54 protein-coding genes and 1 pseudogene (1 of these 55 running past the window's edge) are annotated in these 53127 nt (G+C 66.2%); 26 read left to right on the forward strand and 29 right to left on the reverse strand.

Going from position 1 to position 53127, the window contains the following annotated elements; all coding sequences use genetic code 11:
* Nucleotides 1–368: the 5' end (the start) of a 23S rRNA pseudouridine(2605) synthase RluB gene (gene rluB, locus C936_RS0112835; protein WP_018138420.1), read on the reverse strand. 589 nt of this gene lie to the left of the window's left edge; 368 of the gene's 957 nt are visible here — the first part of the coding sequence; the start codon lies at nucleotides 366–368; the stop codon falls past the left edge of the window.
* A gap of 98 nt (nucleotides 369–466) precedes the next feature.
* Here rluB and moaB point away from each other — a divergent pair, with 98 nt between their 5' ends.
* Entirely contained in the window at nucleotides 467–1003 is a 537-nt protein-coding gene (gene moaB / locus C936_RS0112840; protein ID WP_018174116.1) for a molybdenum cofactor biosynthesis protein B, read from the forward strand.
* A 4-nt stretch (nucleotides 1004–1007) separates the two neighbouring features.
* On the opposite strand, the gene C936_RS0112845 is transcribed toward moaB, so the two are convergent.
* The 4 genes from C936_RS0112845 to C936_RS0112860 form a co-directional block, all read right to left on the reverse strand.
* On the reverse strand, nucleotides 1008–1433 hold the full coding sequence (locus tag C936_RS0112845) for a DUF488 domain-containing protein (protein ID WP_018649329.1): 426 nt from the start codon (nucleotides 1431–1433) through the stop codon (nucleotides 1008–1010).
* A gap of 7 nt (nucleotides 1434–1440) precedes the next feature.
* Nucleotides 1441–3225: an N-acetylglutaminylglutamine amidotransferase gene (locus tag C936_RS0112850; RefSeq protein ID WP_018649328.1), complete on the reverse strand. Its 1785-nt coding sequence runs from the start codon at nucleotides 3223–3225 to the stop codon at nucleotides 1441–1443.
* Nucleotides 3226–3314: 89 nt separating this feature from the next.
* Nucleotides 3315–4217: a LysR family transcriptional regulator gene (locus tag C936_RS0112855; protein ID WP_255325698.1), complete on the reverse strand. Its 903-nt coding sequence runs from the start codon at nucleotides 4215–4217 to the stop codon at nucleotides 3315–3317.
* A gap of 129 nt (nucleotides 4218–4346) precedes the next feature.
* Nucleotides 4347–4736, reverse strand: coding sequence for a hypothetical protein (locus tag C936_RS0112860; protein WP_017925307.1), 390 nt, complete (start codon nucleotides 4734–4736; stop codon nucleotides 4347–4349).
* Between the two features lie 50 nt (nucleotides 4737–4786).
* On the opposite strand from C936_RS0112860, the gene sohB reads away from it, so the two are divergent.
* The 3 genes from sohB (at nucleotide 4787) to C936_RS0112875 (ending at nucleotide 7882) form a co-directional block, all read left to right on the forward strand.
* A complete protein-coding gene (sohB, locus tag C936_RS0112865) occupies nucleotides 4787–5869 on the forward strand; it encodes a protease SohB (RefSeq protein ID WP_018649326.1) in 1083 nt (360 codons plus the stop codon).
* Nucleotides 5870–5931: 62 nt separating this feature from the next.
* On the forward strand, nucleotides 5932–6432 hold the full coding sequence (locus C936_RS0112870; protein ID WP_018138414.1) for a DsrE family protein: 501 nt from the start codon (nucleotides 5932–5934) through the stop codon (nucleotides 6430–6432).
* Between the two features lie 118 nt (nucleotides 6433–6550).
* Nucleotides 6551–7882: an ethylbenzene dehydrogenase-related protein gene (locus C936_RS0112875; protein WP_018174120.1), complete on the forward strand. Its 1332-nt coding sequence runs from the start codon at nucleotides 6551–6553 to the stop codon at nucleotides 7880–7882.
* Nucleotides 7883–7911: 29 nt separating this feature from the next.
* Here C936_RS0112875 and C936_RS0112880 read toward each other — a convergent pair whose 3' ends face one another.
* On the reverse strand, nucleotides 7912–8886 hold the full coding sequence (locus C936_RS0112880; protein ID WP_018649325.1) for an arsenic resistance protein: 975 nt from the start codon (nucleotides 8884–8886) through the stop codon (nucleotides 7912–7914).
* A gap of 114 nt (nucleotides 8887–9000) precedes the next feature.
* Between C936_RS0112880 and arsS the strand changes: the two genes are divergently transcribed.
* The 5 genes from arsS (at nucleotide 9001) to C936_RS0112905 (ending at nucleotide 13940) form a co-directional block, all read left to right on the forward strand.
* On the forward strand, nucleotides 9001–9960 hold the full coding sequence (gene arsS, locus C936_RS0112885; RefSeq protein WP_018138411.1) for an arsenosugar biosynthesis radical SAM (seleno)protein ArsS: 960 nt from the start codon (nucleotides 9001–9003) through the stop codon (nucleotides 9958–9960).
* A gap of 93 nt (nucleotides 9961–10053) precedes the next feature.
* On the forward strand, nucleotides 10054–10551 hold the full coding sequence (locus C936_RS0112890) for an ATP-dependent zinc protease (RefSeq protein WP_018138410.1): 498 nt from the start codon (nucleotides 10054–10056) through the stop codon (nucleotides 10549–10551).
* Nucleotides 10548–11453, forward strand: coding sequence for a 30S ribosomal protein S6--L-glutamate ligase (gene rimK / locus C936_RS0112895; RefSeq protein ID WP_018138409.1), 906 nt, complete (start codon nucleotides 10548–10550; stop codon nucleotides 11451–11453). Before C936_RS0112890 ends, rimK begins: the two co-directional genes overlap by 4 nt.
* Nucleotides 11453–12523 (forward strand): succinylglutamate desuccinylase/aspartoacylase family protein, encoded by a 1071-nt coding sequence (locus tag C936_RS0112900; protein ID WP_018138408.1) that lies wholly within the window; start codon nucleotides 11453–11455, stop codon nucleotides 12521–12523. Before rimK ends, C936_RS0112900 begins: the two co-directional genes overlap by 1 nt.
* A gap of 76 nt (nucleotides 12524–12599) precedes the next feature.
* Nucleotides 12600–13940: a TlpA disulfide reductase family protein gene (locus C936_RS0112905; RefSeq protein WP_018649324.1), complete on the forward strand. Its 1341-nt coding sequence runs from the start codon at nucleotides 12600–12602 to the stop codon at nucleotides 13938–13940.
* On the opposite strand, the gene C936_RS0112910 is transcribed toward C936_RS0112905, so the two are convergent.
* Both C936_RS0112910 and C936_RS0112915 read right to left on the reverse strand, forming a co-directional pair.
* Nucleotides 13937–15532, reverse strand: a complete 1596-nt coding sequence (locus C936_RS0112910) for a hypothetical protein (protein WP_018649323.1) — start codon at nucleotides 15530–15532, stop codon at nucleotides 13937–13939. The two genes, C936_RS0112905 and C936_RS0112910, sit on opposite strands and share 4 nt — an antisense overlap.
* A 28-nt stretch (nucleotides 15533–15560) precedes the next feature.
* Nucleotides 15561–16154 (reverse strand): cytochrome b, encoded by a 594-nt coding sequence (locus C936_RS0112915; protein WP_018649322.1) that lies wholly within the window; start codon nucleotides 16152–16154, stop codon nucleotides 15561–15563.
* A 113-nt stretch (nucleotides 16155–16267) separates the two neighbouring features.
* Between C936_RS0112915 and C936_RS0112920 the strand changes: the two genes are divergently transcribed.
* Complete coding sequence (locus C936_RS0112920) at nucleotides 16268–16993, forward strand: HAD family hydrolase (protein WP_018649321.1); 726 nt, start codon at nucleotides 16268–16270, stop codon at nucleotides 16991–16993.
* A 341-nt stretch (nucleotides 16994–17334) separates the two neighbouring features.
* Here the strand turns inward: C936_RS0112920 and arfB are convergent, their stop codons facing one another.
* The 15 genes from arfB to apbC form a co-directional block, all read right to left on the reverse strand.
* Nucleotides 17335–17754, reverse strand: coding sequence for an alternative ribosome rescue aminoacyl-tRNA hydrolase ArfB (gene arfB / locus C936_RS0112925; protein WP_018649320.1), 420 nt, complete (start codon nucleotides 17752–17754; stop codon nucleotides 17335–17337).
* 6 nt (nucleotides 17755–17760) lie between these two features.
* Nucleotides 17761–18033 carry a hypothetical protein gene (locus C936_RS0112930; protein WP_018649319.1) on the reverse strand — a complete coding sequence of 91 codons (273 nt, stop codon included), beginning with the start codon at nucleotides 18031–18033 and terminating at the stop codon, nucleotides 17761–17763.
* A gap of 207 nt (nucleotides 18034–18240) precedes the next feature.
* A complete protein-coding gene (locus C936_RS0112935) occupies nucleotides 18241–19833 on the reverse strand; it encodes a peptide chain release factor 3 (RefSeq protein WP_018174127.1) in 1593 nt (530 codons plus the stop codon).
* Nucleotides 19834–19976: 143 nt separating this feature from the next.
* Entirely contained in the window at nucleotides 19977–20780 is an 804-nt protein-coding gene (locus C936_RS0112940; RefSeq protein ID WP_018174128.1) for a tetratricopeptide repeat protein, read from the reverse strand.
* 156 nt (nucleotides 20781–20936) lie between these two features.
* A complete protein-coding gene (rimI, locus tag C936_RS0112945) occupies nucleotides 20937–21416 on the reverse strand; it encodes a ribosomal protein S18-alanine N-acetyltransferase (protein ID WP_026182202.1) in 480 nt (159 codons plus the stop codon).
* A gap of 94 nt (nucleotides 21417–21510) precedes the next feature.
* The gene (locus C936_RS14355) at nucleotides 21511–22314 is read right to left on the reverse strand and encodes a uracil-DNA glycosylase family protein (protein WP_018993147.1); all 804 of its coding nucleotides are present in this window, start codon (nucleotides 22312–22314) and stop codon (nucleotides 21511–21513) included.
* 3 nt (nucleotides 22315–22317) lie between these two features.
* The gene (pssA, locus tag C936_RS0112955; RefSeq protein WP_018138397.1) at nucleotides 22318–23127 is read right to left on the reverse strand and encodes a CDP-diacylglycerol--serine O-phosphatidyltransferase; all 810 of its coding nucleotides are present in this window, start codon (nucleotides 23125–23127) and stop codon (nucleotides 22318–22320) included.
* On the reverse strand, nucleotides 23124–23792 hold the full coding sequence (locus tag C936_RS0112960) for a phosphatidylserine decarboxylase (RefSeq protein ID WP_018138396.1): 669 nt from the start codon (nucleotides 23790–23792) through the stop codon (nucleotides 23124–23126). Before C936_RS0112960 ends, pssA begins: the two co-directional genes overlap by 4 nt.
* Before the next feature lie 63 nt (nucleotides 23793–23855).
* A complete protein-coding gene (gene ilvC / locus C936_RS0112965) occupies nucleotides 23856–24872 on the reverse strand; it encodes a ketol-acid reductoisomerase (protein ID WP_018138395.1) in 1017 nt (338 codons plus the stop codon).
* A gap of 91 nt (nucleotides 24873–24963) precedes the next feature.
* Nucleotides 24964–25458: an acetolactate synthase small subunit gene (ilvN, locus tag C936_RS0112970; protein WP_018138394.1), complete on the reverse strand. Its 495-nt coding sequence runs from the start codon at nucleotides 25456–25458 to the stop codon at nucleotides 24964–24966.
* Nucleotides 25459–25480: 22 nt separating this feature from the next.
* Complete coding sequence (ilvB, locus tag C936_RS0112975) at nucleotides 25481–27199, reverse strand: biosynthetic-type acetolactate synthase large subunit (RefSeq protein WP_018138393.1); 1719 nt, start codon at nucleotides 27197–27199, stop codon at nucleotides 25481–25483.
* A gap of 165 nt (nucleotides 27200–27364) precedes the next feature.
* On the reverse strand, nucleotides 27365–27574 hold the full coding sequence (locus C936_RS0112980; RefSeq protein ID WP_018138392.1) for a fimbrillin family protein: 210 nt from the start codon (nucleotides 27572–27574) through the stop codon (nucleotides 27365–27367).
* Nucleotides 27575–27684: 110 nt separating this feature from the next.
* Nucleotides 27685–28590, reverse strand: coding sequence for a carbamate kinase (locus tag C936_RS0112985; RefSeq protein WP_018174130.1), 906 nt, complete (start codon nucleotides 28588–28590; stop codon nucleotides 27685–27687).
* Nucleotides 28591–28620: 30 nt separating this feature from the next.
* Nucleotides 28621–29187, reverse strand: a complete 567-nt coding sequence (gene dcd, locus C936_RS0112990) for a dCTP deaminase (protein ID WP_018138390.1) — start codon at nucleotides 29185–29187, stop codon at nucleotides 28621–28623.
* A 29-nt stretch (nucleotides 29188–29216) separates the two neighbouring features.
* Complete coding sequence (gene apbC, locus C936_RS0112995; protein WP_018138389.1) at nucleotides 29217–30308, reverse strand: iron-sulfur cluster carrier protein ApbC; 1092 nt, start codon at nucleotides 30306–30308, stop codon at nucleotides 29217–29219.
* 461 nt (nucleotides 30309–30769) lie between these two features.
* Between apbC and metG the strand changes: the two genes are divergently transcribed.
* From metG to C936_RS0113040, 9 genes are all read left to right on the forward strand, one after another.
* The gene (metG, locus tag C936_RS0113000) at nucleotides 30770–32806 is read left to right on the forward strand and encodes a methionine--tRNA ligase (protein WP_018174131.1); all 2037 of its coding nucleotides are present in this window, start codon (nucleotides 30770–30772) and stop codon (nucleotides 32804–32806) included.
* 69 nt (nucleotides 32807–32875) lie between these two features.
* On the forward strand, nucleotides 32876–33496 hold the full coding sequence (gene mtnB / locus C936_RS0113005; protein ID WP_018174132.1) for a methylthioribulose 1-phosphate dehydratase: 621 nt from the start codon (nucleotides 32876–32878) through the stop codon (nucleotides 33494–33496).
* Complete coding sequence (locus C936_RS0113010; protein ID WP_018174133.1) at nucleotides 33493–34188, forward strand: hypothetical protein; 696 nt, start codon at nucleotides 33493–33495, stop codon at nucleotides 34186–34188. Before mtnB ends, C936_RS0113010 begins: the two co-directional genes overlap by 4 nt.
* 171 nt (nucleotides 34189–34359) lie before the next feature.
* Nucleotides 34360–34938 carry an electron transport complex subunit RsxA gene (gene rsxA, locus C936_RS0113015; protein WP_017925285.1) on the forward strand — a complete coding sequence of 193 codons (579 nt, stop codon included), beginning with the start codon at nucleotides 34360–34362 and terminating at the stop codon, nucleotides 34936–34938.
* Entirely contained in the window at nucleotides 34935–35519 is a 585-nt protein-coding gene (rsxB, locus tag C936_RS0113020; RefSeq protein WP_018138385.1) for an electron transport complex subunit RsxB, read from the forward strand. Before rsxA ends, rsxB begins: the two co-directional genes overlap by 4 nt.
* 32 nt (nucleotides 35520–35551) lie before the next feature.
* Nucleotides 35552–37177, forward strand: a complete 1626-nt coding sequence (rsxC, locus tag C936_RS0113025) for an electron transport complex subunit RsxC (protein WP_018174134.1) — start codon at nucleotides 35552–35554, stop codon at nucleotides 37175–37177.
* Nucleotides 37177–38238, forward strand: a complete 1062-nt coding sequence (gene rsxD, locus C936_RS0113030; protein WP_018174135.1) for an electron transport complex subunit RsxD — start codon at nucleotides 37177–37179, stop codon at nucleotides 38236–38238. Before rsxC ends, rsxD begins: the two co-directional genes overlap by 1 nt.
* Nucleotides 38231–38899, forward strand: coding sequence for an electron transport complex subunit RsxG (rsxG, locus tag C936_RS0113035; RefSeq protein ID WP_018174136.1), 669 nt, complete (start codon nucleotides 38231–38233; stop codon nucleotides 38897–38899). The genes rsxD and rsxG overlap by 8 nt, the downstream gene beginning before the upstream one ends.
* A gap of 26 nt (nucleotides 38900–38925) precedes the next feature.
* On the forward strand, nucleotides 38926–39618 hold the full coding sequence (locus C936_RS0113040) for an electron transport complex subunit E (protein WP_018174137.1): 693 nt from the start codon (nucleotides 38926–38928) through the stop codon (nucleotides 39616–39618).
* Between the two features lie 108 nt (nucleotides 39619–39726).
* On the opposite strand, the gene C936_RS0113045 is transcribed toward C936_RS0113040, so the two are convergent.
* Together C936_RS0113045 and C936_RS0113050 are read right to left on the reverse strand one after the other, a co-directional pair.
* The gene (locus C936_RS0113045; RefSeq protein WP_018174138.1) at nucleotides 39727–39939 is read right to left on the reverse strand and encodes a YjfB family protein; all 213 of its coding nucleotides are present in this window, start codon (nucleotides 39937–39939) and stop codon (nucleotides 39727–39729) included.
* Nucleotides 39940–40031: 92 nt separating this feature from the next.
* Entirely contained in the window at nucleotides 40032–40640 is a 609-nt protein-coding gene (locus C936_RS0113050; RefSeq protein WP_018174139.1) for a class I SAM-dependent methyltransferase, read from the reverse strand.
* A gap of 325 nt (nucleotides 40641–40965) precedes the next feature.
* Here C936_RS0113050 and C936_RS0113055 point away from each other — a divergent pair, with 325 nt between their 5' ends.
* Nucleotides 40966–42708 (forward strand): uracil-xanthine permease family protein, encoded by a 1743-nt coding sequence (locus C936_RS0113055; protein WP_018174140.1) that lies wholly within the window; start codon nucleotides 40966–40968, stop codon nucleotides 42706–42708.
* Between the two features lie 45 nt (nucleotides 42709–42753).
* Here the strand turns inward: C936_RS0113055 and folE are convergent, their stop codons facing one another.
* Both folE and C936_RS0113065 read right to left on the reverse strand, forming a co-directional pair.
* Nucleotides 42754–43407: a GTP cyclohydrolase I FolE gene (gene folE, locus C936_RS0113060; RefSeq protein WP_018649318.1), complete on the reverse strand. Its 654-nt coding sequence runs from the start codon at nucleotides 43405–43407 to the stop codon at nucleotides 42754–42756.
* A gap of 30 nt (nucleotides 43408–43437) precedes the next feature.
* The gene (locus C936_RS0113065) at nucleotides 43438–44253 is read right to left on the reverse strand and encodes a DUF3429 domain-containing protein (RefSeq protein ID WP_018174141.1); all 816 of its coding nucleotides are present in this window, start codon (nucleotides 44251–44253) and stop codon (nucleotides 43438–43440) included.
* A gap of 230 nt (nucleotides 44254–44483) precedes the next feature.
* Here C936_RS0113065 and C936_RS0113070 point away from each other — a divergent pair, with 230 nt between their 5' ends.
* The 6 genes from C936_RS0113070 to C936_RS0113095 all read left to right on the forward strand — a co-directional run bounded on the left by C936_RS0113070 (nucleotide 44484) and on the right by C936_RS0113095 (nucleotide 50038).
* Nucleotides 44484–45857 (forward strand): NAD(P)/FAD-dependent oxidoreductase, encoded by a 1374-nt coding sequence (locus C936_RS0113070; protein ID WP_018174142.1) that lies wholly within the window; start codon nucleotides 44484–44486, stop codon nucleotides 45855–45857.
* Between the two features lie 9 nt (nucleotides 45858–45866).
* Entirely contained in the window at nucleotides 45867–46637 is a 771-nt protein-coding gene (locus C936_RS0113075) for a DUF1365 domain-containing protein (RefSeq protein ID WP_018174143.1), read from the forward strand.
* A complete protein-coding gene (locus C936_RS0113080; protein WP_018174144.1) occupies nucleotides 46637–47890 on the forward strand; it encodes a cyclopropane-fatty-acyl-phospholipid synthase family protein in 1254 nt (417 codons plus the stop codon). The genes C936_RS0113075 and C936_RS0113080 overlap by 1 nt, the downstream gene beginning before the upstream one ends.
* Nucleotides 47891–48081: 191 nt before the next feature.
* Nucleotides 48082–48534: a GNAT family N-acetyltransferase gene (locus C936_RS0113085; RefSeq protein WP_018174145.1), complete on the forward strand. Its 453-nt coding sequence runs from the start codon at nucleotides 48082–48084 to the stop codon at nucleotides 48532–48534.
* Between the two features lie 219 nt (nucleotides 48535–48753).
* Nucleotides 48754–49236, forward strand: coding sequence for a hypothetical protein (locus C936_RS0113090; RefSeq protein ID WP_018174146.1), 483 nt, complete (start codon nucleotides 48754–48756; stop codon nucleotides 49234–49236).
* Nucleotides 49202–50038: a secretin N-terminal domain-containing protein gene (locus tag C936_RS0113095; protein ID WP_038038688.1), complete on the forward strand. Its 837-nt coding sequence runs from the start codon at nucleotides 49202–49204 to the stop codon at nucleotides 50036–50038. The genes C936_RS0113090 and C936_RS0113095 overlap by 35 nt, the downstream gene beginning before the upstream one ends.
* Nucleotides 50039–50439: 401 nt before the next feature.
* Here C936_RS0113095 and C936_RS0113100 read toward each other — a convergent pair whose 3' ends face one another.
* Together C936_RS0113100 and C936_RS15215 are read right to left on the reverse strand one after the other, a co-directional pair.
* Nucleotides 50440–51513 carry a porin gene (locus tag C936_RS0113100; RefSeq protein WP_018174148.1) on the reverse strand — a complete coding sequence of 358 codons (1074 nt, stop codon included), beginning with the start codon at nucleotides 51511–51513 and terminating at the stop codon, nucleotides 50440–50442.
* A gap of 526 nt (nucleotides 51514–52039) precedes the next feature.
* A pseudogene (locus C936_RS15215) lies at nucleotides 52040–52862 on the reverse strand (IS110 family transposase).
* Between the last annotated feature and the right edge of the window lie 265 nt (nucleotides 52863–53127).

Here is a 53127-nt window from a genome sequence, read left to right on the forward strand (position 1 = left end):
CGGTTCGCCAGTTCGCCATCGGTGGTGAACAGCAGCAGTCCCGAGGTATTCAGGTCGAGACGCCCGACCGCGACCCAGCGCTGCCCCTTCAGGCGCGGCAGGCTGGCGAACACCGGCTTGCGGCCCTCGGGGTCGCTGCGACTGCAGATCTCGCCGACCGGCTTGTGATACACGAGCCAGCGATGCGCATGCTCCGCCATGTGGATCACGCGGCCGCGCACGCGGATCACGTCATTCGGCCCGACCTGATCGCCCAGCTTCGCCGTGCGCTGGTTGACCTTCACCTCGCCGCGCTCGATCCAGCCCTCGATCTCGCGCCGCGAACCGAGGCCGCGCGCCGCCAGGACCTTTTGTACCCGCTCCGACATTCCTGCTGACTCCAGACGTCTCGATCCGGCCACATTGCCGCGACCGGACCCGCATTCATTATGATGGGCGCTCACGATACACCAACAGGACGTTGCCCATGAGCGCGAAGACCCCGGAAACCACCCCCGTCCAGACCCCGCTGAACATCGCCGTCCTCACGGTATCCGACAGCCGAACCCTGGCCGAGGACCGCTCCGGCGATGCCCTGGTGGAGCGGCTGGAGGGCGCAGGGCACCGGCTGGCCGAGCGCCGCGTGGTCCGGGACGACATCTACGCGATCCGCGCCGAACTCTCGCGCTGGATTGCGGATTCGGAGATCGACGCGGTGCTAACCACCGGCGGCACCGGCATCACGGGCCGCGACGGCACCCCGGAGGCCGCCTCGGTGCTACTGGACAAGACCATCGAGGGCTTCGGCGAGCTGTTCCGCATGCTCTCCTTTGAGGAGATCGGCACCTCCAGCCTGCAATCCCGCGCGCTGTCGGGCGTGGCCAACGGCACCTACGTCTTCGTGCTGCCGGGCTCCACCGGCGCCTGCCGCACCGCCTGGGACCGCATCATCCAGGCCCAGCTGGACGACCGCACCATGCCCTGCAACCTGACCATGCTGATGCCGCGCCTGAAGGAGTCCTGAGCGATTAACCCCCCGTCCCGGGCTCGTCAGGCGCGAAGCACACCGGCGAAGCACGTTCGCCGGTGTGCTCCTCCTCGGCCCTCTCGGCATTGAGGAGATCTCGCAACACCGCCGCGTGGCTGTGCTCCACGTCCCGCGTGGCCGTCAGCAGGGTCAGGCGGCCACGGCCGGCGTACCCCAGTAGCCGGCCCCAGGCCTCGGGGGCCGCCCCCAGTTCCGCTTGGTAACGGCGGCAGAAATCGCGCCAGCGCCCCGGGTCATGACCGAACCAGCGGCGCAGCTCCGGGGACGGCGCGATGGCCTTTTCCCAGGCATCCAGTGCGAGTGTGGATTTCTTTATCCCCCGCGGCCAGAGGCGATCAACCAGCACACGACACCCGTCGTCGGGCCCGACCGGATCGTAGACGCGCCGGATCCGCACCCGTTCCATGCGGCGCTTACCGATCCACGTGGGTCTGCAGCCAGTATTCGAGCAGGGCCGCATGCCACAGCTTGGAACCCTGGATGCGGGTGAAGTACTGATCCGGGGCGTCCAGCAGCTTGTCGATGTAGGCCGGCTGGTACAGCCCGCGCTCGCGCGAGGCGCGCGAGGTCAGGATGTCGCGCATGAACTCGAGGAAGTCGCCGCGCACGTATTTGAGTGCCGGCACCGGGAAGTAGCCCTTGGGCCGGTCCAGCACCGCGTCCGGCAGGCGCCCGCGGGCGATGCGGCGCAACACGTCCTTGCCGCCGTCGCCCAGCTTCAGGTGCGGCGGCATGGCGGCGGCGGTCTCCACCAGCTCGTGATCCAGGAACGGGACCCGCGCCTCCAGGCCGAAGGCCATGGTCATGTTGTCCACGCGCTTGACCGGGTCGTCCACGATCAGCGTGGTTACATCCAGCGCCAGCACCGCGTCGATGAAGGAATCGGCACGGTCGGTCTCGAGTTCGGCGAACTGCTCGCGCAGCCAGTCGCCGGTCACGTCATTCGCCGGCGGGTGGCGCAGCATCTCGGCCATCTCGGGGTGGTCGCGGTCGAAGTAGTGGCGACGGAAACGTTCCACCCAATCACCGTGACGGTCCTCGGCCATCTGCGGGTACCAGAAGTAGCCACCGAAGACCTCGTCCGCGCCCTGCCCGGACTGCACCACCTTCACATGCTGCGAGACCTGCTCGGACAGCAGGTAGAAGGCGACCGCGTCCTGGCCGAACATCGGCTCGGCCATCGCCCCCACCGCCTCCGGCAGGCGCGCCAGCACCTGGTCGTTGGGGATCAGCGTGGCCTGGTGGTCGGTGGCGTAGCGCTCGGCGACCGGATCGGAGTACTCGAACTCCGAGCCCTTCTCCTCCGGCTGGTCCTCGAAACCGACGGTAAAGGTGCGCAGATCCTGGGCCCCCTCCTCCATCGCCAGCGCGACCAGCAGAGAGGAATCCAGTCCTCCGGAGAGCAACACGCCCACCGGCACGTCGGCCACCTCCAGGCGCTTGCGCACGGCGCTGCGCAGACTGTGCTCGATACGCTCCTGCCATTCGGCGTCGGACACGGCCTCGGCCGGGCGGTGGGCATACAGCGTCCAGTAACGTTGCAGTCGCTCCTGCCCACGCGCATCGATACTGAGGTAATGCCCCGGCTCCAGCTTGCGGATACCGCGCAGCACGGTACGCGGCGCGGGCACCACCGCGTGCAGCGAGAACAGCATGTGCAACGCCTCGGCATCCAGCTCGGTGTCCACGTCGCCCGCCGCCAGCAGCGCCTGGGTGTTGGAGGCGAAGCGGATGCCGTCGCCACCGCGCGCCAGATACAGCGGCTTGATGCCCATGCGGTCGCGCGCCAGCAGCAAGCGCTGGGCGTGGCCGTCATACAGCGCAAAGGCAAACATGCCGTGCAGCCGGGCGACGATGCCCTCGCCCCACTCGGCATAGCCGCGCAGGATGACCTCGGTATCGCCGGTGGAGAAGAAGCGATGGCCGCGGCCCTCCAGCTCGCTGCGCAGGGCACGGAAGTTGTAGATCGCGCCGTTGAACACCAGCGCGAGCCCGGTCTCCGGGTCGAACATCGGCTGGTGCGCGCGCTGCGACAGGTCCAGGATCGACAGGCGCCGGTGCCCCAGGGCCACCCGCCCGGAGGCCCACAGCCCGTCGGCATCCGGCCCGCGCCGTTCCAGGCAGGGCAGCATGCGCGCCACGGCCTCGCCACTGGCGCGCCGTTCACTCCAGACGAATTCTCCCGCGATCCCGCACATCGATTCTTTCCTTGCTGGTTGGGTGGCTTGGTTTTGGAGCCGGCTTGTTCCTCTCCGGCGCAGGCAGGGCTTCGCCTGCAGGCAGGCTCCTACCGTTCAGGGGGCTCTGACGAGCTTCCGCCGAAGGCGGCCTCCAGGGCCTCCATCAGGGCCTGGCTGGCGGCCCCGGCGCGGTCGCGATCCGCGTGCGCCATGTAGAACGGCACCTCGTGGCGCGTGCCTGCCTCCAGGTTCAATTCGACCAGACACCCCTGCTCAAGATCCTCCGCGATACGATCCAGCGGCAGCCAGGCGAAGCCGATCCCGGAGCACAGGATCGCGCGCGCGGTACTCATGTGCGAGACCGTCCAGCGCTGGTCGGCCTCGAGCCAGCCACCCTCCCCGGCCTGCTGTTCGCCGGAGTCGCGCACCACGATCTGGCGCTGCGCCTGCAGGTCCCGCCGCGTCAGTCGTCGGCCGTCGGCCAGCGGATGTCCCGGGTGTGCCACGCAGACCATGATCTGATCCGCCAGCCAGACGCCCAGATAACCGCCCGGCAGCTCCGGCGCGATCAGGATATCCACCCGGCCTTCGCGCAGGAGTTCCGGGCCGCCGCTCAGGACGACCTCCTCCAACTGGACACGGGTGGCCGGATAGGTATGGGAAAAGCGCTCCAGCGCCTGGATCACCGGGCCCCGCGGCAGGATCTGGTCCACCGCCAGCCGCACCTCGGACTCCACACCGGCGGCGAGCGCACCGGCCAGGGCCTCGATCTCGGCGGCCTCCTCCAGCAGGTGCTCGGCACGGCGCAGCAGCGCCTCGCCCGCCGGGGTCAGCACCGCCTTGCGGCCCTGGACTTCGAAGACCTCGACGCCCAGGCGCTCTTCCAGCTTCTGCACCGCATGATTCACACTGGAGGGGCTCTTGTGAACTTGTTCCGCGGCACGAGCAAAACCGCCGGCGGCGACCACCGCCTGCAACATGCGCCATTGCTCCAGGGAGACGCGGATCAATGGACCCGCCTACGTCGGCATCCAGGAGTCCACGCCAGGACGCGGCGGCCCCGTTCTGGTGACAGGCTGCACCGCCACTGCCGCGGCTTCTCAGCACACAGCATCGAACCAAACGCCGCCCGATTCATCCTAGTGTTCCTCGGGGCACCCGCAGCCGGTCTTGTGGATACGCCGATGCCATTCCTCGCGCATCCGCGCGCAGGCGGTCGTGGTCATCAGCAGCAGATGGACCGTGGAGGGGTAGATCCGGCCATCCATGCGCAGGGTCTCGGTCAGCTCCGGGTCCTTGCCCTCGGGGATGTAGAAAAAGTCCTGCCCCTCGCGCAGCTGGTCCTTTTGCGCCTTAAATAGACGAAAGGCCGTGCCCTTGGGCACGCCGTTCCATTCGTCGATCTGACGCAGGCTCAGGGTGGCGTACCCCGCATGAATAATCGGTTCCGGCGGGGTCGCGCTGGCGGAACCCTCACGCCCGGGAAACAGTCCTGCACTACGGGGGTCTTCGTCGCTTTCGATCCTCATGCTGGCATTATGGCATGCCGAAAGCCGGCCGACGGAACAGGACGACACGGATGGAATTGTTACAGGAATACGGGCTGTTCTTCGCCAAACTCGTGACCGCCCTCGTAGTGGTGCTGATCTTCGTGAGCGCCGTGGCGGGGGTGGTCGCCAAGAGCCGCGAGAGGCGGCCGGACCGCCTGACGGTACGCAAGCTGAACGATCGCTATCGCCGCATGGAGAAAACCATTCGCCACGCGGTCGAGGGAAGCGCGACCTGGCGGGCCCGGCTGCGCAAGAAGCTGGGATGGCGCGGCAGCGATTCCTCGCCCGGCGAAGGCGAATCCACCGAAGCGCCAAAGCCGGAAACCCCGACCGAACACCCCGGCCCGGATTCCGGCGAACAGGAACGGCCCAGGGTGTATGTGCTGCACTTCAACGGCGACATCCGCGCCTCCAGCGTCGACAGCCTGCGCGAGGAGGTCACCGCAATCCTGACCCTCGCCCGCCCCGAGCAGGACCGGGTGATCGTATGTCTGGAAAGCCCGGGCGGGCTCGTCCCGTCGTACGGCCTGGCCGCCTCGCAACTGGCCCGCCTGCGCGACCAGGGACTGGACCTGACCGTCGCGGTGGATCGTGTCGCGGCCAGCGGCGGGTACATGATGGCCGCCGTGGCAAACCGCATTGTGGCGGCACCCTTCGCGGTGCTGGGGTCGATCGGGGTCGTAGCCCAGATTCCGAACCTCCACCGCTGGCTGGAGCGTCATGACATCGATGTCGAACTGCTGACCGCGGGCGAATACAAGCGCACCCTGACCGTACTCGGGGAGAACACGGACGAGGGCCGGCGCAAGTTCCGCGAGCAGCTGGACGAGGCGCACGACCAGTTCAAGACGTTTCTTTCCCGCTACCGCCCATCCCTGGACCTGGAGAAAGTGGCAACCGGCGAGCACTGGTACGGCGAACAGGCACACGACCTGGGCCTGGCCGATGAACTGCGAACCAGCGATGATCTGCTGCTGGAGACCAGCCGCGAGGCCGACCTGTTCGAGATTACCTATACGCGCCCGCAGCGCCTGAGCCGACGCGTCACGCTGGCGATGGAATCCATCGTCGAGCGTGCGCTGCGCGGCAGCGCTCCTCATGAACGGCTATAACCGGGGAAGAAGCGCCCACCCCCAGTCGTCCAACATCAAGAACCGACCCGGAGGACACGACCATGCAACATCGCTCCCGCACCCCTGCTTTTTTGCTCTGCCTGCTTGCCGGCATTGCCCTGTTCGCGTTGCCGCTGGCGGGCAGTGCGGACGACAAGATGCCCTGGGGCTCGGCCGAGATGATGGACCGCGAATACGAGCCACGAAAGGTGGTCTACGACGTCTATGTGGATACCGAAGACGAGCTGAACATGGTGCTCGATCGCGTCAGCATGCTGAACAACGTCTACGAGTCCGATCCGTTCGAGGCCCACATCGTGCTGGTTTTGCATGGCCGCGAGGTCCCGTTCTTCACGCGCGACCAGTTCGAGGAGCGCGAGGAAACCATGCGTCGCGCCAAGTCCCTCAGTGAAGGCGGCGTCATCGAGTTCCGCATGTGTGAGGCCTCCGCCCGGCTGCGCGGCATCGACCACGAAGACGTCCACGGCTTTGTGAACCTGGTGCCCATGGCCGACGCCGAGATCATCGAACTGCAGCACGAGGGCTACCTGCTGATGCAGTGAGGCCCCGCCTGCAGGCAGACGCCAGAACCCTGGTGTCTGCCTGTTAACGCCCCTTCAATGGCTGCCCCGAGCAAGCCTCCCTACGCCCCATCGATAGCACCCCAAGGAATCCCCGCTCATGAAACGACGCCTGCTTGCCCTCCTGATCGCAGCCACCGGCCCCACCCTGGTTCTGGCCGACGAACCGCGGAAGAGCGACCCTGATCAGAATGTCTACATCCCAGGGGCCGAGGACAGCCAGGGCGTGTTGCGCGTGGCAGCAGTCTACAACGGGGACCGCATCCGGATTCACTACGAGTACGAAACCAACAGCCCCAGCTGGTATCACCAGTACTGGCGCTACGAGGATGGCGAATGGGTGCGCTACGGCTCCGGCGGCCCGGAGCCGGACGAGCACGGCCTGTACGAAGACCGCATCTCGATGATGCTGGACGACGGCTCGGTCGACGACTTCATGCGCCTTGGTGGCTGGATGACGGCACACGAAGGCATGCGCAGCCTGAGCTCGGAGGTGGATCGCGACGACGTGCGCGAACACCCCAAGCTGGGCGAAGCGATGGGCCGCAGCGATGTGCGCAAATACCTGCCGCAGACCCGCGAAACCGATGACCCGGAAGATGTCTCCTGGGACGCCATCCGCGATGATGACGAGCTCGAGGCGATGCGCGAGAACGGCGAATTCCTCGACCTGTGGCAATGGCGGGCCCACCGCAGCCACCCGATGGGGTACGCGGATAACGGCTATGTGCTGCACTACCGCCTCGCCTCCGAGGGCGACAGCATGTTCACCACCAACTGGGACGACGACACCGAGCAGCCCGCCTATATGTTCGACCCCGACCAGGTGGGCGCCCCGGCCCTCGACTGGGAGCGCCTGGTCGCGGGCGAATATGGCCAGAACGACCCCTACTTCCTGTCGGAAAATAACTCGGTCGCGTTTGACCCCGACTATGACTGGCAGGAGGGCGACACCCTGCCCCAGCGCTTCCTGCGCGAGCCCGGTGGCAGCCGCGGCGCGATCGAGGCCACCGGCGGCTACCAGGACGGGGCCTGGCGCATCGCGTTGACCCGCTCGCTCGACGCCCCGGACTCACGCGACAGCAAGGCACTTGAACAGGGCAATACCTACAACGTCGCCTTCGCCGTGCACAACGGCACCGGGGCCCGCTGGCATCTGGTCTCGCTGCCCCTGACGCTGGGGCTGGACAATGGCGAGGCCGACATCGAAGCCCAGTACACGGACGGACACCTGGACGACGCCGACCTCGAATGGACCGAGGTCCCGGTGTTCTATCCCGGACAGATGACCTACCAGAAGCTGCACAGCGACGCGCACGGGGCCGGCGGCCCGCTCGTGCGTGATGGCGACCTGGGCGTGCTTGACGCCCACGATCCGGAGGGCCTCGCGGACCTGATCATCGAGCACGAACTGCGTCAGCTGGAGAACTAGGGGGACCAATGTCTCCCCAGGACTGATCGTCAGCTCGACCCGGATGGTTCCGAGGGTGCCTGCGGGGCGGGGAACAGGCGCGGCATCCAGCGCAGGTAGCCGAGCATCCCGAACAGCTCGACCAGCGACTGCAGCACGATGACCATGACGGCCGCGTGCAGGGCCTCCGGCAGTGCCAGCGCCACCGGCAGCACGACAAACGAGTTGCGCGTACCCAGGCTGAACGCCAGTGTGCGCCCCTGCTCAATGGGCAGGGCGAATACCCGGGCCAGGGCCCATGCCAGTGCGGCCGCCCCGACCAGAAACAGCAGGTACACCGGGATCACCCCCAGCAGCTCCCGCCCGCCCTCGAACACCACCGGGGCCTCCGCCAGCGCGATCAGCCCCACCACCAGCGCCAGCAGCGGAACGGTGGCGACCCCGAAGCGGTTCTGCCAGACCTGCACACGCCCCCGCACCCTGAGCGCCTGCTCCAGCAGAACGGCCGCCGACAGCGGCAGCCCGATCAGCAGCGCCGCCGCGGCGAACACGGTCGGCGACATAAGGCCCACGGTCTCGCCCGGCCCCAGGATGAGGGCCAGGTACACCGGCAGCATCAGGAATTGCGCCGCAAGACTCACCGGCGCAAAGGCCGCGGCACACGCACTATCGCCCCCGCCCTGGCGGGCAAAGGCAATGAACCAGTCGGTGCAGGGCATCAGCAGCACGAGCAGGATGCCCAGCCGTATCGCCGGGTCGTCGGGGGCCATCGGCAGCAAGGCGATCAGCAACAGCGGCACCAGCACGAAGTTCCCCACCAGTGCGGCCACCAGGAAGCGGCGATCGTTAAAGGCGAGCCGGATCGCCTCCCAGGGGGTCTGCGCAAAGGTGACAAACAGCAACAGCCCGAGCGCGATCCATACCCAGGCGGTCAGCCCCTCGCCAAGCCCTGGCCAGAGGCTGGCCAGGACGAGCCCCAGCACAATCGCGGCGAGACAGACCCAGACCTGAAGACGTTCCAGCATCCCGCTACGGTATCAGAACCCCACCCGCCGTCCGGCTTCGTTGTCGGCGGCGCCGCGACCGGTCAGGCTTAGGGTGTTGCTTTGCGTACGTATCCGCACCGTGCAGGGGATGTGATGATCCAGCAGGAGCCTTTGGTGGCCTACCACGATTTCCCGCCCCTGACCCGGGCGCGGCTGGAGACCCTGCAGGCCAACCTCGGCTATGTCTGCAACCAGACCTGCTTTCACTGCCATGTGAACGCCGGGCCGAACCGGCGCGAGATCATGCCGCCAGAGGTGATCGACGAACTGCTCGCCTGCTGCGATCGCTGCGACGTCCAGACCCTGGACCTGACCGGTGGCGCCCCGGAACTGAATCCCGGCTTTCGCGACCTGGTCCGCGCCGCCCGCCAGCGCGGGATACACGTGATGGATCGCTGCAACCTGACCATCCTCGGTGAACCCGGGCAGGAAGATCTGGCAGCTTTTCTGGCCGAACAGGGCGTCGAGATCGTGGCCTCGCTCCCCTGCTATCTGGAAGAGAATGTCGATGCCCAGCGAGGCGACGGCGTGTTCGAGCGAAGCCTCGCCGGCCTGAAGCAGCTCAATGCCCTGGGCTACGGCGACCCCGGCAGCGGGCTCCGCCTCAATCTGGTGTACAACCCGCAGGGCCCCAGCCTGCCGCCGCCACAGGCCGAACTGGAGGCCGCCTATCACGAGCATCTCGAGCGCGAATACGGCATCCGCTTCAACGCGCTGTTCACGATCACCAACATGCCGATCCACCGCTTCGCCAAGACACTTGCGCGGGAAGGCCGTTACAACACGTACATGCAGACACTGCGAAACGCCTATCAGTCGTCTAACCTCGCAGCCGTCATGTGTCGGACACTCGTCTCGGTCGACTGGCAGGGGTACGTGCACGACTGCGACTTCAACCAGATGCTGGAGTTGCCCCTGGGGGCCGGTCGGGGCCGTCGCGTGTACATCGGCGAGCTGACGCCAGAGCACCTGGCGCAGGCACCGATCGCGGTCGGCGACCATTGCTACGGGTGCACGGCCGGCCAGGGCTCCAGCTGCGGCGGGGCGCTGTAAAGGTAACGGAGCGGTGAGGGCTCCGGGCGTCAGCATCCGGAGGTCCATTCGTTTCGTTATAGTGGGGGCCGGACCCAATTCATCGGGAGACTCATGAATCGCCCGCCTCATTTCAATTTATCGGCGCGGGCCGAAGATGTGCTCGGCTGGCGCGAGTGGGTCGGCCTGCCGGATCTCGGCCTCGGAGCCATCAAGTGCAAGGTGGATACCGGCGCGCGCAGCTCCGCGCTGCATGCCTTCTATATCGAGAGTTTCACCCGCAACGGGCGTGAGTGGGTGCGCTTTGGCATCCATCCCTATCAGCAGGATGCCGAGACGGAAGCCTGGTGCGAAGCCCCGGTACTGGATGTCCGGAACGTCACCGACTCCGGCGGCCATACCGGCGAGCGTTACTTCATTGCCACCCGCGCAAAAATCGGTGATCGAGTGATCCCTCTGGAACTCTCCCTGACCAGCCGCGATACCATGCGGTTTCGTATGCTGCTCGGGCGCGAGGCCATGCGGGGTCGCTTTCTGGTCGACCCCCAGGCCTCATTCCTGCTCGGGCGTCCCGCTCCACATCTTGCAACACCGGAACCCACGCCCGAATGAAGATCGGAATCCTCTCGCGCAACAGCAAGCTCTACTCCACCCGGCGCCTGGTCGAGGCCGCCCAGGAACGCGGCCACGAAATCCGCGTGGTGGACCCGCTGCGCTGCTACATGAACATCACCGCACACAAGCCCCAGATTCACTACAAGGGCGATGTGCTCGACCAGTTCAACGCCGTCATCCCGCGTATTGGCGCCTCCATCACCTTCTACGGTACCGCGGTGCTGCGCCAGTTCGAGATGATGAGCGTCTATCCGCTGAACGAGTCGGTGGCCATCTCGCGCTCGCGCGACAAGCTGCGCAGCCTGCAACTGCTCTCGCGCCGCGGCATCGGGCTCCCGGTGACCGGGTTTGCCCACTCCCCCGATGACATCGACGATCTGCTGGCCACCGTCGGCGGCGCGCCTGCCGTGATCAAGCTGCTGGAGGGCACTCAGGGGCTGGGGGTCGTGCTGGCCGAGACCAATCAGGCAGCGGAGAGCGTAATCCAGGCCTTCATGGGTCTGAAGCAGCACATCCTGGTGCAGGAGTACATCAAGGAGGCCAAGGGCTCGGACATTCGCTGCCTGGTGATCGGCGACAAGGTCGTCGCCTCGATGAAGCGCCAGGCGAAGGAAGGCGAGTTTCGCTCCAACCTGCATCGCGGTGGCAGCGCGAGCCTGTGCCGCATCACCCCCGAGGAGCGGGCCACGGCGGTGCGCGCGGCCAAGGTGATGGGGCTGAACGTCTGCGGCGTGGACCTTTTGCGCTCCAACCACGGCGCGGTGGTGATGGAGGTGAACTCCTCGCCGGGGCTGGAAGGAATCGAAAACGCCTCCGGAAAGGACGTGGCCGGCATGATCATCGACTTCATCGAGAAGAACGCCAAGCCGAACCGCACCAAGACCAAGGGCCGTGGCTGATGGCCACGCCCCGGGCCGACCGGAACGACCCGATCACGATCGGCGGGACGACCGTCCGCCCGGGTGAGCGCCGCACGGTGGAACTGCAGCTCGGCGCCCTGTACACCCACACCCCGACCAATATGCCCGTGCAGGTGCTCTGCGGACGACGCAAGGGGCCGGTGCTGTTCATCAGCGCCGCCATCCATGGCGACGAGATCAACGGCGTGGAGATCATCCGCCGCCTGCTGAAGATCCCGGCACTGCGGCGCATGCGCGGCACGCTGCTGACCATTCCCGTGGTCAACATGCACGGCTTCATCAACCAGAGCCGCTACCTGCCCGACCGCCGCGACCTGAATCGCTGTTTCCCCGGCTCGCCCAAGGGCTCGCTGGGGGCCCGGGTCGCACGGCTGTTCATGCGCGAAATCGTCCACCGCAGCACCCACGGGATCGATCTGCATACCGGGGCGATCCATCGTTCCAACCTGCCGCAGATCCGGGCCAACCTCGACCACCCGGAGACACAGACGCTGGCGCGCGCATTCGGCGCGCCGGTGATCCTGAATTCCGCGCTGCGCGACGGCTCCCTGCGCGAGGCCGCGGCGGAGCGGGACACCCCGATCCTGCTGTACGAGGCTGGCGAGGCACTGCGCTTCGACGAGCTGTCCATCCGCGGCGGCGTGCACGGGATCATCGAGGTCATGCGGCATCTTGGCATGCTGCCGGCGAGCCGGCGGCGCACCCCGCGCGAGCCGATCATGGCTCGCACCAGCGGCTGGGTACGCGCCCCGCAAAGCGGCATCCTGCGCAGCTTCGTCCGTCAGGGCGACCGCGTGGTCCGCGACCAGACGCGCCTGGCGATCGTCTCCGACCCCTTCGGCGAGACCGAGACCGAGGTCCTCGCCCCGGCCTCGGGGATCATCATCGGCCAGCTCAACCTGCCGCTGATCAACGAGGGCGATGCCCTGTTCCATATCGCCCAGTTCAACCGGACCGATCTGGCGGTGGAGCGCCTGGAGACCTTCCAGGAAAACCTCGAGGCCAGCGACTACCCCTACGCCGACGCCCCGCGCCCGGAAACGCCCTGACGTTCACACTCGCGGGGGATCAAAACCCGCAGCGGTCGCGTCTAGGAACTGAACCTATTCCATTAGAACCCTGCCCATGATCCGTCTGCCCCTGTGGCTCAGTGCCCTGCTCCTGACTGGCGCCCTGTGTGCCAGCCCCGCCCTGGCACAAGAGCTTGCCGAAGAGACCCCGGACGATGCCCAGACCGGCGCGGTCTCGGCCGCCACCAGCATCGATGCGGGCGGGGCCGAGATCCCGGTCGAGCGCTACCCCGCCGATGGCGAGGCGGTGCTGCTGTGGTTCCCGTCCGAGCACGGGCTACTGGACGGCCACCGGCAGCAGGCCCTGGCGCTTCAGGCTGCCGGCGTCGAGGTCTGGCTGGCGGACCCGTTCGCCGGGCATTTCCTGCCGGAGGCCGCCTCCAGCTTCGACGAGATGCCGATCGAGACCGTGGGCGACCTGATCGAGGCCGCACACGCGGAGGACGAGCGTGCGGTGTTCGTGTTCGGCAATGACCGCGCCCTGCCCTGGCTGCTCACGGGCCTGTATCACTGGCAGGAGGAGCACCCCGAGGCAGAACACCTCGCGGGGCTGATCATGATGAGCCCGTACCTGCACACCGGCGTGGACACCGACGAGGCCGAGATGCAACCCATCGTCGGCGTCACCAACCTGCCGATCTACATCATCCAGCCCATGCTGTCCCCGCAGTTCCAGCACCTGGGGCTGATTCGTTCGACCCTGAGCGACGGAGGCAGCTCCGTCGGGGCGCGCCTGCTGCCCGAGCTGCGTGACCGGTTCTTCTTCCGCCCCGATGCAATGGAGGCTGAACTCCTGGCACGCGAGATCTTTCACCAGGAGCTCGTCTACGGCATGGACCTGTTGCGTCGCCTGCCGGCCGCGCGCACCGCCGCCGCATCCGACGACCTGGACCTGAGCGTGAACACGCCCACCGGCGGCGACGTCCAGCTGGATACGCTGGACGAACCCGTCACGGCGCCCGAACTGGTCCGCCCGGACCTGGCCGGCGAAGAGCACCGTCTGGAGGACTATCGTGGCGAGGTCGTGCTGATCAACTTCTGGGCCAGCTGGTGTCCGCCCTGCGTGCACGAAATGCCGTCGATGCAGCTGCTGGAAGACGAGCTGCGCGAACAGGGCTTTCGCATCCTCGCGGTGAATCTTGGCGAGGACGAAGAGACCATCCGGGACTTCATCGAGAACGAGGTGCAAACGGAGTTCACCATCCTGCTCGATCCGGACCAGGAGTCGCTGAACGACTGGCGCGCGATGGCCTACCCCACCAGCTATGTCGTCGACCGCGAGGGCAACCTGCGCTACTACCTGTTCGGCGCGATCGAGTGGACCGAGCCCGGGGTCGTCGACCAGATGCGCGAGCTGCTCGAGGAAGACTACGAAGCCCCGGAAGGTGACGACTAGTCCGAACCCGGGGGCGTCCCGAACGCCTCGCGCAGCCACTCGCGCAGGGCGTCAAAGCCATGCTCCGCCCGCTCCGAGGGCGGCTGCATGCCCGGGACGAACCCGTATTCGCGAAACGGCTCCAGCAAGGCCGGATCGCCGCTGATGATATGCACGGGCACGGCCCAGCTAGCGTCCTGACCAGTCACCAGGGCGGCCGGCTGGTGATCGCCCAGCATGAAAAACAGCGTGTCCTCGTCCGCATACCGCGCCGCATAGCCCCCGGTCACCTCCAGCGAATAGCGCACGGACTCCGCGTAGTACTCGCGCACGCGATCGAAGTCCCGCCACAGCCCCTCTGGTGTCGGCCCTTTGCCAGCCCACTCGTCGAAGACCGCGCCGTCCCCGACCGCCTCCCAGTCCTCCAGCACCGGCAGGATCGGGGTCCACGGCGCATGCGAACTGATCAGGGCCAGCATCGCGAATACCGGGCGTTCCGAGGGCCCGCGGATCTCGCGCTCGAAGAACGACCAGGTGTACTGATCCGGCATGGTCACCCAGAAAAACGGCGGCCCGGCGTAGTCGAATCCGTGCTTGTCGACGATCCGGTCCCAGCGAAACCACTGCCCCTCCGGCCAGTCGAGCTGGATCGCCGGGGCCAGCATGGTCGTCTCGTGCCCGGTCGCCTGAAAGTCCTGCACCAGGGTGTCGCGGGTCTGCGCCTGCAGGGCGTCGTAATGTCCGGCGTAACGCACCTGCAGGCCCGTGAGCAGCGAGGCCTGCGCCAGCCAGGACTGTCCACCCGCGATCGGGGCCTCCAGCACGCCGGTCACCACATGCAGGTCCGCGGCGTCGAGCTGCTCGCCGATGGACTCGAGGCTCGGCACAATCACCGGGGCATAGCGCTCGTCGAACACCGCCGAGACCCCGTAGGACTCCACCAGCCCCAGGATCACGTCCACGTCACCAAGGCCTGGCAGAGGGCGCCCCTCGGCCTGCTCGCGGGTCTGTGCCAGGCGCTCGCGAAACGCCCGGTTCTCCGCCAGCGCCTCCTGCCCGGCCACGATCTGCTCCTGGACCGAAACGAGCCCGGGCGCGGCCGTACCCGGCGGTGCCGCACCCCGTGCGGAGACGACCGCCCCCACCAATCCAAGCGTGAGCAGACCGACCGCAACGGACAGGGGTACTCGGCGGAGACGCTCCGGATGCGCGGTCAGCGCGAACAACCCGCGGCCCGCGCCCGCGATCACCGCGACCAGCCCCACGATCAGGACACCGGCCAGCGCCACGGTGGCCCAGACATCCAGGTTGCCGGTCACCAGCCGGTAGACGGCGTCCAGCAGGATCCAGTCCTGCATTACGTTCAGGGGGCGCACCAGACTGACGCGGGTCAGGGCATCGAACAGCGCCAGCACCACCAGCGCCAGCAGAACGAATCCGGCCAGCCAGGCCAGCGCGCGCGCCATCCGCCCAGAGGACAGCAGCGCAAACAGCCCGACCAGCAGGACCGCCTCCCAGGCCAGCCAGTGCGGGCCGATACCCGCGTACCGGGGCACATCCAGTCCCAGCAGCACGAGGTTGAGTGCCGCGAGGGTCAGCAGCAGTCGAATCACGGGCGGACGGGCATTAGGGAAACACTGATCAATGTACACGCTCGCGCTGCGGGGAACCGAACGTCATCCGCTGCAGGACACCATCCCGTCGCACACGCCAGTGGTACAGGGCCGCCGAGATATGACCCAGTGCCAGCACCAGAAGGGTGATCCCCAGGATCTGGTGCCAGGCGAACAGGGTCTCCGACAGCGCCTCGTTTTCCGGGAACAGCCCCGGCAGGATCAGCGGACCCAGCTGCACCGGGTAGCCGCCGGCGGCCGTGGCCCACCAGCCGATTACCGGCATCACGATCAGCAGCAGATACAGCAGCCCGTGGACCGACTCCGCGGCAATGCGCTGAGCCGGCGGCAACGCGACCGCGTAGGGTGGTTTGCCGTGACGCAGGCGCAGGCCCACACGCACCAGCATCAGCAGCAGCACCAGCACGCCGAAGCTCTTGTGCCAGGTGTAGATGGTGTCGGTCGTGCCTTCGCCAAAGCGCTCCTGGAGACCCTCGAAGCCATACCAGCCGATGGTCCCGCCCAGCGCCAGCGCACCCAGCACCAGCACGGCGACCGCCCAGTGCACGATCCGCTGGCTCAGGGCGTAACGCGGCCACACTCCGGTATTGTCCGTCTCCATCCCGCACTCCCGTTCGTGTATGCCCCCAACATGCCGCCCCCACAGCATGCCCGCAACCCCAGCCCGGCTGACGATATCCCCCATTGGCCGTACCGGGCCATTATGCTTTGAGGATGCGATCCTCCATCCCCAACCCCACGCCGCTGACCGGCGTACGCTGCCTGACGTTCGACCTCGACGACACGCTGTGGCCGGTGATGCCGGTGATCCACCATGCGGAGGCGCGCTTCTACGCCTGGCTGCGCGAGCACGCGCCGGTGGTCTGCGAACGCTTTGATCCGCAGGCCCTGATTGCTGAACGGGCCACCTTCATGCGCGCGGCCCCGCAGAGCGAGCGCCACGACCTGACCGGCCTGCGCAAGCGCTGGCTGCGCCGGCTGGCCACGGATTGCGGCTGCTGTCCCGATCTGCTCTCGGGCGAGGGATTCGCGGTGTTCTGGCATGCGCGCAACGAGGTGACGCCCTTCCCCGAGGCGGATGGCGTGCTCGCCACGCTGTCGCGTCACTTCCGGCTGGGCGCGATCAGCAACGGCAATGCCGATGTCTTTCGCACCCCCCTGGGGCGCCACTTCGACTTTGCGATCGCGGCGGGTGAGGCCGGCGCGGCCAAGCCCGACCCGGTGATCTTCGCCCAGGCCCGCGAGCAGGCCAGCGTCGAGGCCAAGCAGATCCTGCATGTGGGGGATGACAGCACCAGCGACGTCCTGGGAGCCCTGAACGCGGGGTTTCAGGCCGCCTGGTTCAATCCCGACGCGCTGCCCTGGGAACACGGGCGCCCCCGACCAATACTGACACTGGGCCGCCTGGGCCAGCTGCCGCGGCATCTCGGGATCGACTAGGGAGACGCTGATTGAATCGCACGTCCGCGTTGGTGCCCCCTGTTCTCCGAGACAAGGCGCGTCGTGCAGCGGGTAGTGGTTCTACCCGCCCGTTTTTGATGAATGCGGGGCGCAACGCAGGATCGGGGAACAGGGGGCACCAACCCCACAAGCCATTGAAAGCAGGGGCTCGGCCGCCCGTTGTTGATCAAAACCGGGCGCGCGCACAGCGTTGCGGTTCCCTTGTGCAGAACGACTGCACCGCAGTCACCGCGCCTTGTTCGCACGCAAAAGCGACTCGAGCGCGGACGTGCGATTCAATCAGCGTCTCCCCAGGCGTCCATCGCCGCAGCCCCACCCTCTCAGTCGGGATCGACGCGGCCGCGCAGGGCCTTCTTGCGGCCACGGTGGGTCTTGCCCTCTAGCCGACGCAGCTTGGAGGCACGTGTGGGACGGGTCGGCTTGCGCGTCTTGATCGGCCGGCCGGCGTCGCGCAGGAGTTCGGCCAGGCGCTCCAGCGCATCCTCGCGGTTGGCCTCCTGGGCGCGGTACTGCTGAGCCTTGATCACCACCACACCATCCTTGCTGATGCGCTGGTCACGGCGGCGCAGCAGACGCTGCTTGTAAACGTCGGGCAGGCTGGAGGCGCGGATGTCGAAACGCAGGTGGATGGCCGAGGCGACCTTGTTCACGTTCTGCCCGCCCGCGCCCTGTGCCCGGATCGCGGTCAGCTCGATCTCGTCTTCGGGCAACGCGACGCTGTTGGAAATGCGCAAGGACATCGTCGATCAGCGAAAGTCGCCGTCCTTGATTCGGCCCTCGTCATCCAGCTCGGCGAAAAAGCGCGAGTTGTCCTGGCGATACTCGTGGGTCGCGATCTCGCCGGGCAACACCAGGGTCACGTCCGGGTAGACGCGCTCGAACTCGTCGGGGCTCGGTCGGGTTTCCAGGAAGTGCAGAAACGGGTTCATCTGCTTGACCGTACCCGGACGCGGCTCCGGCCCGTCGGCACGCGTCTCGGTCTTGTGCACCGCGCAACCGCTAGCCCCCAGCGCCAGCATCACTGCCACTACGGACATCCATCGAAGTATTCGTGCCATGCATCCCTCCGGCGTCGGTCGTATGCACCTTTATTGCGAGGCGTCGCAGGCGCCGTGGCAATCATCACAAGCTGGCATCAAGCCACGAACCACTGGTTTAGGATAGAGGTCGCCACGTCGCTACGCTCCTCGCGATGACGGTGCCAACGCAGGGCTCCGGGGGCGCCCCTACTCCGTTGGCTGTCCGTGCTCGCGGGTGGCCTCGAAGCGGATCTCCGGCCATTTCTCCTGCGCCATCTGCAGGTTCACCCGTGTCGGGGCGATATAGACCAGATCGCCGCCGTGGTCGATCGCCAGGTTGGCCGCGGCCTTCTCCTTGAACTCCTCGAGTTTCTTCGGATCGTCACATTCGACCCAGCGTGCAGTCTGGACGTTCACGTTCTCGAACTGCGCCTCCACCTTGTACTCGGTGCGCAGGCGCTCGGCGACCACGTCGAACTGCAGCACGCCAACCGCGCCCAGGATCAGATCATTGTTGATCAGCGGGCGGTAGAGCTGGGTCGCGCCCTCCTCGCACAGCTCCTGCAGGCCCTTGGCGAGCTGCTTCATCTTCAACGGGTCCTTCAGCTGCGCGCGCCGGAACAGCTCCGGCGCGAAGTTGGGCACGCCGGTAAAGGTCAGCTCCTCGCCCTGGGTGAAGGTGTCCCCGATGCGGATCGTGCCGTGGTTGTGGATGCCGATGATGTCGCCCGGGTAGGCGGTCTCCACATGCTCGCGGTCCGAGGCCATGAAGGTCAGCGCATCGGGGATCTTCACGTCGCGCCCGATGCGCACGTGGCGCAGCTTCGCGCCCTTGTCGAAGGTGCCGGAGCAGATGCGCATGAAGGCGATGCGGTCGCGGTGCTTCGGGTCCATGTTCGCCTGGATCTTGAACACGAAGCCGGTGAACTTCTCCTCGGTGGGCTCGACCTTGCGCGAATGGGTCGGCCGCGGCAGCGGTCCCGGGGCAAACTCGACGAAGTCGTCCAACAGCTCCTCAATGCCGAAATTGTTGATCGCGGAGCCGAAGAACACCGGGGTCTGCTCGCCACGCAGGTAGGCCTGCTGATCGAACTCGTGCGAGGCACCCTGCACCAGCTCCATCTCGTCCCGCAGTTCCGCCGCCTGCGCACCGAGCACCTCGTCCAGGCGCGGATTGTCCAGCCCTTCGATGATCTCGCCAGTGGACTTCTTGCCGCCCTCTTCCGGGTCGTACAGGTGCACCGCGTCGCGGCGAATATGGTAGACACCGCGAAAGCGCTTGCCGGAACCGATCGGCCAAGTGATCGGGGCGCACTGGATCTTCAGCACCTCCTCGACCTCGTCGAGCAGTTCGATCGGGTCACGGCCCTCGCGGTCCATCTTGTTGACGAAGGTCATGATCGGCGTGTCGCGCAGCCGGCAGACCTCCATCAGCTTGATGGTACGTTCTTCCACACCCTTGGCCGCGTCGATCACCATCAGCGCGGAGTCCACTGCGGTCAGGGTGCGGTAGGTGTCCTCGGAGAAGTCCGCGTGCCCGGGGGTGTCCAGCAGGTTCACGATGCGGCCCTTGTAGGGGTACTGCATCACCGAGGAGGTCACCGAGATGCCGCGCTGCTTTTCCATCTCCATCCAGTCGGAGGTGGCATGGCGCGACGCCTTGCGCCCCTTGACCGTACCGGCGAGCTGGATCGCGCCGCCGTACAGCAGGAGCTTTTCGGTCATGGTGGTCTTGCCCGCGTCCGGGTGCGAGATGATCGCAAACGTCCGGCGCCGGGCGGTTTCCTCGAGAAAGGACATGGTCTTGGGTCGCCTGAGTGAAGCGCGGGAGTTTAACGCGAAAACGGGGCAGGCGTTGCGTTTCCCGGTGCCCCGAAATGCAAACGGCCCCGGATCAAGATCCGGGGCCGTTATATCATTGACCCTGCGTAATGGAAGGGCGACTAGCGTGCAGAGGCTCGCTGGATCGCGGAGGACTGTTCGTCCAGCCGGCTCTGGGCCAGGTCCAGATCACGCTGGCTCATGCGCGTCTTCACGGTTTCCATGCGTTCACGGTCTTCGGCCAGGGAATACCAGACATAGGCCTCGACCAGATCACGCTCCACGCCCTGTCCGTTCTGGTGCAGGCGCCCGAGACCGATCTGCGCATTACGATCGCCTCGCTCCGCGGCCTTGGTGTACCAGCGGGCGGCCTCACCGGGATTCCGGTTCGTCCCGCGACCCGTCTCGTGCAGGAAGCCGTAGTAGTACTTGGCCGAAACCTGGCCCTGCTCGGCCGCCTTGCCCAGCCACTCCAGGGCCTCGCCATTCGACTGCTCGTTACGGGCATAGTGGCTGCCCAGCCAGTACTGCGCATTGGCGTAGCCGAGTTCGGCCGAGCGGGTGTAGTGCTCGAGGGCCTTGTCTTCATCGGCAGCCGTGCCACGGCCGGCGGCAAACATGAAACCAAGGTAGTAGTGGGCGCCCGCATGGTCGTCGTCCGCCGCACGCGCGAACCAGTGCAGCGCCGCGTCGTAATCCACGTCAGTGCCACGGCCGACATAGTTGGCCATACCCACGTCGAACATGGCGCGGGTGTCACCGCGCTGGGCGTTGCCTTCACGAATCTCGTACCAGACGCCGAGCAACTCCTGTTGCCGCTCGACTTCGTCGTAGCCGAAATCCTGGGCCTGAGCCGCACCGACCCCAAAGGCCAGGGGCAATGTCAGGGGAAGAGAGAAAAACAACGCACGCAGGGATCGGGACATGGGGCAGCCTCGCAGGGAATTCCGGCATCAATGCCGGTTACGATCATAGACCGCCCCCCATCCGCGCGCAAAACCCGTCCACGGGTACGAGAACCGCTGGCCGCAAAACGCCCTCCGAACGCCGAAAAAACGTGGCGGACGTCACACTGTGTCGCGTCACGCCCCGGCCGGGGCGTCGCAACGGCAACTCAGCACCCAGGCATCCTCGCGGCCGCTGTGCAACGGGTAGTAGCGCGGCCGGGTGCCGATGTGCTCGAAACCCTCCGAACGATAAAGCTGGACCGCCGCGACATTGGAGGGACGCACCTCCAGAAGCAGGGCCTCGGCCCTCTGGTCGCAGGCATAGTCGAGCAGGCGACGCAGCATGAAGCGACCCAGCCCGTAGCCCTGCCAGCGTCGGTCCACGGTCAGATTCAGAAGATGCGCCTCGCCGGCCGCCACGGTCAGCACGGCGTGTCCCACCTGGCGTTCATCCACCTCCAGCACCCAGCAGTCGTATCCGACCCGGATGCAGTCCTCGAAGATGCGCGCGGTCCACGGATAGTGATACGCCTCGCGCTCGATGCCCATCACACACTCGACATCCTCGGCCAGCATGCGGCGCATCCGGGGTTGTACTTGCGGCTCGGCACTCATGGCGTCGGGCTGGATCTCCTGAGTTTATTACCTGGACTGAACATATAGGCGAGTCCGCGTTCGCTGCGTTCCCTAACACCTACACTCTGCAGGGTTACCCTCCGGGCGCACTCGTCAGACAGGCCCGCGCGCGCTGCAGATCCTGCCAGGCCCTGGCCTTGTCCTGCGGCTTCCGCAAAAGGTAGGCCGGATGATAGGTCACGACCAGCGGGACCTCACGATACCGGTGCAGGCTGCCCCGCAGGGATCCCAGCGGCTGGTCGGTCTCCAGCAGTTGCTGGGCGGCGACACGCCCCAGCGCCACGATCACCTCCGGCTGCACCAGTGCGATCTGCCGGTCCAGGAAGCCACGGCAGGCCCGGGATTCCTCCGGACTGGGGTCGCGGTTGTTCGGCGGACGACACTTGAGGACATTCGCGATAAAGACATCCTGCCGTCGATCGAGTCCCAGCGCGGCGAGCATGCTGTCCAGCAACTGGCCGGCACGCCCGACAAACGGTTCGCCTCGGCGGTCTTCCTCGGCCCCGGGTGCCTCGCCCACGAACAGCCACCGGGCACGGCGGTCGCCCACGCCAAACACGGTCTGCGTACGCTGGGCCGCCAGTTCGGCGCAGGCCGTGCAGTCGCGCACACGGGCTTCGAGCTCGGGCCAGTCCAGAGCCGCAACTTCGACTTCCAGCGGCCCGCTCGCGGGGGGCACGAGCGGCTCGGGTATCTCGGGTGTCTCGGGGGGCGCACTGGTCGCTTGAGCCGACGCGGCCTCGGGCATCAGCGGGCCAGTGGGAGGCTCGACGGTCGGGGCTGCGGCCGGCACGCCAGGAAAGGCGCCGTCCCGGGCACGCCAAACGGGGATCCCCATATCGGCCAGGATACGGCGTTTGCGCGCCGACAGGTCCACGCCTCAATCCCCCGAGGGCGTACGGCGACGGTGGCGGCGCCAGCGCTCCAGCGTCAGCAGGGGTCCGGACAGGGCGTAAATCACGAAGCCCGCCCAAAGGACCTTGGGCGGATCCAGCGCCAGCAGCATCAGTGCGCCCACCACCCCGACGATCGCCAGGAAGGGCACCCGATGCTTGAAGTCCATGTCCTTGAAGCTGAAGTAGGTCAGATTGCTGACCATCGCCGCACCCGCCAGAACCGTCACGATCAGGATCGCCACCACGTAAGGATCGGCCAGATCCGCCGGAATGCCAAGATCCTCGAGCACCCAGACCATCCCCACCACCAGCGCGGCGGCGGCAGGGCTCGGCAGCCCCTGGAAGAAACGTTTGTCGACCACGGCCAGTCGGCTGTTGAAGCGCGCGAGACGCAATGCCGCGGCCGTGGCAAAGAAGAAGGCCGCCACCCAGCCGAGATTGCCCAGATCCTGCAGCTGCCACAGGTACACGACAAGGGCCGGGGCCACGCCGAAGGAGACCAGGTCGGAGAGCGAGTCGTACTGCGCCCCGAACTCGCTTTGCGTGTCCGTCATACGCGCCACGCGGCCATCGAGGGTATCCAGGACCATGGCCACGAACACCGCGATCGCGGCGGTCGTAAATTCGCCATTGATCGCGGAGACAATCGCGAAGAAGCCGGAGAACAGCACCCCGGTCGTGAACAGGTTGGGCAGCAGAAAGATCCCGCGGCGACGCCGGGAACGGCCCTCGTGCCGCTCGTCGGCCCCGTTCATCTCGTCGATATCGCTTGATCTCTCGTCATCCGGCGTCACTCCAGCACCTCCACGGTCGCTTCCTCGTCGCCACTGGCCTCCGGCAGCCCACCGATCACGGTGGAGCCCGCCAGCACCTTCTGGCCGACCTGGGCCATGACCTGCGACCCGGCCGGCAGCCAGACCTCGAAGGTAGCACCGAACCCGGCAAAACCCATGCGTTTGCCGCGCCCGAGTCGATTCCCGGGCACCACATTCTGCAGGCGGATCATGCGCGGCCAGTGATTGACCGACAACGCGAGCGTCAGGCGCGTGCCCTCGTCGGTCGCCAGCGCAAATGCCAGGCGGTGATCGAGCTGCCCGTCCGGCGGGCTATCCGTCTCCTTACCCGGCCAGACCCGCTCCACCACCTTCGATTCCTGCGGGGCATGGACGTTGTATTCCCCCAGGCGTCGCTGACGAATGCGGATCCGCAGGGCTGACTTGCCCGTGAACGGATCGGTCGTCTCGTCGATCGCCTCCACCGTGCCATCGGCCGGGGCAATCACGCCCAGCGCGGGGGCCGCCGCCTTGCGCCGAAGGTCGCGGAAAAGCCCCATCAGCGCCACGGTCAGCAGCACCATGAACAGGCCCAGCTCCGCCTCCCCGACTAGCAGCGAGATCACCGCCATCCAGGCGGAGATGATCACGAACAGACGGCCTTCGGGGGCAAGCGGAAACAGCATGGGGTTCTCGGAGGGGGTGCGGGTGCGCGACCCGGGGTCTGTGCCCCGGGTCGCCCCGACGGATCAGTTGCGGGACTTGTCGACCAGCTGGTTGGCCTTGATCCACGGCATCATCGCACGCAGGCGTTCGCCCACCTGCTCGATCTCGTGGGCCGCGTTCAGGCGGCGGTTGGCGGTCATCGACGGGTAATTCATCGCGCCTTCCAGGATGAACTGCTTGGCGTACTCGCCGTTCTGGATGTTCTTCAGCGCCTCGCGCATCGCCCAGCGCGACTCCTCGTTGATCACCTGCGGGCCGGTCACGTACTCGCCGTACTCGGCATTGTTGGAGATCGAGTAGTTCATGTTGGCGATGCCACCCTCGTACATCAGGTCGACGATCAGCTTGAGCTCGTGCAGGCACTCGAAGTAGGCCATCTCCGGGGCGTAGCCGGCCTCGGTCAGGGTCTCGAAGCCGGCCTTGACCAGTTCCACCGCACCGCCGCAGAGCACGGCCTGTTCGCCGAACAGGTCGGTCTCGGTCTCGTCCTTGAAGGTGGTTTCGATGATGCCGGTGCGGCCGCCGCCGATCGCGGAGGCGTAGGACATCGCGATGTCACGGGCCTTGCCGGAGGCGTCCTGCTGGATCGCGATCAGGTCGGGGATGCCGCCGCCACGCACGAACTCGGAGCGCACGGTGTGGCCCGGGGCCTTCGGCGCGATCATGATCACGTCCAGGTCCTTGCGCGGCACGATCTGGTTGTAGTGGATCGCGAAGCCGTGGGCAAACGCCAGGGTCGCACCCTCCTTCAGGTTCGGCTCCAGCACGTCGCGGTACAGGGCGGCCTGGTATTCGTCCGGGGCCAGCACCATGATCAGGTCGGCGCCGGCGGTCGCGGCGTCGACATCGGCGACCTTCAGGCCAGCTTCTTCGGCCTTGGCGCGCGAGGCGGAGCCGTCGCGCAGGCCCACGGTCACGTCCACACCGGAATCCTTCAGGTTGTTCGCATGGGCGTGGCCCTGCGAGCCGTAGCCGATGATCGCGACCTTCATGCCCTGGATGATGGAGAGGTCGGCGTCTTTGTCGTAATACAGATTCATGGCAGTCATTTCCTTGGCAACAGGCCCCGCCAGGGGGCCGATGACGAATAAAAAGCCCGTGCCTGGCCGGCACGGACGAAAACGAAGACGATTACAGCTGCAGCGCGACGTCGCCGCGGGCGATGCCCATCACGCCCGAGCGCACGACTTCCAGCACCGGGAACGGCGAGACAGCCTCGAGGAAGGCATCCAGCTTGGAGCCCTCGCCGGTGATCTCGATCACGTAGGTCTGTTGGGTCACGTCGATGATGCGACCGCGGAAGATATCGGTAAGGCGCTTGACCTCTTCACGGTCGGCGGCCTCGCCGACGCGCACCTTGACCAATGCCATCTCGCGCTCGATGTGCGGGTGAGCGGTCATGTCCAGCAGCTTGATCACGTCGACCAGCTTGTTCAGCTGCTTGGTGATCTGCTCGACGATCTCGTCGGAGCCACTGGTGACGATGGTCATGCGCGACAGCGACGGGTCGTCGGTCGGCGCGACGGTCAGCGATTCGATGTTGTAGCCACGCGCGGAGAACAGGCCGGCCACCCTTGAGAGGGCACCGGATTCGTTTTCCAGCAGGACACTGATGATATGACGCATACGGCTCTTCCCTGTACCCGGTTCAGACCAGGATCATTTCGTTCTGGCCGGCGCCGGCCGGGATCATCGGATAGACGTTCTCGGACTGGTCGGTGAGGAAGTCCAGGAACACCAGGCGCTCCTTCTGCGCGAGGGCCTCCTTGATCGCGCCCTCGACGTCGCCCGGCTTGTCGATACGCATGCCCACATGGCCATACGCCTCGGCCAGCTTCACGAAGTCCGGCAGCGCGTCCATGTAGGACATCGCGTAACGGCCCTGGTAGAAGAATTCCTGCCACTGCCGGACCATGCCCAGGTAGCGGTTGTTCAGGTTCAGGATCTTGATCGGGAGCTGGTACTGGTAGCAGGTCGACAGCTCCTGGATGCACATCTGGATGCTGGCCTCGCCGGTGATGCAGCCGACCGTCGCGTCCGGGTGCGCGAACTGCACGCCCATCGCAAACGGCAGGCCCACGCCCATCGTCCCCAGGCCACCCGAGTTGATCCAGCGGTTGGGCTTGTCGAAGCCGTAGAACTGCGCGGCCCACATCTGGTGCTGGCCGACGTCGGAGGTCACGAAGGCATCGCCCTGCGTCAGCTCCCAGAACTTCTGCACCACGTACTGCGGCTTGATCAGTTCGGACTCGCGGTCGTATTTCAGGCAGTCCTGCGACTGCCACTCGCGGATCTGCTTCCACCAGGCATCCAGCGCCGCTGGGTCCGGCTTCGCGTTGGCGGCGTCCAGCGCCTTGATCAGCTCGCGCAGCACCGGCTCCACCTCGCCAACGATGGGCACGTCGACCTTCACGTTCTTGGAAATCGAGGATGGGTCGACATCGACATGCACGATCTTCGCGTGCGGGCAGAACTTCTCGATGTTGCCGGTCACGCGGTCGTCGAAGCGCGCGCCGATCGCAATCAGCACGTCGGCGTGGTGCATGGCCATGTTGGCCTCGTAGGTCCCGTGCATGCCCAGCATGCCGAGGAACTGCTTGTCCGACGCCGGATAGCCACCCAGCCCCATCAGGGTGTTGGTGATCGGGTAGCCCAGCTTGCGGGTGAACTCGGTCAGTGCCTCGGAACCCCTGCCCAGGATCACGCCCCCGCCGGTGTAGATCATCGGCTGCTTCGCCGACAGGATCAGGTCCACCGCCTTGTCGATCTGGCCTGTATAGCCGCCAAAGGTCGGGTTGTACGAGCGCATGTGGATGGACTCGGGATATTCGAACTCGCAGCTCGCCGCGGTCACATCCTTCGGGATATCCACGACCACGGGACCGGGGCGGCCGGTGGTCGCCACGTAGAAGGCCTTCTTGATCGTGGTCGCCAGGTCCTTCACGTCCTTGACCAGGAAGTTGTGCTTCACGCAGGGGCGGGTAATCCCCACGGTATCCACTTCCTGGAAGGCATCGTTGCCGATCAGGCTGGTCGGCACCTGGCCGGTGAACACCACCAGCGGCACCGAATCCATGTAGGCATCGGCGATCCCGGTAATCGCATTGGTCGCACCGGGGCCGGAGGTGACCAGCGCGACACCCGGCTTGTCGGAGGACTTGGCATAGCCCTCGGCCGCGTGCACCGCACCCTGCTCGTGACGCACCAGTACGTGCGAGACTTTGTCCTGGCGATACAGCGCATCATAGATGTGCAGTACCGCCCCGCCGGGATACCCGAATACGACATCGACACCCTCGGCCTGCAGGCTGCGGCAGAAGATTTCGGCGCCGGTGATGGCGGTGGAGGAACTTGAGGTCTCGGACATGGTGGTCGACTTCCTTACCTAAGGGCTCGTGCGTGATCGTGACGGGATCACCCAGCAGGAATCAAAATAGCCCAACATCCTAATATGAAATGACGATTTTTCCCAGCACCGGGGTGCGGAAAAGCCATCCCGGGAGGCGGCCCAGCATTGTGCAGACAGCCGGCTTCAGTCGTCCGACTTCTTCACGTCCGCCGCGGGCAGACCGGGATTGGTCGGGCGGCGGGCATCGTCGCTGGACATGTCCTGCGGCGCCATCTGCTGTTCCAGCCCTTGCGGCGGGTTCACCTCTTCTTCCTCGCCTCCGCAACCGGCCAGCACAAGCGTGGCGGCAACCGACAGAACGAGGAATCCAGTGATTCGGGCATGGCGGTACATAGCATTCTTCCTTGCAAGACAGGGGCGTGAACTGGCGAGCTTGCCGTGGCGCCAATGGCTTGGCAACAATCCACCACGGCGAGACGCTGATTCCCGCGCGGGCCCGGACCCTACGACATCCCAACCGGCAGTATCCGCGTCCCGGCCCGCCCCGCAATAATCGCGGCAGCGTCCTCGAGCGCCCCGATCCCGGCACGGGCACCGTATTCCGCGACGCGCCGCGCGGCCTCCATCTTCGGGCCCATCGAACCGGCCGGGAACGACGCGGGGTCGACCGCGCTCACCAGCAATGCCTTCAAGCGCGTGGCGTCAGGCTCGCCCCAGTTCCAGTAGACGCCGTCGACGTCCGTCAGCATCAACAGCCAGTCCGCGCCCAGTTCCACTGCGAGGCGTGCGGCGGTCAGGTCCTTGTCCACCACCGCCTCGATACCGTACAGCCTTCCCTCAGCGTCTCGCGCGACCGGCACACCGCCACCGCCCGCACAGATCGCGAGGGACCCGCCGTCGACCAGGGTCCGTACGGCCTCCACGCCCAGCACCTTCCGCGGCTCCGGCGAGGCCACCACGCGCCGCCAGCCGTCACCGTCGCGGGCGATATCCCAGCCGCGTGCCTCGGCCAGTGCACGCGCCCGGGATTCACCCCAGACCGGGCCGATGAATTTCTCGGGGCGGGCGAACGCCGGATCGTCCGGGTCGACCTCGGTCTGCGTCAGGAGGCTGGCAATCCGGTCATGGCCCAGGGCGTTGTGCAGTTCCTGCGCAAGGATGTAGCCGATCATCCCGTGGCTCTCGGCGCCCACCACATCCAGTGGCCAGTGGATGGAGTCGGCCTCCGCCTGGCTGGCGAGCAGGCCCACCTGCGGGCCATTGCCGTGGGTCACAACGACCTCGTGCTCGTTTGCGACTGCGGCGACAGCCCGCGCCGCGGCACGGGCGTTGCGCCGCTGGGCCTCGGCCGACGGGATCTCGCCGCGTTGCAGCAGGGCGTTTCCGCCCAGCGCGATCACGATGCGCATGGCGGCCTCCTTGGCAGAGGGGTGAGTGCGTCAGGTGCGGGGCAGTGTTACGCCGCGCTGGCCCTGATACTTGCCACCGCGGTCCTTGTAGGAGGTCTCGCAAACCTCGTCGGACTGCAGGAACAGCATCTGCGCCACGCCCTCGTTGGCGTAGATCTTGGCCGGCAGCGGCGTGGTGTTGGAGAACTCCAGCGTCACATGGCCTTCCCACTCGGGCTCCAGCGGGGTCACGTTCACGATGATGCCGCAGCGCGCGTAGGTCGACTTTCCGAGGCAGATGGTCAGCACGTCGCGCGGGATGCGGAAGTACTCGACCGTATGGGCCAGCGCAAACGAGTTGGGCGGGATAATGCAGACATCGGAGTGCACGTCCACAAAGCTGCCCTCGTCGAAGCCCTTGGGGTCGACGATGCTCGAGTTGATGTTGGTGAAGATCTTGAAGTGCTCCGAGCAGCGCACGTCATAGCCATAGCTGGACGTGCCGTAGGAGACGATGCGCTGCTCGTCGCGATAGCGGACCTGACCGGGCTCGAAGGGCTCGATCATGCCCTTCGTCTCGGCCATCTCCCGGATCCAGCGGTCCGACTTGATGCTCATCTGCCCTGTCCCTGGTTGTGATCGCCGGATCAGTTGTTCTGGATGACGATATTGGGGAATTTGCTGCTGTAGTCCTTCGCCTGCTCCGCGAGCTTGGCGCCGGTACGGCGGGCGATCTCGCGATAGATCTCTGTGATGCGGCCGTCCGGATCGGCGATCACGGTCGGTTCACCACCATCGGCCTGCTCGCGAATGCGAATATCCAGCGGCAGCGCGCCGAGCATGTCCACGCCATACTCTTCGGCCATGCCCTGGGCACCGCCCTGGCCGAAGATGTGCTCCTCGTGGCCACAGCTCGAGCAGATATGAATGCTCATGTTCTCGATGATGCCCAGTACCGGCACCTCCACTTTCTCGAACATGCGCAGGCCCTTGCGCGCATCCAGAAGTGCGATGTCCTGCGGGGTGGTGACGATCACCGCGCCGGAGACCGGGATCTTCTGCGACAGGGTCAGCTGGATGTCGCCGGTGCCCGGCGGCAGGTCGATCACCAGGTAGTCGAGATCCTTCCAGTTGGTCTCGTTCAGCAGCTGCTCAAGGGCCTGGGTGACCATCGGGCCACGCCAGATCATCGGCGTGTCCTCGTCGATCAGGAAGCCGATGGACATCGCCTGCACGCCGTGGCGTTCCAGCGGCTCCATGGACTTGCCGTCTTTCGACTCCGGGCGGTCCTTGATGCCCAGCATGCGCGGCTGGCTGGGGCCATAGATATCCGCATCCAGGATGCCGACCTGCGCGCCTTCGGCCGCCAGGCCCAAGGCCAGGTTGACCGCGGTGGTGGACTTGCCCACCCCGCCCTTGCCGGAGGCCACAGCGATGATGTTCTTGATGCCGGGCATCGGCTTCAGGCTCTTCTGCACCGCGTGGGCGGTCACCCTGGTGGTGATCGTCACTTCGGAGGACTCCAGCCCGGCGACGCCGGCCAGCGCCCCCTGGATCGCGGCGCGCAGCTCGTCGTGATAGCCGCTCGCGGAGTAGCCCATCTCGAGGGTGATGGCCGCCCGTGCGCCCTCCACACGGATGTCCTTGACCGCACCGGCGGCCACCAAGTCCTGCTCCAGGTACTTGTCCTGAACGGTCTTCAGGGCGTTTTCGATCTGCTCGCGCGAGAGTTCGGCCATGGCGTTCGTTCCATCCGGCAGTTGGGAGTGATCGCGCGATTCTACTGGGCCGCAATCAGCACGCCAATGGCACCACCACACGCCAGCCCTTTACCCATGCCGCAAGAGGCGCCACAGATGATCTGTCAACCCCTATTCGCGACTTTTATACACATGAATCTTCGCTGCCCCTGAAAACGCCCCAGATAGCAGCCAAAACACCGAAAGCACTACACAAAGAACCTTCATGTATTTGTTTTTTAGGCATAAAAAGAAATTGAACGTTTTTTGACCAATCTGTACAAGGCCCTTGCGTGACAAGGCCTGACGATGAATTCCACTGGGTTGCCCACAGAGTTATCCACAGCTTCTGTGGAAAAGCCCGTGACGGACTTTTCCACGCCTCGACAACCCGGCTGGCAGCCCCGACAATAGCGCCCCTGCATGCCACCGCCCGCCGCTACCGACGCACGAGTCCGACGATGACTGACACGCCGCGCAAGATCCTGGTCACCAGCGCCCTGCCCTACGCCAACGGGCCGATCCATCTGGGGCACCTGGTCGAGTACATCCAGACCGATATCTGGGTGCGCTTCCAGCGTGCGCGCGGCCACGAGGTGATCTACGTCTGCGCGGATGACGCCCACGGCACGCCGATCATGCTGAAGGCCCGCGCCGAGGGCATCGAACCCGAAGAGTTGATCACGCGCGTACGCCAGGAGCACGAGGCCGACTTCAGCGAGTTCCTGGTGGATTTCGACCACTACCACTCGACCCACTCGGACGAAAACCGCGAACTGGCCGCCCACATCTACACCGCGCTGCGCGACGCCGGGCACATCGAGACGCGCACCATCGACCAGGCCTACGACCCCGAGGCCGGGATGTTCCTGCCCGACCGCTTCATCAAGGGCACCTGCCCCAACTGCGGCGCCGAGGAGCAGTACGGCGATTCCTGCGAGGCCTGCGGAGCCACCTACAGCCCGCTGGACCTGAAAGACCCGGTTTCCGCGATCAGCGGCGCCCGTCCCGAGTCGCGCCAGTCCGAGCACTACTTCTTCAAACTCGGCGACTTCGAGGCCTTCCTGCGCGAATGGACCGGCTCCGGCCGCCTGCAGGACGCGATCCGCAACAAGCTCGACGAGTGGTTCGATGCGGGCCTGACCGACTGGGACATCTCGCGCGATGCCCCCTACTTCGGCTTCGAGATCCCCGACGCCCCGGGCAAGTACTTCTACGTCTGGCTGGACGCGCCGATCGGCTACATGGCGAGCTTTCGCGCCTACGCCGAGAAGCAGGGCCTGAACTTTGATGCCTGGTGGGGCGCGGATTCCGATGCCGAGCTGTATCACTTCATCGGCAAGGACATCGCGTACTTCCATACGCTGTTCTGGCCGGCGATGCTGCACGGCGCGGGCTTTCGCACGCCCAGCGCGGTGTTCTGCCACGGCTTCCTGACCGTCAACGGGCAGAAGATGTCCAAATCGCGCGGGACCTTCATCCGCGCGCGCGACTACCTGGACCACCTGAACCCCGAATCCCTGCGCTACTACCTCGGCGCCAAGCTGGGTGCCGGGGTCGACGACCTCGACCTCAACCTGGACGACTTCGTCCAGCGTGTGAACTCCGATCTGGTCGGCAAGCTGGTCAACATCGCCAGCCGCTGCGCCGGCTTCATTACCAAGCGCTCGAACGGCGAGCTGGCGGCCGAGCTGCCACGTCCGGACCTGCACGAGGCCTTCGTCGCCGAGGGCGACGCCATCGCGGCCGCGTTCGAGAACCGCGAATACGCCCAGGCCATCCGCCGCATCATGGCGCTGGCCGATCAGGCCAACCAGTACATCGACGAGGCCCAGCCCTGGGTGCTGGCGAAGCAGGAGGGCCGCGAGGCCGAGGTACAGGCCATCTCCACCCAGGGCCTGGACCTGTTCCGCATCCTGATCGTCTACCTCGCCCCGGTGCTGCCGCGACTGGCGGCCGACGCTGCGGCCTTCCTCCGGCTGGACCGCCTGGCCTGGGACACGCGCGCGCCGCTGGTCGGGGGCTCGATCGAGAAGTTCAAGCCGCTGATGACCCGCATCGAAGGCGAGACCGTCGACAAGCTGCTGGAGGCCTCGAAGGCTACCCTGGCCGCGACCGCGCAAACGCCCACCCCCAGCACCGAAGCAGAGCCCGACGTGGACCCCATCGCCGAGACCATCGACTTCGACACCTTTGCAAAGGTGGACCTGCGCATCGCCCGCATCGTCAGTGCCGAGCACGTGGAAGGTGCCGACAAGCTGTTGAAGCTCACCCTCGATATCGGCTCGGAGACGCGCCAGGTGTTTGCCGGGATCAAGTCGGCCTACGCGCCGGAGGACCTGGTCGGCCGGCACACCGTGATGGTGGCCAACCTCGCGCCGCGCAAGATGCGCTTTGGCGTATCCGAGGGCATGGTCCTGGCGGCCGGCCCCGGCGGCTCGGAGCTGTACATCCTGAACCCGGACGACGGCGCCCAAGCCGGGATGCGGGTCAAATAGGCCGCCCGCGTCATGGATTTGCACCCACGGCTCGCGTAAGCTGCCGCTCTTTTGTCGATACCCGGACGCATGGACCAAAGCCCCGAATTCCTGGCGCAGGTACGCCTGCTGGCCGAAGCAGGCCGCGATCTCTCGGCGCGCGGCTGGCTGCCCGCGCGCACCGGCCACTTCTCCGCGCGCCTGGACGACCGGCATATCGCCGTCACCGCGCCCAATCGCGAGAAGAGCTTTCTCGACCGCCACGACTTCCTGGTGGTCGATCTCGACGGCCACGTGGTCGCCGGCAGCGAAGAGCCGGCCCCGGAGACCTTCCTGCACATCATCATGTACCGCCACGATGCCCAGCTGGGCGCCGTGCTGCACACGCATTCCGTACATGCGACCGTACTGTCGCGCCAGTTCCCCGGCACGCTTGCCCTGCGCGACTACGAGGTCCTGCGCGAACTGCCCGGCGTGAAGAATCCCGCCCGGGGCCTGGACCTGCCCGTGTTCGCGAACGACCCCGACGTACAGCAACTGGCCGCGCGGGTCGACGCCGCCATGACCCGCGAGCCGAATCTCGCCGGGTTCCTGATCGGCGGCCACGGCCTCTATACCTGGGGCGCGAGCGTGGAGCTGGCACTGCACCGGGTCGAGGCCTTCGAATTCATGTTCCAGTGCGAGACGCTTGCACACCAGATGAGCCGATGAACATGTCACCGAATCCCGCGCCCCAGGCCCTGATCCTCGCGTTCGAGGGGGTGCTGGCGCCGCCCGGCGTACTGCGCGACACGCTCGAGCCCTATTCCCTGGAGGCCTTGCCGGGCTTTCTCGAGCGCCACGCGGAGAGTACCGCGGTGCAACGCGTGCTCGCGGATATCCTCGCCTATTCCGGCCGCGAGCTGGACGTCGACGGGCTGCTCGCGCAGATCCGCGCCTGGATTCGCGGCGGACAGGACATCACGCCCCTGCGCCAGCTACAGGGGCTGATCTGGGCCGACGCCCTGGAGGCCTCGATGCTGCGCCCTGAGCTGTCGGACGACACGGCCCGCGCCCTGATGGCGCTGGACGATGCCGGCGTGGCCCTGTACAGCTTTGGTGCAAGCCCGGCCCCGGTCCAGCGCGACTGGCTGCGTCACGGCCCGTATCCGGAGGTGGAGCAGCGTCTGACCGGGCTGTTTGACACCCGCATCGGCGGTCGCCGCGATGCCGGCAGCTACCGCCGTCTGGCCGACGAGATCGGCATCGCGCCGGAGGCGATCATGCTGCTGTCGGTGCGCGGCGAGGAGCTGGATGCCGCACACCAGGCCTGGCTGCAGACCGCCCGCCCGTTCACCGACCCGGCGGCTACCGACCAACACCCACTGCGCAGCCTGGAATCGCTCATCCCGGCAGGCGACTAGACTCTATCCTGCAGGGGCAAGCCTGTCCGCGAATGCCGCCCGCCAAGGTCCGGCTATTGCAGGGGCTTCGCGGGCAGGCCCGCTCCCACGCAAAACCAGCGCCCCGGAAGGGTTGAGTCGGGATAAGCAGTCCCTGATACTATTTTGTTGACCTGACGACTCGGAATTAACGTGGAATACGTCCTGATCCTCATCAGTACGATCCTCGTGAACAACTTCGTACTGGTGAAGTTTCTGGGCCTGTGCCCGTTCATGGGGGTCTCGCGCAAGGTCGAGACGGCCACCGGCATGGGCCTGGCCACGACCTTCGTGCTGACGTTGTCCGCGGTCAGTTCCTACGTGATCAACGAATACCTGCTGACCCCACTGGGGCTCGAGTACCTGCGCACCATCGCGTTCATCCTCGTGATCGCCGCCGTGGTCCAGTTCACCGAGCTGGTGGTGCGCAAGACCAGCCCGCTGCTCTACAACGTGCTGGGCATCTTCCTGCCGCTGATCACCACCAACTGCGCGGTGCTGGGCGTGGCCCTGCTGAACGTCCAGGAGGCACACAACTTCGTCGAATCCGCGCTCTACGGCTTCGGCGCCGCGGTCGGCTTCTCCCTGGTGCTGATCCTGTTCTCCGCCATTCGTGAACGCATCGCGGTGGCCGATGTGCCCGTGGTCTTTCGCGGCAGCGCGGTCGCCATGGTCACCGCGGGCCTGATGTCGCTGGCGTTCATGGGCTTCTCCGGGCTGGTGCGGCTGTGAGTGTCGTCTACGCCATCCTCGCGATCGGCGGTCTGGCCGCCGCGTTCGGACTGATCCTCGGCTTTGCCGCACAGCGCTTTCGCGTCGAGGCGGATCCCGTCGTCGACCAGATCGACGCCCTGCTGCCACAGACCCAGTGCGGCCAGTGCTCCTACCCCGGCTGCCGCCCCTATGCCGAGGCGATCGCTGCAGGCGAGGCCGACATCAACCGCTGCCCGCCCGGTGGCCAGGCCACGGTCCAGGCGCTGGCGGACCTGCTGGACCGCGAGCCGACCCCGCTGGAAGAAGAGGAACAGGAAAAGGCCGTCGCGGTGATCGACGAAAACATCTGCATCGGCTGCACCCTGTGCATCCAGGCCTGCCCGGTGGACGCCATCCTGGGCGCAGCCAAGCAGATGCATACCGTGATCGAGGAGGAATGCACCGGCTGCGAACTGTGCATCGAACCCTGTCCAGTCGACTGCATCGACATGGTGCCGGTCCAGACCGATATCACCGAGTGGCGCTGGGCGGAGCCGGAACCCTCGCCCATCGAGCGGCCCATTTACGCGATTGCGGACGTCTCGCGCAGCGGGCACTAAGCCCCGCACCCGCGAAACGTTAGAATACGCCGATGCAGCTGCACCGCTTCCATGGAGGCCTGAAACTGGCCGATGAGACCGACGCCAGTACCGCCAATCCGGTGCTGGTGATGGGCGTGCCCGCGAAACTGACCGTACCGCTTGGCCAGCATATCGGCGAGGCGACCGAAGCCTGCGTCCAGGTCGGCGACCACGTGACCAAGGGCCAGCGCATCGGCCAGTCCAAGGGCTACATCGCGGCGCACGTGCATGCACCCACCTCCGGCGAGGTGGTCGATATCGACCTCTACCCCGTACCCCACCCCTCGGGCCTCAATGCCCCCTGCGTGGTCATCGAGCCCGATGGGCGCGACGACTGGGGCGAGGCCCGCATGGAACCCTGGCTGGACTGGGATACCCGCGACCTGCGCGCGCTGCGCCAGCGCCTGCGCGCCGGAGGGATCGTCGGGCTGGGCGGCGCGGCCTTCCCCACAGCGGTCAAGCTGAACCCGCGCGCCGGCCAGCGCATCCACACACTGATCGTCAACGGGGCAGAGTGCGAGCCCTACATCAGCGCCGACGACATGCTGCTGCGCACCGCCCCCGAGGCGGTGTTCGAAGGGATTCGCATTACCGCCCGCCTGCTGGGCGTGGAGCGGGTGCTGTTCGCGGTCGAGGACAATATGCCGGAGGCGATGCGCTCGCTGACCGAGACCCTGCCCCCCGAGCTGCGCGATCTGATCGAGCTGGTATCGGTCCCCTCGATCTATCCCACCGGGGGCGAGCGCCAGCTGATCAAGGTACTGACCGGCCAGGAGGTCCCGAGCGGCGGCCTGCCTGCGGATCTCGGGATGGTCTGCCACAATCCAGGCACCTTCAAGGCGATCTGCGACACGGTGATCCAGGGCCGCCCGCTGCTGTCCCGCATCGTCACGGTCACCGGCCCCGGCGTGAAACACCCGCGCAACGTGGAGGCCCTGCTCGGCACCCCGTTCGCCGACGTGATCGAGGCGGCCGGAGGCTATGCCGAAGGCGTCGACCGGCTGGTGATGGGCGGCCCGATGATGGGTTTCGCGGTCCACGACGACTCCATGCCAGTGATCAAGGCCACCAACTGCCTGCTCGCCACGCGCCCCCAGGACACGCCCGCGCCCGGCCCGGTCATGCCCTGCATCCGCTGCGCCGAGTGCGCGGCCGTCTGCCCGGCCCAGCTGCTGCCGCAACAGCTCTACTGGCAGGCAAAGGCGAAGGACTTCGACGCGATCCAGGACTACGGGCTGTTCGACTGCATCGAATGCGGCTGCTGCGCCTATGTCTGCCCCAGCAACATCCCGCTGGTGCAGTACTACCGCTATGCCAAGAACGAGATCTGGGCGCGGGAGAAGGAACGCCAGAAGTCGGACATCGCGCGCGAGCGCTACGAGTTCCGCCAGGAGCGCATCGAGCGCGAGGAGCGCGAGAAGGCCGAACGCCTGGCGAAGAAGAAGGCCGCGCTCAAGAACAAGGAAAGTGACGGCGACAAGCAGGCCGCGATCCAGGCGGCACTGGAACGCGCCCAGAAGAAAAAGGCCGCCCGCGCGGAAGAGCCCGCGAAGGACAGCGATCAGGCGTCCGGCTCGGAGACGACCGGCGAGGCAACCTCCACGACAGACAACACCCGGGACGGGGACGGCCGCTGATGCGCTTTCGTACGCAATCCTCCCCCCATGTGATCCCGGCGCACTCCGTGGGCGGCGTGATGCAGCAGGTGCTGATGGCGCTGGTGCCCGGCACGCTGGCCATGACCTGGTTCTTCGGCTGGGGCGTGCTGGTCAACGTGCTGCTGGGCGTGCTGTTCGCGGTGGCCTTCGAGGCGGCGATGGTCGCCGCGCGCAAGCGGCCCGTCATGGCCACGCTGGCGGACAACTCCGCGATCGTTACCGGCTGGCTGTTCGCGCTGGCAATCCCGCCACTGGCGCCGTTCTGGGTCACGCTGATCGGGATCGCGTTCGCGATCATCGTCGCCAAGCACCTGTACGGCGGGCTGGGCTACAACCCGTTCAACCCCGCGATGGTCGGCTATGTCGTCGTGCTGGTCTCGTTCCCGCGCGAAATGGCGCTCTGGCCGGCCCCCAGCACGCTGCCGGAATCCCCGCTGAACCTGCTGCAGACCCTGCAGACCGTCCTGACCGGCAGCCTCCCCGGCGCCCAGGCGTGGGACGCGGTCACGCGCGCGACACCACTCGATGCGATGCGTGAGGGGCTGGTCTCCGGGCGAACCGTGGGCGAGATCACCGCCAGCCCGCTGTTCGGCACCTTCACCGAGACGGGCTGGGAATGGGTCGGCAACTTCTTCCTGCTCGGCGGGCTGTACCTGCTGTTCCGCCGTATCATCCACTGGCACATCCCGGTGGCGGTCATCCTGGGCGTGGCCATCCCGGCCGGCTTCTTCTGGCTGCTGGACCCGGACTCGTTCGCCTCGCCCGCCTTCCACGTGTTCTCCGGGGCGGTCATCATCGGCGCCTTCTTCATCGCCACCGATCCGGTCTCCGCTTCCACCACCCCGCTCGGCCGCATCCTCTACGGGGCCGGGATCGGCGTGCTGATCTTCGTGATCCGGACCTGGGGCGGCTACCCGGACGCGGTCGCCTTTGCCGTACTGCTGATGAACATGGTCGCCCCGACGCTCGACCACCTGACGCGACCCCGAGTCTTCGGGCGCAGCCGCGGCGGGCCGCCGCCAGGCGACGGTCATGCTTAACCTGAAACCGCGCGATATCCTGATCGCCACCGTCCTGCTGGCCGGCTTTGCAGCGGCCGGCGCCGGGCTGGTCGCGCTGGTGCAGGAAGGCACCGAGGCGCGCATCGCGGACAACCGCATGGAGGTCAACCGCAACCGCATCGCGGAGCTCACCGGCGATCTCGATTACGCCAATGACCCGGTGCACGACACGATGGCCCTGAGCGACGAGCGTCTGGGAGGCGACAACCTGCCGGCGTGGTTCGCCCGCGACGCAGACGACAACGTCATGGGCATCGTGTTCTCGGCGGTCGCGCGCGACGGCTACAGCGGCGACATCCATCTGCTGATCGGCGTCGACCGCGACGGTGAGTTGCTCGGCGTGCGCGTCTCCAGCCATCGCGAGACGCCGGGGCTGGGCGATGCCATCGAGGCCGAGCGCTCCGACTGGATCCATGGCTTCGAAGGCCGCTCCCTGGGCGACCCCGAGCCTGGCGAGTGGGCGGTGCGCCGCGATGGCGGCGTGTTCGACCAGTTCACCGGCGCCACCATTACCCCGCGTGCGGTGGTTCGCGCCGTCCGCCGCACACTGGAATACTTCGACGACTACCGCGACGACCTGCTCTCGACCTCGCCGGAGGAAGAGGAAGGTGCGGTGGTCGAACCGATAGGGAACGACTGATCCATGTACTCGGAACAGGACGACCGATGAACCCGACCCTGACCGACATCATTCGTGACGGCCTGTGGAACAACAACCCGGGCCTGGTCCAGCTGCTCGGCCTGTGCCCGCTGCTGGCAATCTCCGGCACCATGGTCAACGCCATCGGCCTGGGCATCGCGACCACCCTGACGCTGCTGCTGTCGAACGTGCTGGTCTCGATGATCCGCCGCCACGCCCGCCCGGAGATCCGCATCCCGGTCTACGTGCTGATCATCGCCTCCATCGTGACCGCGATCGAGCTGGCGATGAACGCCTGGTTCCACGGCCTGTTCCTGATCCTCGGCATCTTCATCCCGCTGATTGTCACCAACTGCGCGATCATCGGCCGCGCCGAGGCATTCGCCTCGCGCAACTCGGTCCCGCGCGCCGCGCTGGACGGTCTAATGATGGGGCTGGGCTTTACCGGCGTACTGATTGCGCTGGGCGCACTGCGCGAGGTCCTGGGCCAGGGCACGCTGATGGACAACGCCCACCTGCTGTTCGGCGAGTGGGGCCACGCGATGACCATCCAGATCTTCCCGTCCGAGCACGGCTTCCTGCTGGCCCTGCTGCCGCCTGGCGCGTTCATGGCCATGGGCCTGCTGATCGCCGCCAAGAACTGGATCGACCAGCACACGGCGACCGAGCCGGAGCCCGCTGCCGACGAATCCCGCGCCGAGGCTTCCGAGACCACCTGATCAGACGGACCGTACAGGCCCCATCAACGAAAACGCCCCACCGGGGCGCTCCGGCGGGGCGTTAAGGGAACCACTGATCAGTGTTCCCCTGAGTGACCGTATGGGCAATCAGGCGGTCGTGTCGACGTTATTGCCCACGTGGTCGGGCAGGCCCTGGGAGGTCGCCTGCATCTCGCTGATGTTCGGCATGGCCTGCAACAGGCCCTGTGCCGCCATCTCTTCCGATTCCATGGCCTTCTTCTGCACCGCCACATCCTTTTGCGCTGCGATACTCTGCTGGCTCATCTGCGTGGCCTGGCTGGCAATCGCACTGGCATCCATCGTTCACTCCTGATTCGAATGTAGAGCCAGCCCGCCGGGTGTAATTAACACCAACTCGGACCTGGCTCTCCCGGGGTGACGACCACGCATGCTCAGACTTTAGAGTTCGCCTCGAATTTTTTTGGATGGGCCACGAAGCGCCGCATGACCCCGCGCGACTCGCGATCCTCTGCCTCGATCGCGAACCCGGCGCGCTCCACCGCGGCCTCGGTATCACGGTTCGGGTGGCAGCCCCCGGTCACACAGGTCCAGGTCGGCTGTACGCGATCCTGTACCCAGGCCAGGCTCGGGCGCCGGTGCCGCACGTGCTCGAGCATGCGTAACTGGCCCTCGGCGCCCAGCACACGGAGGATCTCCCCCAGCCCCCGCTCCGGGTCCTGAACCGAACAGAACACCAGCCCCGAGACGACCGTGTCGAACTGTCCATCGGCAAATGGCAATGCCTCGGCCCGGGCGACCACAAAAAGCGCCCCGGGTGCGCGTTCACGTGCCCGATGCAGGGCCGCCAGGTCTGGATCGAGCGCGACGAGCTGCGTCGGGTCGGAATACAGAGGAAGATTGCGGCCCGTGCCGCAGCCCAGCTCGAGGACGCGACCCCGTGCCCTCACGACGAGACGCCGGCGCCAGCCACGGAATCCAAGCGCGTCCGCCAGCCCCATCAGAGCGTCATAAAGCCAGGGAATCTGTTCCACTCCGCGCATGGAAACCATTCTACGCGCCGCAAAGTGTGAACGCGTTCGCGTGATGCCCGAATCCGGAAGGAACCTGTGGGCAACACCCCTGTCCACCGAGGCAAGAGCGGAAAAATCGGCGCCTGGCAACGGCCGCCGCAGTTCCGCCGTTCAGACTAGAAGACTCCATCACACGGTTGTCTGAACGTTCGGCCCGGACTCCCACCGGGCCATTTTTTTGTCCGGGCCCACGACCGGGGTCGGCGCGGGCCAACGCCTGACTCACGCCTGCGCGGTCACTCCCCCCTTACCCTGATACGATTCGGCGCTTTCGTGCTCCCCACGCGGTGATGCAATGACCGAACCCTCGCAATCGAAGATTCTCTACGAGGTGGATGACCATCCGCCGGTCGGGAAATGCGCGCTCAGCGCCCTTCAGAGTCTGATCCTGGTCGCCCCGACCATTATCCTCGCGCCCCTGATTCTGGCGCGCACCATCGGCCTCGACCTGGCCGCCACCCAGTGGACCGTCTTTGCCGCACTCATCGGCAGTGCGCTCGCCACGCTGGTCCAGGTTCGTCGCGTCGGGCCGGTCGGTTCGGGCTACCTGATCTTCATGGGCACCTCGACCGCGTATCTGGCCGTCGGCATCGAGGCGGCCATGGTCGGCGGCATGGCGCTGGTCGCGACGCTGGCCATCCTGTCCGCACCCGCACAGTTACTGTTCGCCCGCTACCTGGGTCTGTTCCGGCGCATCATAACGCCGACCGTCAGCGGGGTCGTGATCATGCTGCTGGTGCTGACCGTGATCCCGTCCACGGCCGACATGATGCATGGAGAAGGCGAGTACGAGGGCACCTGGCGCGCCCTGGTCGTCGCCCTGTTTACGCTCGGCTTCACCATCCTGCTGGCGATCTTCGGCGGTCGCATGCTGCGCCTTTGGGCACCCATCATCGGGCTCGGGGTTGGCGTCGCGGTGGCGGTTGCATTCAACATCACGGACTTTTCCAGGGTCGCGGACGCCGCCTGGCTGGGTCTGCCGCCACTGGAATGGCCGGGCTTCACCTTCGAGTTCTCGACCGCCTGGTTCACACTACTTCTGACCTTCATCATCGTCACGCTGGTCGGATCGGTCGAGTCGGTGGGCGACACCATGGTCGCGCAACGCAACTCCCACCGGACCCCGCGCAAGGTTGATTACGACCGCGTGCGCGGCGGCCTCTATGCGGACGGGGTCGGCAACATGATCGCCGGCGGCCTGGGTACGCTGCCGAACACCACCTACGGGATCGGCGTGTCCTCGATCGAGCTGACCGGCATGGCTGCGCGGCGCGTCGGCTACTACTTCGCCGGCTTCCTCGCCCTGGTCGCACTCATCCCCAAACTCAACATGGTGATGATCTCGCTCCCCGGCCCGGTCTTCGGAGCCTTCCTGCTGATCCTTCTGGCGCTGCTGTTCGTGGCCGGCATTCGCCTGTGCGCACAGGACGGCCTGAGCTACCAGAGCGGGCTGATCATCGGCGTGGCGTTCTCCACCGGCTTCCTGTTCCAGAACCAGTTGTTCTTCCATCACTTGATCCCGGACGCGCTGGGGCCGTTCATGAACAACAGCGTGACCACGGGCGGCACCGTCGCGGTCGCCATCAGCCTGATCTTCAACCTGCGCCCGCGCCCACGACGCCGCAGCACCTTCGCGCCCGAGGCCGAATCCCTGCCGCAGATCCAGGCCATGGCGCGGGAGTTCGGCGAGAGCCTGAGTCTGCCGGAGAAGCAGTCCGTCAAGCTGCAGGTGGCCTTGGAAGAGGTGTTCATGCACCTGTCCGAACAGGCCGCCAGCGAGCCGGGGCGCAGCCGCCCGGTGGATGTCCGTCTGGAACGCGAGGGCGAACACCTCGCGGTGGAGATGATCGACCGCAGTGCGGCGGCCGAAGTCGACGAGGCCTCGCTGCGCAAGGCCCGGCAATGGGGTCACAACGACGAGCAGTCCCTGCGCGAACTGGGGCTGTACCTGCTGAATAGCCTCGCGCAGGATGTGCGACACCTGCGCATGGCCGGGGTCAACTACATCTCGTTCAGTATCCCGCTGCGCCCGATGTAATCACTCGACGCCGGTTCGCCGGTTCAGGGCCCCGCCGCCAGCGGTTCAGTCGCGGGAGCCGTGGATCAGGTTGAGGAACTCGCGACGGGTACGCGCATCTTCGCGGAAGGCACCCAGCATCATCGACGTCGCCATCGAGGAGTGCTGCTTCTCCACCCCGCGCATGGTCATGCACATGTGCTTAGCGTCCACGACCACGCCCACGCCCTTGGCATTGGTGACCTGCTTCAGGGCCTCGGCGATCTGCCGCGTCATGTTTTCCTGGATCTGCAGGCGCGCGGCGAACATATCGACAATCCGCGCGATCTTGGAGAGGCCGATCACCTTGCCATTCGGCAGGTAGGCGACATGCACCTTGCCGATAATCGGCAGCAGGTGGTGCTCGCACAGCGAGTACAGCTCGATATCGCGCAGCAGCACCATCTCGTCGTTGTCGGAGCTGAACAGCGCGCCGTTGACGATCGTGTCGAGGTCCTGGTGATAGCCCCGGGTCAGGTACTGCATCGCCTTGGCCGCCCGCATCGGCGTATCCAGCAAACCCTCGCGGTTCGGGTCTTCATTCAGGCCGGCGAGGATCTCGCGATAATGACGGGCCAGGGCCTCGGGGGCCGGCAGCGGCCGCCCATCGGCTGCGCTGGTCACGGGTTCGTCCGCGGTACGGGCATCTGCTTGCATCGATAGGTCCTTGTTCTGTGCCATCTTCGGCATTCCTAGGGGCGTGCGGGCGCGTCAGCGCACCATGATAACGGCCAGCCCGGAGGCCAGCGAAACGATAGCCCCCGCAGTCAGCGCCATGCGCAGTCCCAGGTACCCGCGCGGCAACGGCCGCCCACGCAGGCTCAACCGGTCCACCCACAGCGCCCCCAAAAACAGCGCGGCCAGGGTCATCAGCGCCTCGGGCAGCGGTTGCAGCAACGCCAGCCAGGCGAGGATCGCCGGGACCACCGCCCACACGGGTGCCGATAGCGGGCCCACCCGGTGCTCACGATCCGCCAGGTAAAGGCCCCAGTGGATCGCTCCGAGAAACGACAGGATGACGGCACCATAAAACGCCAGGGCCTCCAGCGCGAAAACCTGCCATTCCGGCTGGGCCATCCAGGCCCCGAAGCCCAGGACCACAAAGGGGATCAGACCTCCGTATCCCAGCACCTGAAGCATCGGTGCCGAGGCTTCCTGGGACTGTTGCGTCTGCCCTGCCCGTTCCGCGACGTCACGCGGACCTCGGTTGGCCCCGGCCGCGACAGCCCGCGCACCGAGGTACTCACGCAATTCGGGGAGCCCCCCGATTGCACCGTCCCGCGCAACGAAATAGGGCAATACATCGGCCCCGGTCGCCTGCTGCAGGGCATGAAACTGCTCGCGGTTGTGAGCAGAGCCCATGCCCCACTCCAGGCGCACCCAGCGACCGGGCAGCATTGCATCCAGCAGGGCCACAGCATCGCGCACATCGGACAGCCCGGAGGTGATCGCGACGACCTCGTGCTCGACCAGTGCCTGGCGCACCTCGGCAGGCCAGCCGCTCATGGCCTGGGCGGTGTCGTTCATAACGCGGCCTCGATCGCGGCGCGCGAACGCCGGTCCTCGGACGTCAGGCCTGCCCACAACAGCTCTATCACCACAAGCAACCGACTACCCCTACGCATCGCTGCACCCTCCGCGCCCCGGGCTGTGCGGGGCTCACTGTGCGCCGTATTCTGGACGACGACCATTTGCAGGCATTGTACAGGTATTGTATAAGATGTACATCACCCTTTGATGGAATCGGAACCGTCATCATGAGCACCTCTCGCATCGCCGTCATCGGCGGCGGCATCGCCGGGCTGGCCAGCGGCTGGATCCTGCAGTCGCGTCACCAGGTGCGCCTGTTCGAGGCGGCGCCCGAACTGGGCGGTCACGCCCACACCATCGAGGTATCCGACCCGGAGGGCCCCACGCACCTCGATACCGGCTTCGTGGTGTACAACGAGCGCAACTACCCGCTGCTGACCCGCCTTTTTCGCGACCTGAGCGTGCCGACCCAGCCGACTGAAATGTCGTTCTCCTGTTCCCGGCATCCCCACGGCGTGGAATACGCCGGCAGCGACCTGAACACCCTGTTCGCGCAGCGGCGCAACCTGCTCAGCCCGCGCTTTCTGCGTATGGGCGCCGACATCCTGCGCTTCAACCGCCTGGGGCATCGACTGTTCGAGCGCGGCGAGACGCCGCAGGGCACCTTGGGCCATTTTCTGTCGCGGCACCGCTTTGGCCAGGGTTTCATCGAGGACTACCTGTTGCCGATGGCCGCCGCGATCTGGTCCGCGCCGCCGGAGTCCATCCGCGAGTTCCCGTCCGCGAGTTTCCTGCGGTTCTTTCGCAACCACGGGCTGCTGGACCTGCGCGACCGCCCGCAGTGGCGCACCGTGCGCGGTGGCAGCCGCGAATATGTGCAGCGCCTCGCCGCGCGGCTCGAGCCGCGTAGCGTCATCCACGAGGCCGTCCGCGCCGTGATCCCCGAAGGCGGCCAGTGGCGTGTGCTGACCGCGGAGCGCTCCGAGGGATTCGATCGAGTCGTGTTCGCCTGTCATGCGAACGACGCCCGCCGCCTCCTGGGGCGAACCATGCCCGCGCTCGACGGCCTGCTGGCGGACTGCCGCTTCCAGGAAAACCGCGCCATCGTGCATACCGACGCCACCCTGATGCCCCGCTCACGCCGCGTCTGGTCCTCGTGGAACTACCTGAGCGGACGCACCACGCAGCCTGGTGAACGGGTTTCGGTCTCCTACTGGATGAACCGCCTGCACAACCTGGAACGTCGCCGCGACTACGTGATCAGCCTGAACCCCTGGCGCGAGCCCCACCCCACCGCAGTGCTTGGCGAGCACCTTTGGGAACATCCCGTAATGGATGCCCCCGCCGAGATCGCACGCCAGCGCCTGATGGACCGCCAGGGCCAGGACGGACTCCATTTCGCCGGGGCCTGGATGGGCGACGGCTTCCACGAGGACGGGCTGCGCTCCGCCGTCGCGATCGGCGAGGCGATGGGCATCGCGCCCCCTTGGGACTCCACGCCGAGTACTACACCCGCGCCGGTGGCGGTGGATTCGGAGCCGGTCAACGGCGGTGGCGCGACGCCGACCGCGGCACCGGCTGCGCGCCCCGAGGATGCCTGAGGCGCTGGCATGGACGCGGCCCTCGTCTACACATCGGTTGTGCACCAGCGCATTGCGGCGCCGGCGTACCGCTTTCGCTATCCGGTGATCGCCGCGCTGTTCGACATTGATCGCCTGGAGGCCACCGCGGCCCGCTGCCGCGCTTTCTCCCTGAATCGTTTCAACCTGTTCAGCCTGCATACCCGCGACCACGGCCCCCGCGACGGTCGCCCCTGGCGGCCCTGGATCGAGTCCCGTCTCGCGGAGCACGGCATTGAGCTCGCGGGCGGCACGATCCACCTGCTCGCGATGCCGCGCGTATTCGGGCACGCGTTCAACCCGCTCAGCGCCTGGTTCGCCTATCACGCGGATGGCGGGTTGCGTGGCGTGTTGCTGGAAGTCCGCAACACCTTCGGCGAGCACCACCACTACCTGCTGCACGAAGGCGGGTGCACCATGACCACGCCGGTACGCCAGGAGAAGGACAAGGCCTTTCATGTATCCCCGTTCATCGACATGGATGCGCGCTACGCCTTCACCATCTCGCCCGCACGGCTGGAACGCGGGGCCACCGTGCGGTTGGCAATCCGCGAGACCCAGGCGGGTTCACCATTCCTGGTCGCAACCCAGCACGGCCGCCTGCGCGACTTTGCCGACCGAACGCTGCTGGCCGCATTGATGCACCAGCCCTGGATGACCCTCAAGGTCCTGCCACTGATTCACTGGCAGGCACTCAAGATCTGGCTGCGCGGCGGACGCTACCACCCGCGCCCTGCGCCGCCGCAAAAGGAGATGCACTGATGTCCGTCGAACAAGGAAGCGCGACGACCGGGTTCGCGACCCGCCGGCACTGGGCCCTGCAACTGATCACCCGGGCCCTGCGCGGTCTCGAGCAGGGACAATTGACGCTGGTCGGCCCACGCGGGGAACGGGAGGTCGTACAGGGCGAGCAACCCGGACGTGAAGTGATCTGGCACCTCAAGCGGCCCTGGCGGACGCTGCTGCGCATCCTGCGCCACGGCGATCTCGGCTTTGCCGAGGGCTATATTGCGGGGGACTGGAATACGCCGGACCTGAAGGGCCTGCTGCACCTCGCCACCGACAACGAGGCGGCGCTGGCCGATCTTGCGGCTCGCCCCGTGGTCCAGCGTCAATTCGACGCCCTGCGCCACTGGTGGCACCGCAACAGCCGCCGCGGCAGTCGTGCCAACATCCGCTTCCACTACGATCTAGGCAACGACTTCTATCGCATGTGGCTGGATCCGAGCATGAGCTACTCCGCGGCCCTGTTCAGCCGCGGCGACGAGGCACTGGAAAGTGCCCAGCAGCGCAAGTACGAGCGCCTGCTGGATCAACTCGACGCCGCCCCCGGGTCCCACATCCTCGAGATCGGGTGCGGCTGGGGCGGCTTTGCCGAACTCGCCGCGCGACGGGGCCATCGCGTCACGGCAATTACCCTGTCGCAGGAACAGCTCGACTACGCTCGCGAGCGGATCGAGCGGGCCGGTCTCTCCGACCGTGTCGAACTGCGCCTGCAGGATTACCGGGATCTGCACGGCCAGTTCGATCACGTCGTCTCGATCGAGATGTTCGAAGCGGTCGGACAGCAATGGTGGCCCAGCTTCTTCGAGACCTTGCGTGCCTGCCTGCGCCCAGGCGGGCGCGCCGCACTGCAGGTCATCACCATCGACGAAGCCGCGTTCGAGTATTACCGCAACAACGCCGATTTCATCCAGATGTATGTCTTCCCGGGCGGGATGCTGCCGTCCGTCCCCCGCTTCAACGCCGCCGCCCGCCAGGCGGGCCTCGCGATCGGCGATCAGCAGTTCTTTGGGCAGGACTACGCCGAAACCCTGCGTCGCTGGGATCGCGAGGTGCGCCATGCCGAACCCGTTATCGAGGCCCTGGGATACTCGCCCGAGTTCCTCCGCATGTGGCGCTACTACCTCGCCTACTGCGAAGTCGGTTTCGAGCACCAGCGTGTCGACCTGATGCAGGTAGTCCTGGAGCCCCACGACCGGGACGAGCGCGCGCCCCACATGACTTCCCAATAATCCAAGATTCTCAAGACCCCTCCCCACCGATGAGCGCAAACTGGTACCCAATCACCAGTTTATTGGGACACCAGTCACAGGACGGTTCTGGATTCGTCGACTAGAATGCAAATTTCCGGGCTCATGGAAAGCGGGATCCGCGCACCACCCGCCCCGTGTGGTCGAGCCCCGATTGGTCGAGGACCCCAGCCATGCAACAACGCATTCAGTTCCGCGAGGCCAGCTGGCCCGCCGACGCCGAAGCCATCTCCGCCGTCCGACGCGAGGTCTTCATCGACGAACAGGGCGTCCCCGAGCCGCTGGAATTCGACGGTCTGGATGTGACCGCATTGCACTGGCTGGCCATCGGCCCCGGCGACGAACCCATCGGTACCCTGCGCATGCTGCCCTCCGGTCAGATCGGGCGCATGGCCGTGCGCGAACCCTGGCGCGGCCACGGAATCGGCTCGCGGCTGCTCGACTACGCCGTCGAGGCCGCCATCCGCCATGGCTGGCGCGAGGTCTGGCTAAACGCCCAAAACACCCGCCTGGGCTTTTACGCCCAGCACGATTTCTTCATCATCTCCGACACCTTCGAGGACGCCGGCATCCCCCACCGCCGCATGCTCCGCCGCATCCGCCAGCCCCTGGCGCAGGCCAGGTAACCAACACCTGCTCGCGAGTTGCGATTCCTCCGAAAACACTCGGGACAATGGTCCCGTGCCGCACACCACGCTGTGGGTGACCACGATTGTTGGTACGGCCCCTTCCCGGCACAGCCGCTCGAACCGAATCATCCATCTCCATTGATTGCGCATGCGCGTAGATGCGCGATGGGCGGTAGTTGCCTATGCTGAGTAGAGACCCTGCCCGGAGGCGACTGCATGGCCGAACCGACGACCGACCCCGTGATGGAAGATGCCGCCGTGCTTCTCGGGGAGCTGCTGGACCAAACCCGGCGGCGCTTCTGGCTGCATGCGCGCGTGGGACTCCTGGCGGAGTTTCGCGGGCTGGAGCTGGGCTCGTATCTGGCCAACATCGCGCGCCGCCACCGGCATACGGACATCCGCATTCTGGTGGACGACGATCTGGCGCTGCGGGATCGCATCCCTGGACTGGTCGAAACCATCAAGCGTCTGCCCACCGCCGTCACCGTGCGCCGGCTCGATGCCGCCGAGGAGAGCCCCCTGACGCTGACCGCAATCGCTGACCACAGCGGCTGGATGCAGCTGACCCAGGCTGGAGGGCAACGAATCCTTCGGGGGGATGTCGATGATCGTGGGGGCACCCAGCGGGCCGCCCTGGATTTCGAGGCGAACTGGAGTCTCAGCGATGAAGCGATCGAACTGCGCCGGCTCATGGTCTAGGCGCCACACCCTGCGCATCCTGGCGGGGTGCCTGCTACTGCCCGGACTCTCGGCACCCGCGTTGGCCCGCGACCCACAGGCCGAGGTCGCCGTCCTCCCGCTGCAAAATCGCCCGGCCGCCGAGATCCTGCCAGAGCTACAAGGCCTGTTCGGGAATGCCGCCACGCTGCGCGCCGATGGGTTCCGCCTCCTGGTTCGCGCCGACGCCCAGACCCTCGTGCAGATCCGCGAGGTCGTGGCCGAACTCGACCACAGCGCCCAGGATCTCGTCCTCTCGGTACGCCGCAGCAGCGAGCGCCCCCGGCAGGAAACCGGTGCAGGGATCGACATCGAATCCGGCCCGGATGGCACCCAGGCCCGCGGTACCGCCCGGCGCTGGACCACCACCCGCCACGACGACCCGACCCAGCAGATCCGCCTGCGCGAAGGCACCGAGGCCGTCATCCTGGTCGGCGAGACCGAGGCCCACGGCTTCCGCGTATTCGCCGGCCGCGCCGGCTTCGGCATGGAACCCGTCTTTCGCGACACCGCCCGCGGCTTCCGAGTGCAACCCCACACACAGCCCGACGGCCGCATCCGCGTGGATATCTTTCAGCTGCACGAGCAGCCACCCGCCACCACCATGGGCCGCGTGGAACGCCAGTCCGTCGAATCATCCATCACCATCGAGCCCGGCGCTTGGGCCGATATCGCCGGAGTGGGTCGCACCATCAACCTAGACGAACGCGGCATTGCCTCCCGGCGCACCACCCGCGAACGAGATACCCTGTCGCTTCAGATCCGAGTCGACCCGATCGACTGATCGTCCACCAAGGGACAAAGGCCCTTCGATACCGTACGGGCCCCCGCCCGCTCCACCAGCGCCCACTGACCGTCATCCCGGAAAGCGCGCAGCGGTTATCCGGGATCTCCTACCTGGCTCGTCAAATCGCCGTTTTCCAGTCCCGACGCCGGAGATCCCGGCTCTCCGCCTCGCTGCGGCCGGGATGACAAAGAGTAACCGCCACTCCAGCAATGAGCGGGACACGATCCATTCCGCGGAGATCGCAATATCGACTGCTGAACGCACAGAACCCCCGTGAACGCCAGACACAAAAAAGCCCCGAACGGGGCCAAATGTCGCACATAAAAAACGGGGCCCCTGGGGGCCCCGTAAAACAAGCTAGTGCGTGTTGTTATACCGCTTGTAAGCAGTGCTCGGGCTTAGAAGGACACCCGCATGCCGCCACCAACACCGGTGTACGAGTTACCACCGATACCGCCGGCATCACCGGGACGGCCGAACGGGACATCATCGTCATGGCTGGTGTAGGAGACACCAGCAAACGCCATCACACGGTTGCTGAAGTTGTGCTTAATACCCAGCGCGGCGAAGTCGGTGTTACCGTCGCCAGCGTCAGCGGAGCTACGAGTGTGGCCCAGGCTCAGGACGAAATCGTTACGGCCCATGGTGTATACACCGGAGACGAAACCACCAGTGGCGTCGCGCACGGTGAAGCCATCATCGGTTTCCCACTTGTAGTCTTCAACTTCTGCCACCACGCGGAAGGGGCCAGTGCTCCAGTCCACGCCGATTTTGCTTGCGCGGAAATCAGTATCTTGGGCCAGGAAGTCATCGCCGTTGGTATGAGCAATGTACAGCTCGACCGGGTTCAGGTCGAAGTTCAAGCGCGCCGAGTAAGCCTGTTCGCCACTGTCGGTATTCCCAGCCACATCGCCGTTGTCCGTGGCAACCGCGACATTAAGGCTAACAATGCCGAAGCTGTTGCCATAGCTGACAACGCGATCCAGATAGGACCCGTTACCCAGGCCACCAATGCCGCCACCGGTGCCGAGGCGGGCGCCGTTACCACGAGCCTGCATGAAGGTACCGTTCAGCGGGTCCTTACCAGCGGTGTTGTACGGCAGGCTCTGACGACCCAGCAGGACACGACCGAAGTCACCCGAAAGGCCTACGTAGAGGTCGCGCGAACCGGCAGTAATACCGCCGCTGCCAGTCTGGACGTCCTCTTCCCATTTCATGATCGCGTTGAGGCCGTTACCCAGATCATGGTTAACGTTCACGCCAATGCGGTTCGGACCGTTGCCGTCAGCAATCCAGCCGGCACCACCGGCGTCATGCACACGGACACCGCTGTCGAAATCGGAGGAACCACCACTGTGGTGGACGATCTGCGTCTGCAGCTGACCGAACAGGGTGACGGAGGAGTCCGCGGCGGCGAAGGCCGGGAGTGCGAAGGCGCCGGCAACGGCGACTGCGAGAATCTGTTTTTTCATGTTGCGTATCTCCCAGGAGAGGTGTTTGGTTCATTTCTACGCCTGCATCCACGGTCGATGCCGCGAATGACAGGTGTTTTATATACACCACGGTGTCGCATTTCAACCCTTTGTGGCGAAAAAATGTCGAGTGCGTTGGAAGTTTGCGCCTCGGCAACCGGGATGAACGCATGGATACGAGTGAAAGGCCGTGCAGAACTGCATCGCAAGGCACTGAATAAGGGCAGTAATGGCAACTGCCGAGGACGCACGGTAGTTGTGATGGAGCACCCATATAAGGATGATCTTATTTTATAGAAAAGTGCGCTTTCAGGCGGGTTAGAGGATGGAATACGGCCGCCATGAAGCTGTTGCATATGCGCAACTAAGGGTTACAGGGCAGGCGTTCGAGAGTGTTTGTTGCGGGAAGGCGACAATTGAGGCGAGGGCGCGAAGGCTGGAGTGATGCGTTTCGCTTGGTTCAATGCATCCTACGGTGTGCAAGGCGGAAGATGGAGTTGTAGATACCGTGTCTCCGTCACTGGGTTCAACCGGTGCTGCAGCGAGGCTGGTACGGCTGCTGCGACTTCAGCACACCGAAGGCGATATGGAGCAACTTGCGCATCGCGGCGCCGATTGCCGCCATCTTCGCCTTGCCGCGCTGCAACAGGCGCTGGTACTGCGCCCGAACGTCGGCATTGTGGTGCGCGGCCGTGACCGCCGCCATGCAGAGCTTTCGTCGCAGGCGGCTTGAGCCGGCCTTCGCCAGCCGCGGTCGCCGCTGGACCGGCACCAGTCCATGGAACGCCGCCGCTTGTCGGGCACTCCTGAACGCGCGGCTGCGCAGCGTCGCGGTCATCGAGGCCGATAACACCCGGCCGATCCCGGGGATGCTCTCCAACAGGGCCCGATCCCGCTTCAGGTGGTCATGGGCGTCGAAGTGGTCATCGATCTGCCGCTGCAGCCGACGATGCTCCTCGCGCCGGATGTCCTGCTCCAGCGCCTCCAGGCGTCCCAGAAGCCGCTTGAGCTCCCGCACCTCTGGGGGTTCCGGCTACCACGGCGCGGGTGCGTTCGATGCCGTAGCGCGCCAGCATCATGCTGTCCTTGCGGTCCGCCTTGTTGCGCACCCCCATGCCTTGGGCGTGGAAGCGCACCTGAGCCGGGTTCAGCACATGGACCCGAACGCCTTGCTCATGCAGCCAGTACGCCAGGGGTTCGTGATAGGGACTGGTGGCCTCCAGATACACGTGCAGTGCCTGGGGCGACTCCCCCGTGTTGCGCTCGAGCCAGTGGAGCAGCTCCGGGTACTGGTCCCGGCGGTTCGGGAACACCTTGGGCTTGATCTTGCCCGCCCCCAAGTCCCGCACTCACATGCAGTCGAGCTTGTTCTTGCTGACATCAATGCCAATGTGAGCCATCTCGTCCTCTCGCCTTGTCCGTACAGCCTCACCCGTCCCTGACGGGGGGCTTGGATACCGTTCAAACTTCGAGATGAAAAAGGACTCGGGTACCGATCTACGGATCAGGCTCAAAGCCTCAGGAGGCCAACGGGTTGCCCCGAGTACAGCGCCACAGGTGGTAGCGACCCATCTGCAACGACACACAAGGAGGCCAGCCCTCTGGCCGATTGGG

Source organism: Thioalkalivibrio sp. ALJ4 (assembly GCF_000377225.1).
Classification (GTDB): domain Bacteria; phylum Pseudomonadota; class Gammaproteobacteria; order Ectothiorhodospirales; family Ectothiorhodospiraceae; genus Thioalkalivibrio.

Excerpts from the sequence above, each read along its gene's own strand:
- moaB (WP_018174116.1), top strand. The coding sequence starts at position 467 with ATGAGCGCGAAGACCCCGGAAACCACCCCCGTCCAGACCCCGCTGAAC.
- C936_RS0112845 (WP_018649329.1), bottom strand. The coding sequence starts at position 1,433 with ATGGAACGGGTGCGGATCCGGCGCGTCTACGATCCGGTCGGGCCCGAC.
- C936_RS0112850 (WP_018649328.1), bottom strand. The coding sequence starts at position 3,225 with ATGTGCGGGATCGCGGGAGAATTCGTCTGGAGTGAACGGCGCGCCAGT.
- C936_RS0112860 (WP_017925307.1), bottom strand. The coding sequence starts at position 4,736 with ATGAGGATCGAAAGCGACGAAGACCCCCGTAGTGCAGGACTGTTTCCC.
- sohB (WP_018649326.1), top strand. The coding sequence starts at position 4,787 with ATGGAATTGTTACAGGAATACGGGCTGTTCTTCGCCAAACTCGTGACC.
- C936_RS0112870 (WP_018138414.1), top strand. The coding sequence starts at position 5,932 with ATGCAACATCGCTCCCGCACCCCTGCTTTTTTGCTCTGCCTGCTTGCC.
- C936_RS0112875 (WP_018174120.1), top strand. The coding sequence starts at position 6,551 with ATGAAACGACGCCTGCTTGCCCTCCTGATCGCAGCCACCGGCCCCACC.
- C936_RS0112880 (WP_018649325.1), bottom strand. The coding sequence starts at position 8,886 with ATGCTGGAACGTCTTCAGGTCTGGGTCTGTCTCGCCGCGATTGTGCTG.
- arsS (WP_018138411.1), top strand. The coding sequence starts at position 9,001 with ATGATCCAGCAGGAGCCTTTGGTGGCCTACCACGATTTCCCGCCCCTG.
- C936_RS0112890 (WP_018138410.1), top strand. The coding sequence starts at position 10,054 with ATGAATCGCCCGCCTCATTTCAATTTATCGGCGCGGGCCGAAGATGTG.
- rimK (WP_018138409.1), top strand. The coding sequence starts at position 10,548 with ATGAAGATCGGAATCCTCTCGCGCAACAGCAAGCTCTACTCCACCCGG.
- C936_RS0112900 (WP_018138408.1), top strand. The coding sequence starts at position 11,453 with ATGGCCACGCCCCGGGCCGACCGGAACGACCCGATCACGATCGGCGGG.
- C936_RS0112905 (WP_018649324.1), top strand. The coding sequence starts at position 12,600 with ATGATCCGTCTGCCCCTGTGGCTCAGTGCCCTGCTCCTGACTGGCGCC.
- C936_RS0112915 (WP_018649322.1), bottom strand. The coding sequence starts at position 16,154 with ATGGAGACGGACAATACCGGAGTGTGGCCGCGTTACGCCCTGAGCCAG.
- C936_RS0112920 (WP_018649321.1), top strand. The coding sequence starts at position 16,268 with ATGCGATCCTCCATCCCCAACCCCACGCCGCTGACCGGCGTACGCTGC.
- arfB (WP_018649320.1), bottom strand. The coding sequence starts at position 17,754 with ATGTCCTTGCGCATTTCCAACAGCGTCGCGTTGCCCGAAGACGAGATC.
- C936_RS0112930 (WP_018649319.1), bottom strand. The coding sequence starts at position 18,033 with ATGCTGGCGCTGGGGGCTAGCGGTTGCGCGGTGCACAAGACCGAGACG.
- C936_RS0112935 (WP_018174127.1), bottom strand. The coding sequence starts at position 19,833 with ATGTCCTTTCTCGAGGAAACCGCCCGGCGCCGGACGTTTGCGATCATC.
- C936_RS0112940 (WP_018174128.1), bottom strand. The coding sequence starts at position 20,780 with ATGTCCCGATCCCTGCGTGCGTTGTTTTTCTCTCTTCCCCTGACATTG.
- rimI (WP_026182202.1), bottom strand. The coding sequence starts at position 21,416 with ATGAGTGCCGAGCCGCAAGTACAACCCCGGATGCGCCGCATGCTGGCC.
- C936_RS0112960 (WP_018138396.1), bottom strand. The coding sequence starts at position 23,792 with ATGCTGTTTCCGCTTGCCCCCGAAGGCCGTCTGTTCGTGATCATCTCC.
- ilvC (WP_018138395.1), bottom strand. The coding sequence starts at position 24,872 with ATGAATCTGTATTACGACAAAGACGCCGACCTCTCCATCATCCAGGGC.
- ilvN (WP_018138394.1), bottom strand. The coding sequence starts at position 25,458 with ATGCGTCATATCATCAGTGTCCTGCTGGAAAACGAATCCGGTGCCCTC.
- ilvB (WP_018138393.1), bottom strand. The coding sequence starts at position 27,199 with ATGTCCGAGACCTCAAGTTCCTCCACCGCCATCACCGGCGCCGAAATC.
- C936_RS0112980 (WP_018138392.1), bottom strand. The coding sequence starts at position 27,574 with ATGTACCGCCATGCCCGAATCACTGGATTCCTCGTTCTGTCGGTTGCC.
- C936_RS0112985 (WP_018174130.1), bottom strand. The coding sequence starts at position 28,590 with ATGCGCATCGTGATCGCGCTGGGCGGAAACGCCCTGCTGCAACGCGGC.
- dcd (WP_018138390.1), bottom strand. The coding sequence starts at position 29,187 with ATGAGCATCAAGTCGGACCGCTGGATCCGGGAGATGGCCGAGACGAAG.
- apbC (WP_018138389.1), bottom strand. The coding sequence starts at position 30,308 with ATGGCCGAACTCTCGCGCGAGCAGATCGAAAACGCCCTGAAGACCGTT.
- metG (WP_018174131.1), top strand. The coding sequence starts at position 30,770 with ATGACTGACACGCCGCGCAAGATCCTGGTCACCAGCGCCCTGCCCTAC.
- mtnB (WP_018174132.1), top strand. The coding sequence starts at position 32,876 with ATGGACCAAAGCCCCGAATTCCTGGCGCAGGTACGCCTGCTGGCCGAA.
- C936_RS0113010 (WP_018174133.1), top strand. The coding sequence starts at position 33,493 with ATGAACATGTCACCGAATCCCGCGCCCCAGGCCCTGATCCTCGCGTTC.
- rsxC (WP_018174134.1), top strand. The coding sequence starts at position 35,552 with ATGCAGCTGCACCGCTTCCATGGAGGCCTGAAACTGGCCGATGAGACC.
- rsxD (WP_018174135.1), top strand. The coding sequence starts at position 37,177 with ATGCGCTTTCGTACGCAATCCTCCCCCCATGTGATCCCGGCGCACTCC.
- rsxG (WP_018174136.1), top strand. The coding sequence starts at position 38,231 with ATGCTTAACCTGAAACCGCGCGATATCCTGATCGCCACCGTCCTGCTG.
- C936_RS0113040 (WP_018174137.1), top strand. The coding sequence starts at position 38,926 with ATGAACCCGACCCTGACCGACATCATTCGTGACGGCCTGTGGAACAAC.
- C936_RS0113045 (WP_018174138.1), bottom strand. The coding sequence starts at position 39,939 with ATGGATGCCAGTGCGATTGCCAGCCAGGCCACGCAGATGAGCCAGCAG.
- C936_RS0113050 (WP_018174139.1), bottom strand. The coding sequence starts at position 40,640 with ATGCGCGGAGTGGAACAGATTCCCTGGCTTTATGACGCTCTGATGGGG.
- C936_RS0113055 (WP_018174140.1), top strand. The coding sequence starts at position 40,966 with ATGACCGAACCCTCGCAATCGAAGATTCTCTACGAGGTGGATGACCAT.
- folE (WP_018649318.1), bottom strand. The coding sequence starts at position 43,407 with ATGGCACAGAACAAGGACCTATCGATGCAAGCAGATGCCCGTACCGCG.
- C936_RS0113065 (WP_018174141.1), bottom strand. The coding sequence starts at position 44,253 with ATGAACGACACCGCCCAGGCCATGAGCGGCTGGCCTGCCGAGGTGCGC.
- C936_RS0113070 (WP_018174142.1), top strand. The coding sequence starts at position 44,484 with ATGAGCACCTCTCGCATCGCCGTCATCGGCGGCGGCATCGCCGGGCTG.
- C936_RS0113075 (WP_018174143.1), top strand. The coding sequence starts at position 45,867 with ATGGACGCGGCCCTCGTCTACACATCGGTTGTGCACCAGCGCATTGCG.
- C936_RS0113080 (WP_018174144.1), top strand. The coding sequence starts at position 46,637 with ATGTCCGTCGAACAAGGAAGCGCGACGACCGGGTTCGCGACCCGCCGG.
- C936_RS0113085 (WP_018174145.1), top strand. The coding sequence starts at position 48,082 with ATGCAACAACGCATTCAGTTCCGCGAGGCCAGCTGGCCCGCCGACGCC.
- C936_RS0113090 (WP_018174146.1), top strand. The coding sequence starts at position 48,754 with ATGGCCGAACCGACGACCGACCCCGTGATGGAAGATGCCGCCGTGCTT.
- C936_RS0113095 (WP_038038688.1), top strand. The coding sequence starts at position 49,202 with ATGAAGCGATCGAACTGCGCCGGCTCATGGTCTAGGCGCCACACCCTG.
- C936_RS0113100 (WP_018174148.1), bottom strand. The coding sequence starts at position 51,513 with ATGAAAAAACAGATTCTCGCAGTCGCCGTTGCCGGCGCCTTCGCACTC.